The organism is Psychrobacter sp. Ps4 (genome assembly GCF_022129285.1).
Lineage (GTDB): Bacteria > Pseudomonadota > Gammaproteobacteria > Pseudomonadales > Moraxellaceae > Psychrobacter > Psychrobacter immobilis_A.
The window spans coordinates 1-57671 of record NZ_JADQAK010000015.1 but is presented as its reverse complement, the minus strand read 5'-3'; the positions used below and the strand labels follow the sequence as shown (position 1 = coordinate 57671).

Annotated in this window: 49 protein-coding genes, 1 rRNA gene and 1 pseudogene (1 of these 51 running past the window's edge); 21 read left to right on the top strand and 30 right to left on the bottom strand. The window is 42.4% G+C overall.

The features are described from left to right. Positions 1–193 carry the 5' end (the start) of a TIGR00730 family Rossman fold protein gene (locus tag I3252_RS09820; RefSeq protein WP_238035058.1) on the bottom strand. It extends 485 nt beyond the left edge of the window, so 193 of the gene's 678 nt are visible here — the first part of the coding sequence; its start codon is at positions 191–193; its stop codon lies off the left edge, out of view. Between the two features lie 286 nt (positions 194–479). Here I3252_RS09820 and I3252_RS09815 point away from each other — a divergent pair, with 286 nt between their 5' ends. After that, complete coding sequence (locus tag I3252_RS09815) at positions 480–1370, top strand: alpha/beta fold hydrolase (protein ID WP_238035057.1); 891 nt, start codon at positions 480–482, stop codon at positions 1368–1370. A 36-nt stretch (positions 1371–1406) separates the two neighbouring features. On the opposite strand, the gene I3252_RS09810 is transcribed toward I3252_RS09815, so the two are convergent. Further along, a complete protein-coding gene (locus I3252_RS09810; RefSeq protein WP_238035056.1) occupies positions 1407–2096 on the bottom strand; it encodes a 3'-5' exonuclease in 690 nt (229 codons plus the stop codon). 208 nt (positions 2097–2304) lie between these two features. On the opposite strand from I3252_RS09810, the gene I3252_RS09805 reads away from it, so the two are divergent. Next, on the top strand, positions 2305–2907 hold the full coding sequence (locus I3252_RS09805; RefSeq protein WP_201502571.1) for a M23 family metallopeptidase: 603 nt from the start codon (positions 2305–2307) through the stop codon (positions 2905–2907). Here the strand turns inward: I3252_RS09805 and phoR are convergent. From phoR to dtd, 3 genes are all read right to left on the bottom strand, one after another. Continuing rightward, a complete protein-coding gene (gene phoR, locus I3252_RS09800; protein WP_201502572.1) occupies positions 2904–4007 on the bottom strand; it encodes a phosphate regulon sensor histidine kinase PhoR in 1104 nt (367 codons plus the stop codon). The two genes, I3252_RS09805 and phoR, sit on opposite strands and share 4 nt — an antisense overlap. Positions 4008–4087: 80 nt before the next feature. Beyond that, positions 4088–4792 carry a phosphate regulon transcriptional regulator PhoB gene (gene phoB / locus I3252_RS09795; RefSeq protein ID WP_201560814.1) on the bottom strand — a complete coding sequence of 235 codons (705 nt, stop codon included), beginning with the start codon at positions 4790–4792 and terminating at the stop codon, positions 4088–4090. A gap of 156 nt (positions 4793–4948) precedes the next feature. Further along, complete coding sequence (gene dtd / locus I3252_RS09790) at positions 4949–5404, bottom strand: D-aminoacyl-tRNA deacylase (RefSeq protein WP_201554859.1); 456 nt, start codon at positions 5402–5404, stop codon at positions 4949–4951. A gap of 112 nt (positions 5405–5516) precedes the next feature. Here dtd and asd point away from each other — a divergent pair, with 112 nt between their 5' ends. Next, positions 5517–6353 carry an archaetidylserine decarboxylase gene (gene asd / locus I3252_RS09785; protein WP_238035055.1) on the top strand — a complete coding sequence of 279 codons (837 nt, stop codon included), beginning with the start codon at positions 5517–5519 and terminating at the stop codon, positions 6351–6353. Between the two features lie 132 nt (positions 6354–6485). Here the strand turns inward: asd and I3252_RS09780 are convergent, their stop codons facing one another. The 6 genes from I3252_RS09780 to fadB form a co-directional block, all read right to left on the bottom strand. Then, complete coding sequence (locus I3252_RS09780; RefSeq protein WP_238035054.1) at positions 6486–7091, bottom strand: DUF1287 domain-containing protein; 606 nt, start codon at positions 7089–7091, stop codon at positions 6486–6488. A 115-nt stretch (positions 7092–7206) separates the two neighbouring features. Then, positions 7207–7836 carry an HD domain-containing protein gene (locus I3252_RS09775; RefSeq protein WP_238035053.1) on the bottom strand — a complete coding sequence of 210 codons (630 nt, stop codon included), beginning with the start codon at positions 7834–7836 and terminating at the stop codon, positions 7207–7209. Positions 7837–8016: 180 nt separating this feature from the next. Beyond that, a complete protein-coding gene (locus tag I3252_RS09770) occupies positions 8017–8592 on the bottom strand; it encodes an isochorismatase family protein (RefSeq protein ID WP_045447933.1) in 576 nt (191 codons plus the stop codon). Between the two features lie 202 nt (positions 8593–8794). Further along, a complete protein-coding gene (locus tag I3252_RS09765; RefSeq protein WP_238035052.1) occupies positions 8795–10516 on the bottom strand; it encodes a rhomboid family intramembrane serine protease in 1722 nt (573 codons plus the stop codon). A gap of 235 nt (positions 10517–10751) precedes the next feature. After that, positions 10752–11924, bottom strand: coding sequence for an acetyl-CoA C-acyltransferase FadA (gene fadA, locus I3252_RS09760; RefSeq protein WP_238035051.1), 1173 nt, complete (start codon positions 11922–11924; stop codon positions 10752–10754). Between the two features lie 149 nt (positions 11925–12073). Then, complete coding sequence (fadB, locus tag I3252_RS09755; RefSeq protein WP_238035050.1) at positions 12074–14233, bottom strand: fatty acid oxidation complex subunit alpha FadB; 2160 nt, start codon at positions 14231–14233, stop codon at positions 12074–12076. Positions 14234–15005: 772 nt separating this feature from the next. On the opposite strand from fadB, the gene I3252_RS09750 reads away from it, so the two are divergent. The 3 genes from I3252_RS09750 (at position 15006) to I3252_RS09740 (ending at position 18061) form a co-directional block, all read left to right on the top strand. Beyond that, positions 15006–16124: a polyprenyl synthetase family protein gene (locus I3252_RS09750; RefSeq protein ID WP_238035049.1), complete on the top strand. Its 1119-nt coding sequence runs from the start codon at positions 15006–15008 to the stop codon at positions 16122–16124. Between the two features lie 41 nt (positions 16125–16165). Next, complete coding sequence (locus I3252_RS09745; protein ID WP_238035048.1) at positions 16166–16984, top strand: DUF72 domain-containing protein; 819 nt, start codon at positions 16166–16168, stop codon at positions 16982–16984. Positions 16985–17194: 210 nt separating this feature from the next. Further along, a complete protein-coding gene (locus I3252_RS09740) occupies positions 17195–18061 on the top strand; it encodes a hypothetical protein (RefSeq protein WP_238035047.1) in 867 nt (288 codons plus the stop codon). Positions 18062–18147: 86 nt separating this feature from the next. On the opposite strand, the gene I3252_RS09735 is transcribed toward I3252_RS09740, so the two are convergent. Then, entirely contained in the window at positions 18148–18777 is a 630-nt protein-coding gene (locus I3252_RS09735; RefSeq protein ID WP_238035046.1) for a superoxide dismutase, read from the bottom strand. Between the two features lie 552 nt (positions 18778–19329). Between I3252_RS09735 and rdgB the strand changes: the two genes are divergently transcribed. The 6 genes from rdgB (at position 19330) to I3252_RS09705 (ending at position 26948) form a co-directional block, all read left to right on the top strand. Next, positions 19330–19983 (top strand): RdgB/HAM1 family non-canonical purine NTP pyrophosphatase, encoded by a 654-nt coding sequence (gene rdgB / locus I3252_RS09730; protein ID WP_238035045.1) that lies wholly within the window; start codon positions 19330–19332, stop codon positions 19981–19983. A 523-nt stretch (positions 19984–20506) separates the two neighbouring features. After that, positions 20507–21850, top strand: coding sequence for a trigger factor (tig, locus tag I3252_RS09725; protein ID WP_055125866.1), 1344 nt, complete (start codon positions 20507–20509; stop codon positions 21848–21850). Positions 21851–22298: 448 nt separating this feature from the next. Further along, positions 22299–23003 (top strand): ATP-dependent Clp endopeptidase proteolytic subunit ClpP, encoded by a 705-nt coding sequence (clpP, locus tag I3252_RS09720; protein WP_270896824.1) that lies wholly within the window; start codon positions 22299–22301, stop codon positions 23001–23003. 115 nt (positions 23004–23118) lie between these two features. After that, positions 23119–24432 carry an ATP-dependent protease ATP-binding subunit ClpX gene (gene clpX / locus I3252_RS09715; protein WP_045448011.1) on the top strand — a complete coding sequence of 438 codons (1314 nt, stop codon included), beginning with the start codon at positions 23119–23121 and terminating at the stop codon, positions 24430–24432. 225 nt (positions 24433–24657) lie between these two features. After that, positions 24658–25668, top strand: coding sequence for an SDR family oxidoreductase (locus I3252_RS09710; RefSeq protein WP_269129682.1), 1011 nt, complete (start codon positions 24658–24660; stop codon positions 25666–25668). A gap of 329 nt (positions 25669–25997) precedes the next feature. Continuing rightward, a complete protein-coding gene (locus I3252_RS09705; RefSeq protein WP_238035044.1) occupies positions 25998–26948 on the top strand; it encodes a c-type cytochrome in 951 nt (316 codons plus the stop codon). Positions 26949–27051: 103 nt separating this feature from the next. Here the strand turns inward: I3252_RS09705 and I3252_RS09700 are convergent, their stop codons facing one another. The 3 genes from I3252_RS09700 to argS form a co-directional block, all read right to left on the bottom strand. Continuing rightward, positions 27052–28146, bottom strand: a complete 1095-nt coding sequence (locus I3252_RS09700; protein WP_238035043.1) for a PTS sugar transporter subunit IIC — start codon at positions 28144–28146, stop codon at positions 27052–27054. Positions 28147–28291: 145 nt separating this feature from the next. Further along, positions 28292–29101 (bottom strand): SPOR domain-containing protein, encoded by an 810-nt coding sequence (locus tag I3252_RS09695; protein ID WP_238035042.1) that lies wholly within the window; start codon positions 29099–29101, stop codon positions 28292–28294. A gap of 102 nt (positions 29102–29203) precedes the next feature. Next, positions 29204–31033 carry an arginine--tRNA ligase gene (argS, locus tag I3252_RS09690; RefSeq protein WP_238035041.1) on the bottom strand — a complete coding sequence of 610 codons (1830 nt, stop codon included), beginning with the start codon at positions 31031–31033 and terminating at the stop codon, positions 29204–29206. A 726-nt stretch (positions 31034–31759) separates the two neighbouring features. On the opposite strand from argS, the gene I3252_RS09685 reads away from it, so the two are divergent. After that, positions 31760–31978 (top strand): DUF2788 domain-containing protein, encoded by a 219-nt coding sequence (locus I3252_RS09685; RefSeq protein ID WP_045448016.1) that lies wholly within the window; start codon positions 31760–31762, stop codon positions 31976–31978. A 156-nt stretch (positions 31979–32134) separates the two neighbouring features. Here the strand turns inward: I3252_RS09685 and I3252_RS09680 are convergent. The 4 genes and pseudogenes from I3252_RS09680 to cmoA all read right to left on the bottom strand — a co-directional run bounded on the left by I3252_RS09680 (position 32135) and on the right by cmoA (position 36275). Continuing rightward, positions 32135–33235, bottom strand: a pseudogene (locus I3252_RS09680) (DUF1176 domain-containing protein). A gap of 70 nt (positions 33236–33305) precedes the next feature. Next, on the bottom strand, positions 33306–34367 hold the full coding sequence (gene cmoB / locus I3252_RS09675; RefSeq protein ID WP_238035040.1) for a tRNA 5-methoxyuridine(34)/uridine 5-oxyacetic acid(34) synthase CmoB: 1062 nt from the start codon (positions 34365–34367) through the stop codon (positions 33306–33308). Between the two features lie 160 nt (positions 34368–34527). Continuing rightward, positions 34528–35391, bottom strand: a complete 864-nt coding sequence (locus I3252_RS09670) for an FRG domain-containing protein (RefSeq protein ID WP_238035039.1) — start codon at positions 35389–35391, stop codon at positions 34528–34530. An 83-nt stretch (positions 35392–35474) separates the two neighbouring features. Continuing rightward, a complete protein-coding gene (cmoA, locus tag I3252_RS09665; RefSeq protein WP_238035038.1) occupies positions 35475–36275 on the bottom strand; it encodes a carboxy-S-adenosyl-L-methionine synthase CmoA in 801 nt (266 codons plus the stop codon). Positions 36276–36478: 203 nt separating this feature from the next. On the opposite strand from cmoA, the gene msrA reads away from it, so the two are divergent. The 4 genes from msrA (at position 36479) to I3252_RS09645 (ending at position 40332) form a co-directional block, all read left to right on the top strand. Then, positions 36479–37000, top strand: a complete 522-nt coding sequence (gene msrA, locus I3252_RS09660) for a peptide-methionine (S)-S-oxide reductase MsrA (protein ID WP_045448022.1) — start codon at positions 36479–36481, stop codon at positions 36998–37000. 171 nt (positions 37001–37171) lie between these two features. Next, positions 37172–37825, top strand: a complete 654-nt coding sequence (tmpT, locus tag I3252_RS09655; protein ID WP_238035037.1) for a thiopurine S-methyltransferase — start codon at positions 37172–37174, stop codon at positions 37823–37825. An 81-nt stretch (positions 37826–37906) separates the two neighbouring features. Then, positions 37907–38620 (top strand): DUF1499 domain-containing protein, encoded by a 714-nt coding sequence (locus I3252_RS09650; RefSeq protein WP_238035036.1) that lies wholly within the window; start codon positions 37907–37909, stop codon positions 38618–38620. Positions 38621–38850: 230 nt separating this feature from the next. Beyond that, entirely contained in the window at positions 38851–40332 is a 1482-nt protein-coding gene (locus tag I3252_RS09645) for a lytic murein transglycosylase (protein WP_238035035.1), read from the top strand. 137 nt (positions 40333–40469) lie between these two features. Here the strand turns inward: I3252_RS09645 and I3252_RS09640 are convergent, their stop codons facing one another. The 4 genes from I3252_RS09640 to I3252_RS09625 all read right to left on the bottom strand — a co-directional run bounded on the left by I3252_RS09640 (position 40470) and on the right by I3252_RS09625 (position 44180). Further along, complete coding sequence (locus I3252_RS09640; RefSeq protein ID WP_045455583.1) at positions 40470–40769, bottom strand: hypothetical protein; 300 nt, start codon at positions 40767–40769, stop codon at positions 40470–40472. 276 nt (positions 40770–41045) lie between these two features. Beyond that, positions 41046–42044 (bottom strand): DUF4062 domain-containing protein, encoded by a 999-nt coding sequence (locus I3252_RS09635; RefSeq protein ID WP_227694213.1) that lies wholly within the window; start codon positions 42042–42044, stop codon positions 41046–41048. A gap of 165 nt (positions 42045–42209) precedes the next feature. Continuing rightward, a complete protein-coding gene (murI, locus tag I3252_RS09630) occupies positions 42210–43217 on the bottom strand; it encodes a glutamate racemase (RefSeq protein ID WP_238035034.1) in 1008 nt (335 codons plus the stop codon). A 267-nt stretch (positions 43218–43484) separates the two neighbouring features. Beyond that, on the bottom strand, positions 43485–44180 hold the full coding sequence (locus tag I3252_RS09625; RefSeq protein WP_238035033.1) for a DUF1285 domain-containing protein: 696 nt from the start codon (positions 44178–44180) through the stop codon (positions 43485–43487). Positions 44181–44793: 613 nt separating this feature from the next. Between I3252_RS09625 and I3252_RS09620 the strand changes: the two genes are divergently transcribed. Next, positions 44794–46431 (top strand): electron transfer flavoprotein-ubiquinone oxidoreductase, encoded by a 1638-nt coding sequence (locus I3252_RS09620; RefSeq protein WP_238035072.1) that lies wholly within the window; start codon positions 44794–44796, stop codon positions 46429–46431. A 113-nt stretch (positions 46432–46544) separates the two neighbouring features. Here the strand turns inward: I3252_RS09620 and I3252_RS09615 are convergent, their stop codons facing one another. Then, positions 46545–48041: an alanine/glycine:cation symporter family protein gene (locus I3252_RS09615; protein WP_238035032.1), complete on the bottom strand. Its 1497-nt coding sequence runs from the start codon at positions 48039–48041 to the stop codon at positions 46545–46547. A 1109-nt stretch (positions 48042–49150) separates the two neighbouring features. Here I3252_RS09615 and I3252_RS09610 point away from each other — a divergent pair. The 3 genes from I3252_RS09610 (at position 49151) to I3252_RS09600 (ending at position 52190) form a co-directional block, all read left to right on the top strand. Beyond that, on the top strand, positions 49151–49411 hold the full coding sequence (locus tag I3252_RS09610) for a DUF4212 domain-containing protein (RefSeq protein ID WP_045448034.1): 261 nt from the start codon (positions 49151–49153) through the stop codon (positions 49409–49411). 4 nt (positions 49412–49415) lie between these two features. After that, entirely contained in the window at positions 49416–51284 is a 1869-nt protein-coding gene (locus I3252_RS09605) for a sodium:solute symporter family protein (RefSeq protein ID WP_060491927.1), read from the top strand. Between the two features lie 360 nt (positions 51285–51644). Then, complete coding sequence (locus tag I3252_RS09600) at positions 51645–52190, top strand: hypothetical protein (RefSeq protein ID WP_201502602.1); 546 nt, start codon at positions 51645–51647, stop codon at positions 52188–52190. An 84-nt stretch (positions 52191–52274) separates the two neighbouring features. On the opposite strand, the gene I3252_RS09595 is transcribed toward I3252_RS09600, so the two are convergent. The 6 genes from I3252_RS09595 to rrf form a co-directional block, all read right to left on the bottom strand. Beyond that, positions 52275–52880, bottom strand: coding sequence for a rhomboid family intramembrane serine protease (locus I3252_RS09595; RefSeq protein ID WP_201502603.1), 606 nt, complete (start codon positions 52878–52880; stop codon positions 52275–52277). Positions 52881–52944: 64 nt separating this feature from the next. Further along, positions 52945–53994: a 5'-nucleotidase gene (locus I3252_RS09590; RefSeq protein WP_238035031.1), complete on the bottom strand. Its 1050-nt coding sequence runs from the start codon at positions 53992–53994 to the stop codon at positions 52945–52947. Positions 53995–54317: 323 nt separating this feature from the next. Continuing rightward, complete coding sequence (locus tag I3252_RS09585; RefSeq protein WP_087814812.1) at positions 54318–55607, bottom strand: TRAP transporter large permease; 1290 nt, start codon at positions 55605–55607, stop codon at positions 54318–54320. Beyond that, complete coding sequence (locus I3252_RS09580; RefSeq protein WP_238035030.1) at positions 55604–56131, bottom strand: TRAP transporter small permease subunit; 528 nt, start codon at positions 56129–56131, stop codon at positions 55604–55606. Before I3252_RS09580 ends, I3252_RS09585 begins: the two co-directional genes overlap by 4 nt. A 17-nt stretch (positions 56132–56148) precedes the next feature. Then, positions 56149–57210 carry a TRAP transporter substrate-binding protein gene (locus I3252_RS09575; protein ID WP_238035029.1) on the bottom strand — a complete coding sequence of 354 codons (1062 nt, stop codon included), beginning with the start codon at positions 57208–57210 and terminating at the stop codon, positions 56149–56151. Between the two features lie 373 nt (positions 57211–57583). Next, a 5S ribosomal RNA gene (gene rrf / locus I3252_RS09570) occupies positions 57584–57671 on the bottom strand; the annotation flags it as partial.

Here is a 57671-nt window from a genome sequence, read left to right as displayed (position 1 = left end):
TGCCATTGTCAGCAAGCGCACTACCCAACTCGCGGGCTGCCTGCTCGTAGACTTCATTATTGCCCAAACGCGAACCACAATAAACCGCTACCAACGGCATCGTTAACGTTGATTTATCCACTGCTTTTTCAATATTGGTAATGTCTTGACTGGTAATGACTTCATAAGTGTCATTGTTAATTTTCATTTGCATATAGCTTCCTTAATTTTTATATCGATTGTTTTTGTTAAATACTCGTTAAAACCCTAATGAATAATACCACCCCAGATAAATAGCATAGAACTTGAAAGTCACAATTGAACGCCTTGCTTGCCAGCATTTATCTTAACATAAGCGATGCTATCAGGTGGTTATCAGCTAATTTAAGCGGTTTATCACTACGTAATGACTACATTTTAAGAGCAGATTATTGATAAATAATTGCAAATAAATAACCACTCCACACCGCATAGAACCATAACAATATGAAGGTTACAGCATGGAAAATAAACAGTATCAGACGGATATTTATTCACTGAGTATCATGACTGAGCACAATCAGGCATTGGCAGCGACTGTCTATCTCCCTAAAAATAAGGTAAAAAAAGCGGTTATGATCGCGCCAGCAACGGGTATCAAGCGCCAGTTTTATCACAATTTTTCCACTCACTTAGCAGAAAATGGCTTTGGTGTACTAACCTTTGACAATGAAGGCATCGGTGAATCACTGTCGTCTGCATTGGCTAAATGCGATGCATCGCTGATTAGCTGGGGTCGCCATGATATGCCAGCCGTCCTTGATGCGTTGCAAGATGAGTTTTCCGACGCCACTTATCATTTAATTGGTCATAGTGCAGGCGGTCAGCTGATAGGTTTGATGCCAAATTATAGTGCGCTCGCTTCAGTGTTCAATGTCGCCTGCTCATCAGGTCGTATTAAAAATATGAGCATGCCTTATAAACTCAAGGCGATGGGTTTTATGGATGCCTTTATTCCACTCGCCAACTTGGCGTTAGGGTACACGCCGTCAGATAAAATTGGTATGGGCGAACCGCTACCACGGGGCGTGTCTCGGCAGTGGCGCGAATGGTGTAATGGCGCAGGCTATATCAAAACAGCCTTTGGCAAAAGTATACAAACGCACTTTTACAATGACATTACTATGCCATCATTATGGCTGGGGTTTAGTGATGATGACATTGCCAATAGCAAAAATATGGATGATATGATTCGTGTTTTTACTAAAATGCCAGTCGAAAAACAGTTTTTAGATCCCAAAGACTGTGGTCTAAACAGCATCGGTCATATGCGCTATTTTAGTAGCAGAACCAGTGCTAAAGCACCGCAGCTTTGGCAAATGGCAGTTGATTGGCTAGCTAAGCAGCAATAAGTTCGGTTTAGTTAATCCATTCAAGTGCAATTCTATTTAGTCTTGCGTACTTTTTGCTGCCTGTTCTACTTTGACACGCTTGGTTAAGGCAGAATAAAGCGACGGCTGCATATTGTGGATATTACCCAGCATCCATTTTACGTAGCTGATGGGCACGTCTTTAATCAGCGTGCCTTTATGTTTGCTAAAGGGCATTTTGCTCACTGGATTGGCTTTATTAGCGATAGCATGGACAACAGCAAAATCCGTCGGTGCTATGGCTAGGCGCTCACAACACGCCTGATAAAGCAGATAACACATACGCGCATCACCTAGCGCATCATGAGCGGCAATCGTCATCCTACTTGCTTCCTCTTTGCCTAATAATTGCTCGATACATTTGGACTGACCATAAGCACTCCACTCTGGAAAAGCCACACGCGCCAGCCGAACCGTACATATCAACTTAGTAGACGGACTGCCAATAACCCGCCAATCAAAGCGCACATTATGACCAATCAAATACTGTGGCAACTCAAACGCCTCTAAATCAAAGCGCTCAAGACCAGCGACATCCTCATCGGTGATACCATGAATTCTAATGACAACTGGCGATATCGAGCGACCACTATTAAAATACTTCATCCACTCAAAGCCCGTCATCGCATTAATAGTCGCCACTTGAATCGGACGCGGATCACGACCTTGGTCGGTTTCGGTATCGATAATCAGCGCAGTATCAGTCATAAAAGTTCAGCCATGGATAACAATAATAGATAGTAATAATAGATAGTAACATTGGTATTTTATGTAACGTTTTAAAAATACGTAAACTTTAAAAGAAACGTTATGTTTATGGGGATAAAAACTAGAGATAACAATGGCATACAAAGAATAGATAACTTCACTTATATAATATCAATTGAAGTCCATTTAAAAAACTGAAGAGAGATAGATGCCAGCAGATGACAGTAATCCACAATTAAAGCCACAGAAAAAGCCAACCTTTTTAAATCGTGTACTCAGTGTGCTTATTAAAGCGGCTGTATTGTTGATGCTATTATTTGTATTTGATAGGCTCTTACCCAGTATCAGCCAACAAACTCAGTCATTTGTGATGGCAAAATGGCAACAGCTCAGTTTATTACAGCAGGAACTACCGACGGAAAACAGCTTACCCAGTCCACTTCCAGAGCAACATCTAACAGATACATGGGGCGCTGCACGCAGTCAAGGTCGCAGTCATGAAGGTATCGATATCTTTGCCGCACGAGGCACACCAATACGAGCCACGACACAAGGCATCGTCAGCAAAGTTGGTGAAAATACGTTAGGCGGTCGTGTGGTGGTGGTGGTTGGACCAGGCGGCGCAGGGCATTATTATGCGCATTTAGAAGATTATGCAGATATTAGTCCAAACGACTGGGTTAATGCCGGCGATATCATCGGCTACGTCGGCGACAGTGGCAATGCAAAAGGTACGCCGCCACATGTACATTACGGTATTTATATCAGCGGCAGTGCAGTGAACCCCTATCCACTTTTACAAAAAGATTAGGGTACCGCAGCTGATCTAATGTGGGCAGCTGGAAATACCATACTGAACGTCGAGCCTACCCCTTCTACTGATTCAATTTGTAAGTTAGCCTCATGCTGATATAAAACGTGTTTAACGATTGCCAAACCTAGCCCTGTGCCGCCAGTCGCCCGACTACGACCTTTATCAATACGATAAAAACGCTCCGTCAACCGTGCGATATGCTCAGGTGCAATACCAATACCGTTGTCTTCGACGGCAAATCGGCAACCTTCTGACGTTTTTGTCCAGCTAATGGCGATATTACCGCCCTTGGGCGTGTATTTGATGGCATTAATCACCAGATTAGAAAGCGCGCTATTTAGATACATCTCTGAGCCATACAGTCCGTCATAAGTGTCTATCTGCAAGTGAATGGTATGCCCATATTCTTGATTGTACGCTTGCGCATCATCATAAACATGGGTCAGCAGCTTGGTCATATCAATATAGCTGAGCTCATGGGTTTCTTCGATTTCGATGCGAGATAACAGCAATAAGTCATTCACAATTCTATTCATACGCGCAGTCTGTTGGCTCATCAGCTCAAACCCGCGCTTCCAATGCGGCGGCATATCTGGCTGATCCGAAAAATTTTCTAGATAGCCCATCATGACGGTCAACGGTGTGCGTAACTCATGCGAGACATTCGCCACAAAATCGCGGCGCATCTCCTCCAAATGATGCAAGCGCGTCACATCATAAATAATGAGCAACTTCTCGTCGCCAAAAGGTGTGAGCTCACACTTTAGATAACGCTTGGGCGCGCGCCACGAGACAATGTGCACACCATCCTGAGCACCATCGTTAGGGTTGGTCGTCGCCTGATAATACTGACGAAATTCAGGCGCACTGATAAAGTCAAAAATGCACTTACCTTTATCTGATAATTGTAACAACATTAAATCTTCGGCGGCCTGATTCCACCATTCGAGCCCATCATCGTCATTGAGCAAAACCACCGCATCACGCAATGCGCGTAGTGCGCTTCTAATTTTTTTGAGTTGATCCGTTGTATTTTGCTGAGTTGCTAGCAGTGATTTATTTTGTTGGTCGCCTTGAGCCGATATTAGGGTGTTCATCCATCATCCTTATCACTATTCGCCGTTTTTCACTGTGCTGCGATTAACATGCTGCTTTTATAGCGAATAAAAACCGTCCGTTAAATTGGTTCAATAAAGCTAGAAAATCGATAGCCTGTCCCACGCACCGTCTGTATCAACGTATCACATTGATGCGGTCGTAATAATGTCCGCAAACGTTTGATATGCACATCAATGGTTCTATCTTCGATATATACATTACCGCCCCATACTTGGTCTAGCAGCTGCGTCCGCGTATAGGCACGCTCTGGATGACTCATAAAAAATGCCAATAATCGATATTCCGTAGGCCCGACATCAACCACTTTACCAGCCGCTGTCACTCGCTGACTTTTGGGATCAAGGCTCAAATTGCCGATTTCGATAGGTTTATCACTATTGAGCGCGTTACTACGCCGCAATACTGCTTTGATTCTGGATATCAACTCACGTGTCGAAAAAGGCTTGGTCATATAATCATCAGCACCAGCATCAAGGCCATGCACCTTGCTGTCCTCTTCACTTTTAGCTGTCAACATAATGACTGGTATCTCAGCGAGTAGCTCATCGTTTTTGAGCAATCGGCAAAAATCAATGCCACTTTTATCACCGGGTAGCATCCAATCTAGCAAAATCAGCGCAGGGCGGTGATCGACCACTTGTTGGTGCGCCTCAGATACATCCGCTGCCTGCAGACTATCAAATCCCGCCATCTCTAGCGTCATGACGATCATTTCACGAATCGCAGGTTCATCTTCAACAATCAAAATTTGCTCATTATACATACGGCATTCTCAGTGTTAGAGGACAACATTTAGCTGACAAAAAAGGCGATAAATGCTCGCCTGCTGCTCCCTATTAAACGGGGTAATTATGACAGTTTAATGACATTCAACTTTTAAGCGCTTCATAGATCTCGTGACGGCTAATGCTTAGTTTACTCAATTCACTTCTAACAAGAAATTCAATGGCCCGTCATTGACGCTCGACACTTGCATATTAGCGCCAAACTGACCCGTTGCCACGTTTGGATGTTGCGTGTTGGCATAGGCGACCAATTGCGCAAACAACGCTTGCGCCGCATCAGGTGCCATCGCACCACCAAAGTCAGGGCGACGACCCTTGTCTGTTTTTGCCATTAGCGTAAACTGTGATACCAATAACAGTCCGCCACCAACTTGCTGGACATTTTTATCCAGTTTGCCGTACTTGGCAGGATCATCATCATTGTCAAAAATACGATAGGTGAGGATTTTATCCACCATTCGCTGTGCGCTTGTTAGGTCGTCATCAGGCCCTAAACCAATATAAGCCAATATGCCTTGCTCAATCGTACCAACACACTGCGCATCGACGGTAACACTAGCATGGCGTACGCGCTGTATAAGTGCTTTCATTTACGGATTCCTTACCAATTATGCCCATACAATAATACGCCGTCCATGATAAAATACGGCCATTCTCTTGCTTATTAATTATTACATCACACCCTATTTTGGTAGCCTCATTATGAATGTATTCACTACTTTACAACAGCTTGTCCCGCAGCAGCAACTGAGTAAAGTTGCTGGGCGTCTAGCCGCTAGCCGCCATCCTTATGTTAAACGCACGTTTATCCGTAGCTTTGCTAAAGCCTACAACGTCAGCTTAGACGAGTATGAGCGCCAAAGTCTCAACGCCTATGAGAGCTTTAATGACTTTTTTACCCGTGAGCTAAAAGAAGACGCGCGCCCTATCGACATGACGCCTCATGGTATCGTCAGTCCTGCCGATGGTATTATCTCGCAGTTGGGTCAAATTGACGACCATAAATTGCTCCAAGCAAAAGGTCGCTATTATGACGTTGGTCAACTTCTTGCTGACAGTGAAGATGGGCGCTATTTTGCGGATGGCAGTTTTGCAACGGTTTATCTTGCGCCCAGTAACTATCACCGTGTACATATGCCCTTCGCCGGCACTCTGACCAAAACCCGTTATGTACCGGGTACGCTGTTTTCGGTCAACAATACTACGGCGGCGAACGTGCCAGACTTATTTGCGCGTAATGAACGCTTGGTTTGTCTGTTTGATACAGTATATGGTAAAGCAGCGGTGGTGATGGTTGGGGCGATGATTGTCGCTGGTATCGAAACGGTGGCAACTGGTAAAATTTCCCGCACTGATGATATTCAAGAAGCTGAGCACAATATGAGCTTTGAAAAAGGCGATGAGCTGGGTCGTTTTTATTTAGGCTCAACCGCAATTGTCATTCTACCAAAAGGCGCAAAAGCAGATTGGCAAGACAGTATGAAAGCCGATAGTGTGGTGAAAATGGGACAGCTATTGGGTGTCGCTAACACTCCATAGGCAAGCGATTTAACGACTCAAAAAAGCTCAGTTCAGCATCCTAATCTATGTTGAACTGAGCTTTTTATTGTGGGTAATTATCTTATCGCAACATACTAGCTTAATAATGAAAGTAGTTAATAAAAAAAGTAGTTAATAACGAAAGTGTTTGAGAATAGGATAAGTAAATAAGATGTTTTCTTCTTGCGTACCGCGTCCGATATTGTGAATAATCAGCGGTGTACCATCCGCAGCGACTTTATCGGAGACGATACCTGTATGCGGCAAATTGCCATTCGGTAATCGCCACGTCACCACATCCCCTGCTTGAAAACTGGCTTTATCAGTCGTCGATAATGTCTTTGCGTGACGCGCAAAAAACACTTCAAGATTGGGCACTCGGCGATGATCGATATTCTTATCGGTTGATTTGAGCCCCCAAGTCTTTGGATAAGCCGACCAATTTGACTTCATATCATGGTTGACTAATTGCTGTAGATCTATATTTTGCAAGCGATAAGCACGGACGATAACATCGGTACAGACGCCAGTTTCTATCGGTACATCGCCACGCGGAAAATCCAACTTGCGGTAAGCAGGATCATAGCTGGTGGTAATGCCTATTTGTTTTTTGGCATCGTGCGCCAGTTTATCACCATTACTAATAGGTGCGGCAGCCTGAGTTAGTTGCGCCAAAGTTAATAGGCTAACAAAGACGAGCGATTTAGCAAAAACCTTATAAGTGCCAGTAATCCTCATTTAACAATCTCTCTATATAATGTACTTAATCGCTCATTTAGCTAATTCTAAATACTTTAATATTTAAAGAATACAAATATTTGCAAACATGTAAACGGCAAAATGATGGCTCTATTTAAGCATCAACCAACCATCCTTGCTGGGTCGCATAGTCGATATTTTTTGATAGCCAATCATGAATGGGAGGAAAGCTGTCTTTGATAAAAGCAAGTGCCGCAGTCACTTGCGAGCACGTGACGTTAGCATCAATCCAGGTTTTTCCATTGGTATTTACATTCAATAAAAAAGGCAATAAGCGATCAACCACTCTGAGCAGCTGACTTTCATTGCTGCTACCCGTCTCCTGCTCTTCCCAAATCTCATTTAAATCCATGATGCCATTGCCACGCTCAGCTTGCAATCGAGCAATGCCCGCACGTTCTTCAATGTGCGCCTCGCTACGACTGTTTGCGAATAAAAACGTATCGCCTGCGTCAATCTCACCCAAGTCATGTACCAATGCCAACTTGAGTAGTTTTTCATGATTGACATCTAGCTCAAACTGTTCAGCGATAGACCAGCACGCCATCGCTAAATGCCATGAATGTTCGGCAGAGTTTTCTTTGCGTGTGGTATGCGTCACATAGCTACGACGATTGATACGTTTAAGCGCATCAAGCTCTAATAAGAAATGAGTGACATGATCTATATCAATGTTTGAGGCAAGCGTTGGATTGGTTAATAAAAGGGATTTAGTTGATGGCATAAATTTTCTCTTAATTTTTCTACAAATATATAGCGCTTCATTTTACCTTTACGCATAAGCAAGTATTATACATTTTATGAGCGCTATAAAAGAGCATGCCAACCTATAGCGAATTAGCACTACTATAAAAAATAGCGCTTATGTGAGTAAGCGCTATCGATTCTATCTTGAATAAAAGAACTATTTAATCAAGTTGCTGATGGTTTTAAAAGCAGGGTCTTGACTGCTTCGGCATAACTCAAACAGAATGGTTTCAACCGTGGTAATCACGCCACCAGCACGGCGAATACGGCGAATTGCTTGCTTTTTATCATATGGGAAGCGTGAGCCGACCGCATCACCAATGATGACGGGCTGCATACCATTATCTAGCAAATCAAGCGCTGTTTGTAGTACACAGACATGTGTCTCTACGCCAAATAGCAAAACAATACTTCGATTTTGCTGCGCTAAATAATGCCATGAATCATCATTATCACAAGCGCTAAAAGTGACCTTTTCAAAGCTTTTGGCGTTATCGCCTTCTAATACCTCGCGTATTTCAGGTAGCGTATCGCCAAGCCCTTTTTTATACTGTTCATTGAGCATGATAGGGATATTCAGTGCTTGTAGACCTTTAATAAGCGTCACTGTTTTTTTGACGATGTTTTCATGGTCATAAATATGCGGTGTTAAGCGTTCTTGAACATCGATTATCATCGCTTGGGTATTTTCGCGAGCGATTCGATAGGTACGATCGGTAATCATAGTAGACATGGCACACTCCTTGTACGGCTGACTTTATTGTTAAAGGCTATGTTAATTTTATCATTGATATTGTCTTTATTAGCCTTACTCTTATTTAGTCATAGTTTACTGAGGGCGTCAATGGAGATAGTCTCTAATAATGATTAATAACAATTCATCACGTTTGATTCATACTGCTTGATATAGTTTCTTAATGAAGAATAGCCAATAACTATATATTATGACGCCTAGCATTACGTAATAAAGACTGTTTTTGAGTCATGACTATGACCACACCGAAAACAATACCAAAACACAAGGTTAAAAGATAATACACCATATAAATGAGCGTGTTTATAAATGCAAAGAACATGCTGGTTAAAGTAATGATTAATATCGCAGCGATAGTACCGCCGAATAGCTCTCGATATTTTTTATTAAAAATCTTAAAGGCCACCAACGGTATCGCGATACCAAACAAGCCAAATGTAGCACCCCAAACACCTGCCATGTCCATATCAAAATATAGCACCCCTAAAACATTAGAGAAAATACCACATATAAAAAAGGCCATCGTAAAACGTATAGGACCCAATACTTTTTCCAAAATATAACCTGTCGCAAAAAGCATCCCCAGACTCATTACTAAATGCATAATCCCTGCGTGTACAAAAAGCGATGTCACTACTCGCCAATACTTACCAGCTTGCATCGCGTCCATCGTCAACCCACCCACAATATTTACCTGTCTAGATAAAGGGTCAATGATATCCATACCCATGAATACGGTCAGTATAAATGTACCTATACAGGTCAGTATTAACACCAACGTCGCAGGTCGCTCTTTATTACTTCTAAACCAAACTACTAGGCTCTTTGATACATCACTTACTGGTGCTCGTTTTTTTACAGGCTTTTGTTTTTGTATATGTTTTCGCTTTTGTATATGTTTTTGCGTACCTTTCTTTTCTTGACTATCAAACTCTGCTGCAAGAACGAGCAACAAGCACAGCACCATACCAATAAAAAACGAACCAAATCCCCAAACAAAATCACGATCTAAGCTATCAGCAAGTAATCCTGTTTCTGGCTTCAATATCAAGGGTGGCAAATTAGATTGCCTATTAGCCGTAGAAATCGTGTGTAAGTAAGCATTTCTGCTATTTGATGATTTAAGTTTCTTAAAGTAGCTGATATTAGAGAGGTCTTTGGCTGCGTACTTATGGCGCGAGTCGTTAATAAACGCTGAATATTGACTGTCTTTAATACTTTGGTCTGCACGATTATCGTATTTCGTGTGGTAGCTAGAACCTAGCCAAATATTCTCAGCGGCTATAAATGGCGTCGCAATGTAATAATCAATATGCAATGTTGAGTCAAAATTTCGTCCACTGATTACTTGTGTTTCTATATAAGAAACGCTCTCTAATTTGAGTGGCTCAAAATCATTTACTCTGAAATACTTTTGCTTTGGATAATGACGAATATCATTCAAGCTATTTACTTCAATAACTTCGTAGGCAGCCTTGGACAAATAGTTTTGGCTGAGAACGAGCGGTATCACTAATGCTAAAACCATCGTTATAAAAAAGTAGCCTGAACTACTACGCTTAACCCACTTTAAAGTCAGAAGCTCATACCTCGGCCACATCCAAATACTAACGACTAAAACAGATAACAGAAAAGGAATACCAAAATCCCAATAGCCTTCCTTTAAAGGTAGAATATCTAGATAAATATCTAGCAACCAACGTAAAGCACCGAAAAGTAGAATAGTCAGGATACTAAGACTTAAATATGGCAAGAATACTTGCTTTAGTTTTAGTTTGATCGATTCTTTAGCGCTTAGGCTTTGTATTCGCTTCTGTTCATCCCTTTTGCTTACTCTTTTTTTGTTTCTGCTTCTATTTTTATCCTTATACCTATACTGGCTTTGCTTGTTATTATCATCCATGCACTATCACCATTCATTTATAGTAAACCAAATTCTAATTTTGATAGCCTTTTTTACTCAACCAATAATGGTATGCTGGGGTTTAGCATAATTACTTATATTATTTTACTGTAGGCACAAAAAAGCGCCTCCAACATTAAGTGAGAGACGCTCATTTTACAAGACATTAGTACAAATTTAATCGACAAATATCAGCTTTATTAATATTTACTGCTATTTGGAGATTAGATAAAAATTAAACACGCTCAATAATCGTCGCGATACCTTGACCAAGACCGATACACATCGTCGCAAGCCCAATTTCAGTATCCGACTGCTCCATGGCGTTTAGCAATGTTACCGTGATACGAGCACCAGAACAACCCAGTGGATGTCCTAATGCAATCGCGCCACCATTAATGTTGACGATGTCTTGCTTGTCCGTCAAGTTTAAGGCTTTTAGTACTGATAAGCCCTGGGCTGCAAATGCTTCGTTTAGCTCGATTGTTTGCATATCATCGATGCTCATGCCAGCACGCTTAAGGGCTTTTTGCGTTGCAGGTACTGGACCGTAGCCCATGATAGCCGCATCACAACCAGCAACAGCCATGCTACGAATACGAGCACGTGGCTTAAGACCTAATTCTTTGGCTTTTTGCACGCTCATGATTAGCATTGCTGAGGCACCATCAGATAGTGCAGATGAGGTAGCAGCAGTCACTGTGCCACCTACTGGATCAAAGGCTGGACGTAGCTTTTGCATTTGCTCCATCGTCGCATCAGGACGAATCACTTCATCGACAGTACATAGTTGCAGGCGACCCGCTTCGTCATGACCTTCGATACCGATGATTTCATTATCAAAACGACCTTCGGTGGTCGCAGCCCATGCACGGCGATGCGACTCAAGACCAAAGGCATCTTGCTCTTCACGGGTGATATTATTCATGCGACCAAGCATTTCAGCGGTCAAGCCCATCATGTTTGAGGCTTTAGCATAATGCTTTGACGCTTCAGGGTTAAGATCAACGCCATGCATCATGCCGACGTGACCCATATGCTCAACACCACCGATGATGAATACATCACCTTGACCGGTCATGATTTGGGCAGCAGCAGTATGTAGCGCCTGCATAGAAGAGCCACATAGACGGTTAACGGTTTGACCGCCAGCAGTCTTTGGAATACCCGCCAGCAGACCGATGTTACGACCGATGTTCAAGCCTTGCTCTAGGGTCTGATTGACACAGCCCCAAATGATGTCTTCGACGTCACATGGGTCAAAGTCATTACGCTCAACCAATGCACGAACCAATTCAGCAGACATGCTATCAGCGCGGACATGACGGAACATACCGTTTTTGGTTTTACCCATCGCTGAGCGTACGCCATCTACGATGACCACGTCTTTTGGACTTAAAATTGTCATACTATCTTCCTTTTCAATTTTTATTGTCAGTGGCAGTACCACAATGCTCGCTTATCTAATTTAGAAAATTAAGATCATTGATAATAAATAAATCACCAGTAATCTTATCGAGCTTGTGTACTGCACTTCATCCTAGTAATGACTGCCCATTACGCGGTGGCGTAAAAGGTCTCGCCTGCTGCTGCCATATCGCGAATTTTTTGCGGGGCTTCATAAGCTTTGCCAAGGTATGCGTATTTTTCACACAGTGCCAAGTAGTTATCTAGACCCATTTGGTCGATATAACGGCAAGGTCCACCGCGGAATGGCGGGAAACCAACGCCCATAATCATCGCCATATCCGCTTCTGACGGCGTGCTGACGATGTTGTCTTCTAGGCAACGTACAGTCTCATTACAGAAAGCCAGCATGGTGCGGTCAATAATCGCTTGATCTTCAAACGTTTGCTTGTCGCTATCTGTGGTGGTTTTTAATAGCTCATAGGTGGCTTCATCAGCAACTTTCTTTGGCTTGCCGCGTTTGTCCATTTCATACTTGTAGAAACCAACGCCGTTTTTCTGACCTAAGCGTTTGTTTTCATATAAAAGCTCAATCGCACCTTTATAATCAGGCTTCATGCGGTCAGGGAAACCTTCTGCCATGACTTCTGCGCCATGTACGCCCGTATCTAAACCAACCACGTCGATTAGATAAGCAGGACCCATTGGCCAGCCGAATTTTTCCATGACTTTATCGACATGAGCAAAGTCAGCACCTTGCTTAAGGAGCAAATCAAATGCACCAAAGTATGGGAACAATACGCGGTTCACTAAGAAACCTGGGCAATCGTTAACCACAACAGGTACTTTACCCATTTTAGAGGCTAGTGCAACGGTGGTTGCAATCGCTTCTTCAGATGATTTCTCACCACGGATAACTTCAACCAATGGCATACGGTGTACTGGGTTAAAGAAATGCATACCAACGAAGTTTTCTGGACGCTCAAGTGCTTCAGCCAAGAATGTAATAGAGATGGTCGAGGTGTTTGACGCTAGGATACAATCATCTTTTACTAAGCCTTCCACTTCTTTTAGTACCGCACGCTTCACGTTTGGATTTTCTACGACCGCTTCGATAACGATATCAGTCTCAGCAAAATCGCCATAATTCAAAGTAGGGCGGATACGGCTTAAGGTTTCACCCATTTTTGCTGGGGTCATTTTGCCGCGATCGACCATTTTACCCAGTAACTTGCTGGCTTCGCCCATACCAAGGTCTAATTGCTCAGACTTGATGTCTTTCATGATGATTGGCAAGCCTTTGCTGGCTGCCTGATAAGCGATACCACCGCCCATGATACCAGCGCCAAGTACGGCCGCTTCATTGATTTCATGTGCTTTTTTGCTATGCTGCTTGGCTAACTTCTTAACCAACTGATCGCTTAAGAACAAACCAACCAAGCTTTCTGCTTGTGGGGTTTTCGCCGCTTTTGCAAAACCTGCGGCTTCTACTTCAATCGCTTTATCACGTGGTAAGTTAACGTGTTTTTCCATCGCAGCGATAGCAAGTGCTGGCGCAGGATATTGCTTCGGATTGGCTTTAGCAAAGATCATACCTTTAGCGCTGTTAAATGCCATCGCTTGCTCAAGCTGATTTAATTTAACTGGATTCAGCTTCTCTTCACGCTTCGCTTTCCAATCAAGCTCACCTGAGATACATTTTTTGACCAAATCAATGGCCGCATCTTGCAAGTCATCAGCAGCAACGGTCGCATCAACCAAGCCTAGTTTTAGGGCATCAAGTGGTTTTTTTGGTGTACCAGTCGCAATCAGCTCAAGCGCATTATCGATACCAATCACACGCGTAGTACGAACCGTACCACCAAAACCTGGGAAGATACCCAGTTGGGTTTCTGGTAGACCGATGATGGCTTTGTCGCTCATGACGCGATATTCACAAACCAAGGTCATCTCACAACCACCGCCAAGTGCCGCGCCATTGATGGCCGCTACTTTCGGAAACGGCAGATCTTCAAAGCGGTTAAAGGCGTCATTGATACCTACGACCCAATCTTTAATCTCGCTTTCTGGCTTTTTAAAAGAGCCAACGAATTCTGTGATATCAGCACCAGCGATAAAAACGCCTTTGCCTGAGGTCACGATTAAACCTTTGACGTCGTCGGCTTTTTCTAAAGCAGTAACCGCTTCACCAAATTGCTTATTGGTTTCAGCATCAAACTTATTCACGCTCTCATTTTCGGCGTTGTACTGCATATTGGCGATGCCATCCTCTAGCATTGTCACCGTGATGCGATTTCCTTGGTATACCATTTGGAACTCCTTGCTATATAACGAAAGCTACGTTTTAAAATTAAAAGTTTTAAAATTAAAGGTCATAGCCAGTTATTGTTAGAAAAACGAGTAATAACACTGCCAATATACTGTGTTATAAAGTCAGTATAGAGTAAGCAGTGAAGATGTCTTTATTATCCAGCGCTCATGGTTATATATTCATTTTTTATGCTTAATATTACCGCGTTAGCACAAGTGAATATGGCGCTTCATTTATATATATTGTGACCAGTACTGATATTGAACATACTAACATTAAAAATATGGACTGAGAGTTGAGCAAATTTTCCGCTGAAATAAGCACGCAAACCTTCTGCCCTAAATCATCAGATCATTTTTACGCCAATTAGTGTAGGGGATTATGCCCCTAACTGTCACAAGCTAATACCATACTCACAAGTCACTCTTAAATCAGCAGCAGCCCTTTACCTGACTAGTAATGTGCTTTAAGTGACGGTTTGTATACTGAAATTGTATACTAAAAATTCGTCTTTTAAAGATTATAATGACAGATGCTTATCGTCGCACGCCGTCACACGCTTAACTTGATTCTTTATCAAAACATATCCACTGACTAAGTTAAATCACCAATACGTAACGAGGGCTTGTTGCATTATTTCGGTGTGCTTAATCGAATTTTTAACAGTAAGCTGCAAAAATATGGCATTGATGATGCTCAGCCCATAAGCTATATAATCTATCATGCTACACTAGCGATATTTTTATTATTCACCTGATAAATGGTTGGGTTATGACTGTTTCTTCTACGCCAAGCTTTATACCTGAAAGCCTTATACCTGAAAGCCTTATGCCTTCAAGACTTGTATCTTTTACTAGCTTTAATAACAACACCGAGCAATTTCATAGCGCCGTGCGCGCGCAACTTGCACAAGATATCGACGTGCTGTTTGCTTATGCTGAGCTGCCAAGCCCGCTGCTTGATGCCTGTCGTTATGTGATGACCGGTCAAGGTAAATTGGTGCGTCCACTATTGGTCGCCAGCGCCTTTGATAGTGTCCATCATAGCAATGCTAATGACAATGAAAATACAGATAAAAGCACTGACAATAAAAACAGCATGGCTAACGCTGATGGTTTGGAAGCTCTGTTAGAAAACGACTCCGATTATGATATGGCGCGCCGTGCGGCATTGGCGGTGGAGCTGCTGCATACCTATTCGTTGGTACATGATGACTTGCCCTGTATGGACGATGATGACTTGCGCCGTGGTCAGCCAACGGCTCATATCGTCTTTGAAGAATCGACCGCCCTACTCGCTGGCGACGTGCTACAGACGCTCGCCTTTGAAGTATTGACCGCAGAGCTGCCCACTTTTGCACCCTTTGATTCAGCCATTTCAAGCCAGCTTATCGCAATATTTGCACCACGTGCACGGCGTATGGTTTCTGGTCAAATGCTTGACTTGAACGCTGAGGCTAGTGCTAATATTTCACAAAGCGATCTAGAAGCTATCCACCGTGATAAAACAGGCGCATTGATTGAAGCCGCTATGCTTATGGGCGGCATCTGTGCTGGTGCGACCGCTCCGCAGCGTATGGCATTACAAGAGTGCGCCCAGCATATTGGTCTCGCCTTTCAAGTACAAGACGATATCTTAGATGTGACGACTAGCACCGATACCCTTGGCAAACCTGCTGGCAGCGATGAAAAATTAGACAAATCTACCTATGTGAAATTGATGGGTGTCGAAGACGCGACCAGCTATGCGCAATCGCTATTTAATGATGGACGTGCAGCCATCATTCGTGAACTGAGTCGTCATGAATCAAGCGGTAGCGAGCTTGGCAATGACGCAAACAACGATGCTTTACTGGCATTAATAGAATGGCTATGGGCACGTAAAAAATAGTCACAAATTTAATTATCAAAGAACGGTAAGGAGTGGTCAACATGGACAGTAACCCTACCCCGCGTATTTATCTTGGCACTGGTGGCTATAGCGATACCGATCTACTCGGTACGCTGTATCCAACGGGCACAAAGAAAACGGACTTCTTACGCGAATACGCCAAACAATATGGCGCGGTCGAGATTAATAGCACTTTCTACGCGCCTATCGGGCAAAAAGCCTTTGCTGGGATGGTCGATAAAGCCTATGTGCAAGCAGACAGTGAGTTGAAGTTCGCCGTCAAGCTGCATCAAGACTTTACTCATGCGCGTAAGGGCACTGCCGAACATGCGCAAGCGTTTTTAAATGCCCTATCCCCGCTTATCGAAGCCAATGCTCTAGCGCCTTTACTATTACAATTTCCCCATGGCTTTGACCGTACTCGTGAGCATCGTCTATATCTTGCCAATCTCGTCAGCTGGTTTCAAGATTATCCATTAGCGGTTGAGTTTCGTCATAACGGTTGGCATACCCCGCAAGTGGTCGATAGCTTTATCAAACAAGGTTTGATTTGGTGCAGCGTCGATTATCCTAAGGTGAATGGCCTACCACCGTCACGATTGATATTTACTGAGCGAACTGGCTATCTACGGATGCATGGTAATAATTTGAACTGGTGGGATGCGATGAGCGCTGCTGACCGTCATGATTATCGCTATAGCGAGGCTGAAATGAATGATTGGGCACAAGCGATTGCCAATCAGCGTCAGCATTTTGATACGCTTTATATATTCTTCCAAAACACCGTTAATGCGCATGCGTATTATAATATTGCGATGCTTAGAGAGGCATTGGGTAAGTTTGGGTTTGAAGTGTTTTAGAGTATAGTTAGCGAACCATACTCTACTCTTAAATATTTAGTACGAACTAAATACATTTTATTTCAAATTCTTTAATAATATGACATTCCCATCTTGATTACTCAACTATAGTACATATATATAAGTGGATTAGATTAAGAATATATATAATTAATAAGAAGTGCATAAACATATAAACAAAACTGTTATTTTTAGAGGAGTACTTATTAAATGATGCTAATGGATATATCATTCTCATGTGAATGCGGCGAACAGATAGAAGAAACAGTTTACGTTCCAATGCCTAACTTTGCAGCTGAAAAAAATAAAGATAGTGGCAGTGAACATTACGAAGAAATTTGTTGTGAAGTATGTGACAAAGAACATGAAATATGTGTAGTAAATACTTTCTATGCAGCAGATTGTTATCTAACCAATGAAAATACTAATATAAGTTATGGAATGCCTTATTTTCCTGAGTCAGATTATGATAATGAAGAACTTGAGTGGATAATTGAAAGTGAAACTCAACTTGATATTTTTCAAAAGCAAATAATGAGTGTTGAAAAGCTATTAGCGGTAGACGTAGATGAAGAAGCTCATTTCAGTTTATTAGTTATGCTATACGGTCATGTAGTTGCCGCAATAGAGGCATATCTTTCTTCGACTTTTATACAGAAAATAACTAACTCTGAAGAGTTGACTAGAAAGCTTGTTGAGACCGACCCTACATTTTCAAACATGAAATTTACTTTGAGAGAAATTTATGAGAAGCAAGAAAAATTAAAAATAACTGTTGCAACATATTTAAAAAGCTTAATATTTCATAATATTAGTAAAATAAAACCCATGTATAAAGACGTGTTAGATTGCGAATTTGGAGATATTGGATGGTTGTTTCAAGCAGTCGAAATAAGACATCATTGTGTACATCGAGCAGGTTTTGATAAAGAAGGGGCTAAGATTGAATTATCAATAGATATATTAAAAAATCTAGTTACTAAAGCAACAAGTTTGACTTCTCTAATTGAAAATACAGTAAATCCTACTCCTACTCTTGACCCTGCTATTTTTGATGTAAATAACCCTCCTTATTAAGATAAAAAACCTAGACCAAAAAAAGGACGCCTCTCAGCGTCCTTTTTTCTACTTATAAAGTAAATCAAAACCTTAAGTCTTAAAGATTACTCTTCAACACCAGCATCTTGACCTTTATATTTTGCGTTTGCGTAGTCCCAGTTCACTAGCTTGTCTAGGAACGTGTCGACATAATCAGGACGACGGTTACGATAATCGATGTAGTAAGCATGTTCCCAAACGTCACAGGTCAATACCGCTACTTGGTCGTGTGCCAATGGCGTATCAGCGTTAGCTGTTTTAGCGATTGATAGTTTGCCACCGACTTTATCAGCCACTAGCCATGCCCAACCTGAACCAAACTGAGTCAATGCTGCGTTTTTGAACTCTTCACGGAACTTGTCATAGCTACCGAAATCTTCTTCGATTTTGCCTTTCAAATCACCAGTAGGTTCGCCGCCGCCGTTAGTTGGCGTCATGCAGTTCCAGTAGAACGTGTGGTTCCATACTTGGGCTGCTTGGTTAAACATACCTTGCTTACTGTCATCTTTAGCAGTCGCTACGATGATTTCTGGCAATGTTTTGTCTTCCAGACCAGAACCTGGTAGCAATTCGTTGAGCTTAGTCACGTAGGCATTATGATGCTTGTCATGATGATACTCTAGCGTCTCGGCACTGATATGTGGCTCTAGTGCATCTTTTGCGTATGGTAGCTCTGGTAAAGTAATGTTTGACATAGTTATTTTATCCTTGCTGTTTTTAGCCGTCATTTTATAAAAACTCATTATAGAAACTGAATTTTACGCTATTTTTACATGATAAAAAACACTATAAAATGGCGGACTAAATTGGCTGAGTTTATTGTTTGAAATGAATATTATTGCTTAATACCGTTTATTGTTTAACACAGTATCACGTATTATTATGAATCCAAAATTAACTTACTTTTGTTACAGTTTGCTCAAAAGCCAAGTGCTTGACTTCATAAGCATTTATTAACTTAATATTCACAAGCCATAAGATATCATTCACGTTAGCTTGGCGGCTATTATAGCAACAGTGGCGACAAATATCAGTTACCAAATGTTATGGATAACACTGTTAGTATAGCCTTTGGTTGTCTATAGAATAAGCGCAGAATGCCATGCCAATCGTGCTAGGCACTTAGCTGACTGATAGACTGATGAAATTGGCATTAAGAGACAGCTATAATTTAAAAACTGACCATACTTTCAATAATGATACTTTCACTAACCATATTCTTAATAATGACATAACGGAATAACCCTATGAGCACCACGAATACCTCACGATCCTCTACCCAATCGACCCCTGATAATCAATGGGTGCTCGCCAGTAATAATAAAGGCAAACTGGCTGAGTTTAAAAGGCTGTTTGCCGAGGCAGATTTGGATGTGACGATCATCCCGCAAGGTCAGCTCAATATTGACGACGCCATCGAAGACGGGCTAAGCTTCGTTGAAAACGCTATTATCAAAGCGCGACATGCCAGCCGTATCAGCGGACTGCCTGCGATTGCTGACGACTCAGGACTGTGTGTGCCTGTATTAGGTAACGCACCGGGCATCTATTCTGCTCGCTATGCTGGTGAGCATGGTAACGATGGTAAAAACAACATCAAGCTCATCGCTGACTTGCAGCCTATCCGTGATGCGCAAGCTAACAAACCTATTAAAGGGTTATTTGTTTGCGTACTGGCGATGGTTCGTCATGCTGATGATCCGCTACCGATTATCGCGCAAGGTCTATGGCAGGGTGAGATTTTAGAGACAACGCATGGTGACGGCGGTTTTGGTTATGATCCGCTGTTTTGGTTGCCAGAGTTGCAAGCTAGCGCCGCGAGCTTAAGTGCTGCTGATAAAAACCGCATCAGTCATCGTGGTCAGGCGATTCAGCAATTATTGGCGCAGTTGCCGTTGTAGATAACCTTAAGATAACCTTAAAACCTATAGTCGATTCAATTTATTCCTTTAGCTATTAACGCTGATACAAGAAAGTCGAGCACAGAGATACAAATCGTACTTTAAGCGAGATTGACGATGTAGCAGATTCAAAGTGAATGGACGATAAAGAGATAATTTTTACTTTAATAAACAGATAGATTATACTGTTCTACTTTTAAAATTTTGTTGAAAGCCGTTATTTGTCTGTATAATTCACCAAAAAGCGTTATTATGCGGTGCATTAACGGTTTATGATTGATATCTGATAGCGCCTATCACTAAGATAACCGTTTCACATTTTAGTATCAGTCAGCGCCAGTGGTGACCAAAGGCGATTGCTCAAGGTACTGACTTTGACATTGCGCGCTATCGCTATCCCCTATTTATTCCAACGGCAACCCATGGTACACGCCCGTAATTTGAGGCACGGTTTGTCTATTACCATTTAACCCTAAGTACTATTTAATCAAACGTACTATTTAATCCTAAAGGTGTAATTAACATGGCTACAGATTTACAAGTCACAACCAACAAGCTATCTAATAAAGAAACCCAATTGACAGTTAAAGTACCTGTCGAAAAAATTCAAAACAAAGTCGAAGGTCGTATTCGCCAAGTTGCGAAAACTGCCAAGATTGACGGTTTCCGTAAAGGTAACGTCCCTATGTCACATATCCGTTCACAGTACGGTGCTGGCATTCAACAAGAAGTTATCAACGATGTGATCCGTGATACCGTTTTTGAAGCGATCAAATCTGAAGACATCCGCGCAGTTGGCATGCCTAACATCGACGACGTAAAACTTGAAGATGATTTCTTGGTTTATCAAGCCACTGTTGAAATCTTCCCAGAAGTAGACGTGCAAGGTATCAATGAGATCGAAGTTGAGCGTCACACTGCTAAAGTAAGCGAAGAAGACGTCGATACTATGATCGAAAACCTTCAAAAGCAACGTGAAGAATTCGTTGAGAAAAAAGGTAAAGCGGACAAAGGCAATCAAGTAACTTTTGATTTTGAAGGCTCTATCGATGGCGAAAAATTCGAAGGCGGTTCTGCTGAAGACTTCAAACTGGTTATCGGTAGCAACCAGATGATTCCTGGTTTTGAAGCGGGTATCAAAGGCATGAAAGCTGGCGAAGAGAAAGTTATCGACGTGACTTTCCCAGAAGACTACCAAGCTGAAAACTTAGCGGGTAAAGAAGCTCAGTTCAAAATCAATGTAAAATTGGTTGAAAAATCTAAGCTACCAGAAATCAACGAAGAGTTCCTTGAGCTATTCGGCGTGAAAGAAGGCGGCATTGAGAAGTTAAAAGAAGACGTTCGCAAAAACATGGAACGCGAAATCAAAAACGCTGCGCGTAGCCAAGTTAAGCAAGCGACTTTTGACGCATTGCTAGAAAAGAACGAGTTTGATGTACCAAATGCTATGCTAGAGCAAGAAATCGAGCGTCAGCGCAACATGATGATGCAACGTTTTTCTCAGCAGTTCGGTGCCAATGCTGATAGCTTCGATAAAGACATGCTACCAAACGAGCTATTTGAAGAGCAAGCGCTACGTGCTGCCCGTCTTGGCATCATCGTTGCTCGCGTTATCGATACCAAAGGCTTAGAAGTCGATCAAGAACGCGTTGAAACCTTCATCAAAGAAGCCGCTGAAAACTATGAAGATCCAAGCGAAGTAATCGAGTATTACACCAATGACAAGCAGCAGCGCGCGAACATTGAGTCTGTGGTACTAGAAGACCAAGTAGTTGATTATTTAATCGAGCAAGGCAAAGTAACTGACAAAGAAGTTAGCTACCAAGACCTATTAGCTGCACAGCAACAACAGCAGCAAGGCATGTAATTTAGTGAGATAACTTAGCAATTTGCCATTGAATGGCAACTTGCTAATCTCAATCTAAACAGGCTCTAACATAATGCTCTAACGCAATGCTCTAACATATGTGTTAGGGCATTTTTATTGGGGATTTATATGCTATCTTTATGGACAGTTTATCACCAAGCCCCTTGATAAATGGTTACAGACGCCTTATTAATAGTGAGTCAATCATTTTATTAATAGCACTCATGTTATAAATAGAAAATTATTTTTCACATGAAAAAGTTACTATTGCCTCAATAAAAAAGTTACCATTAGCTCAATTATTTTTAGCGATATCTGGCGCTTATTATTTCAGCCAGCGAATATTATTAAAAAGCGGCAACATCTAACATGATGAGCAGCCATACAAGCGTAGCCGCTCGCTCGCTTCAATCCCTTTATTTTATGTACTTATAAACAGGACATCTTTATGACAGATTATGATCGCATCACTGCCAACCCACATTTTGATATGCTGATGAGTGCGCATAACGACGCACAAGGCATGCAATATACCCAAAGCGCCCCTCAAGCTGCGCATGCAGCATTAGTACCGATGGTCGTTGAACAATCCTCTCGCGGTGAACGCTCGTTTGATATTTTCTCGCGTCTATTGCGTGAGCGCGTTATCTTTTTGACCGGTCAAGTCGAAGACCATATGGCCAATCTGATTGTTGCACAGTTGCTATTTTTAGAAGCGGAAAACCCAGACAAAGACATTCATTTGTATATCAATTCACCAGGCGGCTCAGTGAGTGCAGGCTTGGCAATCTTTGATACCATGAACTTCATCAAACCTGAAGTATCGACCATCTGTATGGGCGGTGCTTATAGCATGGGCTCGTTCTTGCTCGCGGCTGGTCAAAAAGGCAAGCGTTACTCTCTTGCCAATGCTCGTGTCATGATTCATCAGCCTTCAGGCGGCGCGCAAGGTCAAGCAACCGATATCGAAATTAATGCGCGTGAAATTCTAAAAACGCGTGCCCGTTTAAATGAGATTTTGGCAGAACGTACTGGTCAACCATTAGAGAAAATCGAAAAAGACGTTGAGCGTGACTTTTGGTTAGATGCGAAAGAAGCCAAAGAATACGGTTTGGTCGATGAAGTATTAGAGCGCCGCCCTACTTCTTTATAATTACCGCATAAGAGCAAAAGCTTTGATGGGCATCAAAAGCCTGAGCGTTATACGTTTTGGCTTTGATGTAAAAAATCAAAATATTTGTCAGTTTTAAATTTTAGGAGCGCCTTTTATGGCAGAAGATAACACCCCGCATTGCTCGTTTTGCGGCAAAGCCAAAAGCGATGTACAGCAGCTGATTGCCGCTGACGATGCCAATATCTGTAATGAATGTATTGAGCTATGTACCGATTTAATCGCTGATAGCGCTGAAGATGGCGATGATGACAGCGATATTGATACGTCTTGGGTCAATAAAAAGCTACCAACGCCAAAAGAGCTGCGTGCCAAGCTTGACGAATACGTCATTGGACAAGACGCTGCTAAAAAAGCACTAGCAGTTGCCGTCTATAACCATTATAAGCGTCTAAAAGTTAGCCAAACCTTAGCCAATGACAGCAAGAAAGCGAAGATTGGCGCTGACGATGCCATGGTTGAATTGGCTAAGAGCAATATCTTGCTGATTGGCCCAACGGGTTCTGGTAAGACATTGCTGGCGCAAACCTTGGCGCGTCTACTGGATGTGCCTTTTGCGATGGCCGATGCGACGACCCTGACCGAAGCAGGTTATGTCGGTGAAGATGTCGAAAACATCGTGCAAAAACTTTTGCAAGCATCAGATTATGATGTCAGTAAAGCAGAGCAAGGCATCATCTATATAGATGAGATTGATAAAATCAGTAAGAAAGGCGACAACCCGTCTATCACGCGTGATGTGTCAGGCGAAGGCGTACAGCAAGCGTTGCTAAAGCTTATCGAAGGTACGGTTGCTGCCATTCCACCGCATGGTGGTCGCAAGCATCCTCAACAGGAGCTGATCCAAGTTGATACGAGTAACATCTTAATCATCGTCGGCGGGGCGTTTGCCGGTCTTGATGCGGTTATTCAGCAGCGTACCGAAAAAGGCGGTATCGGCTTTAATGCGGATGTCAGCTCAAAAGACGATAGCAAACGCAGCTCAGAATTACTGCAACAAGTAGAGCCTGAAGATTTGATTAAGTTTGGTCTTATTCCTGAATTAATCGGTCGTCTTCCTGTTCTTGCTGCGCTCACAGAGCTGGACGAAGAAGCATTAGTTCAGATATTAACGGAACCAAAAAATGCCTTGGTTAAGCAATATAAGTATCTATTCGATATGGAAGGCGCTGACATTAGCTTTACCAAAGAAGCGCTCGATGCGATTGCCAAAAAAGCCATGGCGCGTAAGACTGGTGCTCGTGGTTTGCGTTCTATCGTTGAAAATGCGCTCCTTGAGACCATGTACGAGTTGCCTTCTATGAAAAACGCCAAGACTGTCATCGTCGATGAGCAAGTGATTAATGAAGGTAAAACACCTGAAATTATCTTTTCTACCGACGACTCAGAGCAAATAGCGATAGATGCTTAGCGGTTGTTATCAGCTTTATTAAAACTGTCATTGAAGTAAAGGCGTCTAGCATATCTTATGCTAGGCGTTTTTTTATGGCTGCTCACTTATGATCGTTTTATGACAGCCAATGTATGGATAAAGTGACAGCGGCGTCTATCAATCGTTTATAGCTAAAACCACAAAGCATGCTAAGGTAAATGTGCTACCAACACCTATCACTGATGAAACAAAGGACTGTTTATCATGCTTAACAATGTTACTTCTATCGCAACCTCATTACGTCAACACTTGCCTTTTCATACCACGATAGACCAAGATATCGCCCCTTATTATCATAATCATGTCGCGGCTATTACGGGTGCTGGCTCTGGTATGGGGCGCGAGTTGGCTATTCATTTGGCAAAGATGGGCTGCCACGTGGCGCTCTCTGATATCAACGCGGCGCAACTGGCACAGACCAAAGAATTGCTCGTTGGTTATGCTATCAAAGCGACCATGACAGTACTTGATGTCTCAGACAATAAAGCCGTGGAAGCGTGGGCAGATAGCGTCATGGCAGACCATGGCAAAGTGAACTTCATCTTTAATAATGCAGGCGTGGCGCTATATTCGACCGTAGAAGGCAGTAGCATTAGCGAGCTTGAATGGGTGATGGACATCAATTTTTGGGGTGTGGTCTATGGCACCAAGGCATTTTTGCCATTGATTAAAAATAGTGTCAAACAAAGCGAATCGACGAATGGCAGCAAAAAAAACAGATCGCGCCAATTTAACGAGCATGGTCACATCATTAATATCTCAAGCCTGTTTGGCTTGACTGCGCAGCCGTCACAATCTGCGTATAACGCCAGTAAATTTGCTGTACGCGGCTTTACTGAAAGCTTGCGTCAAGAGCTAGATATTCAGCGCTGCGGTGTGTCAGCGACCTGCATCCATCCCGGCGGTATTAAAACCAATATTGCCAATAGTGCCCGTGGTAATGACAGTATCAATGATATTGGCATGCGTACTGGCCCCAAAGCCATTCAGAGCTTTAATAAGTTTCTGAAATTTGATGCAGGCCATGCCGCTTTGATTATTTTGCAGGCTGCCGCGACCAATCAACCGCGCTGTCTGATTGGCAATGATGCCAAAATAATCGACGCGGTACAGCGTGTCTTTCCAGCGACATACAGTCAAATATTGAACGATGTCCATACGCTCTCTCGTAAGCTCAAACCACGCCGCCATAAAAAACCAAGCACGCCAAAATAGTATGTTTTAAAAATCACTGCCTACAAAAAAGCACTTAAATATTATCAATATTTAAGCGCTTTTTTGTGGGGAGTATTTCAACACTGTCTTTCAATATGGTTCTTCATACGGTATGAAATTGATTCATGTCCCTCTAAAGCCAAAACACTTTATCTATTTATATACTTTAATTATTTAATATTTGGTACAATTATGTTTCTAGCAACTTACAGATTGACGATTCATTCAGATTTTTTGCACAAAAATTAAGATTACTTCTGTCATTTTGACAGCTAAATTATCATAAAAATATATTATTACATATTATTTTTGATAATAAGGATATTCCAATGAAAATACTTTTAAGGGTCAAACCCTCTTCCTCCGTTTTACTGGCTGCTATCTTTGCTATTGGTGCGGTTAGCCTGTCAGGCTGTAGTGAATCAGATACCAAGGCTGTCGACCGTGTCGAAGAAGCTGAAGCATTAGCCCGTGTTAAGTCACTTGAGGCACGTGCCGCAGAAATTAAAGACGAGATGGCTGCAAATCCAAGCGCCAAACTGAGCGTTAGCATGCCAGATGAGTCCACTATTCCAGATGATGAGTTCGGCGCAGCAGTACGTCGCGGCTTACAAATCGCCAATCATACTTATAAAGAAATGCCTGACAATGTCGGCAACCAGTTGAATTGTACCAGCTGTCACTTGGGTAACGGCTCAGAGGCTTACGCAGCGCCTTGGAATGGCATGCCGGGTATTTATCCTATTTATCGTTCACGTGCTGGTCGCGTGAATTCAATACAAGAGCGCATCAATGGCTGTTTTGAACGCTCAATGAATGGCAAAGCGCTTGACTTAGGTTCAGATGATATGAATGCGATGGTGTCTTATATGAGCTGGCTATCACAGGGTTTGCCTTATGGTGTCTCGCCTGAAGGTCGCGGTTTTGTTAAGGTAGACAAAACTTTAGAGCCAAATACGGACAAGGGTAAAAAGCTGTTTGCTGAAAAATGTAGCGTTTGCCATGGTGAAAACGGCGAAGGTCAATATAACGACGATGGCACTTATATCTATCCAGCAGTAGCTGGAGACAAGTCCTTCAACGATGGCGCAGGTATGGCGCGAACTTATACAGCAGCGGCCTTTATCAAAGGCAAAATGCCCTTTGGTCAAGGTAACTCGCTTAGTGACCAAGAAGCGGTCGATATTGCTGCTTACTTTACCCATCTGCCGCGACCTATCAAAGCCAATAAAGACAAAGACTGGCCAAATGGTGATGCCCCTAAAGATGTACGCCGTTAATTAAAAAAAGCTCATAATTTATATAATAAAAAAGCCCAGTTATTTAATAGCTGGGCTTTTTTATTATTGATAGTTAGGACAATTTGCGTCCTTTATCTTTAATTTAAGGCAACTTCATATCACCATCAACCAGCCAGCCCACGCGGCGCATCACATGAGCGACCACCCCTGCAATTAGGGCAGGTAATACAGACATCAACAGGATAATCGCTGTCCATAATTGACCCGTACTCATGATGTCTTGTGACGCCTCAATCACTCCAAATACACCGACCAATCCGGCGGTACCCATACCCGCACCCGTTGCCGTACATGCCAGTCCAAAACCTACTGTCGCAATAGGACCAACGATGGCACTGGCAATCACAGCAGGCAATAACACCAGCGGTTTTTTTAACACATTAGGAATCTGTAGCATACTGGTGCCCAGACCTTGAGATATTACGCCACTGACGCCGTTGTCTTTAAAGCTTGCAACGGCAAAGCCAATCATGTGTGCCGCACAGCCTACCACTGCTGCCCCGCCTGCTACGCCGCCAAGCCCAATTGCGATACAAATAGCAGCGCTGGACGTTGGCAATGTCAATAAAATACCCACCACCACTGCAATCACAATACCCATTAACAGAGGCTGTAACTCAGTGGCCGCTTGAATACCTTGACCAATGGCAGCGACCGCAGCGACGATAGGTGGATTCAATAGGGCGCAAACTGCTAATGCTACCGCGCATACCAATAAAGGAACCAATAGAATATCGAGCTTGGTTTTGCCAGCGACCCAAGTACCAGCACGATAAGCAAATACCGAGGTCAAATACGCCCCTATCGGATTGCCCGGTAAGGCGGCAAAGGTCGCAGGTCCGCCTACTTGGGGCGTAAATAACGTCCCTGCCATTAATGCTTCAGAGTGTGCGCCAAGCATACCCGCCACCAAGCAGCTGAGCATGACGAGCGTCGGTGCTTTAAGGTAATAGGCGATACCTACTCCGATACCCGCACCCATTAGTACTGAGGCAAGCTTGCCCACCGCAACCAATGCGGGCAAATCTAACCAGCCACCGATTTGCGAGATGATTAGACCAGCAATCAATGTGACAAATAGCCCTAAAGCCATGCCAGTAAACGCATCAATAAAATACTTTTGGAAAAATGCTTTAATGAAGCCAGTAGGCGGTGTTGCTAAATGAGAGACAGTCATAGCCAGGCTCTTTATAAAATTTTTGATGAAAGGTAATAAACCAACAGAAAAATAACTTTGCTAAAAATCAGAGATAAAAAAAACGTCATTGCGACGCTTTTTTTATTATTCATAAAGAACTATAACTGTCATTAAACAGTATAACTTAACGACGCTGTTCAACAATAATGGAGTCAATACCGTTATTCTGTAGGCGCTGCTGAGCAGTGGTTACTGCTTGGCGGTTATTCATTGGGCGAGAAATAACTTGATAGATTGGCAAACCATTACCCGTCGTATTCTTGACCACGCGAGCGTCTACACCTGCCATCAACACTTGAGCACGGCGGCGATCCGCTTCATCCGCATCACCGAAGCTGTTGATCTGTAAAATGTAAGTTGCCGCAGGTTTTGCAGCCTGAACGCTAGCAGTACCTGCATTATTGGTGGACGTATTATTGCTACTAGTAGGCGGCGATCCATCATAGGTCGCATCTTCTTCAACGATCACAATGTCATCGCCGCTATTACTGGTAGCAGCGGTATTACCACGACTGGGCGCAATCACTGTATTTTCAGAGATACCAAAGTTACCAGTATCATCATTGCGACTGGCTGAGCCATCTTCAGGTTGAGTCACCACCACATCAGGCTCAAAGGCACTGATATCCCCTATACGATCATCGCCTGTCTCAGCAAGATCTTCATCAGGAATAGTCGCCATCTCTTGATTGGGCAAAATATCATAGAACTCATAATCACCATTATCAGTATCAGTGTCGACACGTGGCTGTACCTGACGATCAGGATCATTACCAGCGGTGCTGTCAGCGGGACTGAAATCAAATAATGGTGACAAGTATATAAATACCCCTATCATAAGGGTCAATACAGCCCCGACAAACATCCACAATAAGCCTGATACGCTACTTGTTTTGCGTTTTTCAGTCGCACCTTTAGGTTTTTTGGCTAGCATGGATCTGGTTCTCCCTACTGAATCTAACTATCATCAAATTATGGCTGGCAGTCATCTATACTCATACTACATGTTAGAAAGTTACTATATACTAGAAAAAAACTACATGCTAGATGGTGCCGACAACCCTAATAAACTAAGACCATTGGCCAATACTTGACGTACGGCTTTAGACAGACGCAAACGGGCTTGCATCAATTCCATCTCATCCGAGCTTGGTGTCTCACCTGACGTCAAACTCACTGGCAAAATGCGATTGCTGTCATACCAACCATGAAATAGCGCTGCCAACTCTTTAAGGTAGTTGGTCAAGACATGTGGCTCATAACCCGTCGCGGCGCGTAATAATGTCGCTGGATATCCTGCTAATAATTTAATTAGCTCGTCTTCGTTTGGTGCGCTAAGTAAGTTTTGATGTTCTAAACCAATCGCATCGTCTACCACAAGACCACTGTTTTGTAGCTTTTCTAACACTCGACAAACACGGGCATGCGCGTATTGAATGTAATACACTTGATTGTCTTTGCTTTGTGATTTAGCCAGCTCCAAATCAAAATCAATATGCACTTCAGGCTTACGGGCGACATAATAAAAACGCGCGGCGTCGTTACCAACTTCGTTACGTAAATCACGCAGGGTGACAAATTGACCTGAGCGCGAGGACATTTGCACTTTTTCACTGCCACGCCATAGTGCAACAAATTGCACAAGTACCACATCTAAACGCTCAGCATCGATACCAAGCGCCAATAAAGCGGCTTTTACGCGTGGCACATAACCATGGTGATCGGCACCCCAAACATTGACCACTTTATCAAAACCGCGATCAAATTTGTTTTTGTGATACGCAATATCAGAGGCAAAATAAGTAGATTGACCATTGGCACGGCGCACAACACGGTCTTTTTCATCACCAAAATCGGTTGATTTAAACCAAATATTACCGTCTTTTTCGTATAGGTAGCCTTTTTCATCTAAGGTCTGTAAGACTGGCTCAATATCGCTATCAATAGACCGTTCGCTAAACCAGCACTCGTAGCGCACACCAAAGTCATTTAAGTCATCTTTGATATCGGCTAAAATACTGCTCAATGCCGCATTTAAAAACAGCTCATAGCCCTCACCAAGCAAGGCTTTACTGTTGGTAATCAAGCCATCAATATGCGCTTCTTTGTCACCTGATAGCAGTGTTTTTTCGCCGTCCGCATTGATCTCAAACTCAGCATCTGCTGGCACATCTTTAGCGATTGCTGCAAAGCTATGAACGTAATGATCGCCGTGTTGCGCTTTTAACGTTTGGGCGATGTCACTGACATAATCACCTTGATAACCATTGACTGGGAAGATTATTTGCTCGCCGTTGGTTTCCAGATAACGCAAATAGGTACTGGTCGCCAAGATATCCATTTGACGACCGGCGTCATTGACATAATATTCACGCGTGACGTCATAACCAATCGCTTCCAGCAGGTTTGCCACGCTCATACCGAACGCTGCACCGCGACCGTGCCCAACGTGCAAACTTGACGTTGGATTGGCAGAGACAAACTCAACCTGAATTTTTTGCCCATCAAACTGATCGCTTAAACCAAAGCGATCTTGCAAGGCAAAGATATCATCTAATACCGCAAATTTGGCTTCCGCATTTAAGAACACGTTAATAAAGCCTGGACCTGCGATTTCTACTTGGCGAATGTCTTGGTTTTTAGGCAGCGCATTGACGATTTTTTCGGCAAGCTGTCGTGGATTGACCTTGGCAGCTTTGGCCGCTGTCAGCGCGATATTACTGGCGAAATCACCATGGCTTAAGTCTTTAGTACGGGTGATTTGGCTATTATTTTGCCAATCGCTTGGTAACGTGCCATCTGCTTGTAGGGTTTGAATCGCATCATTAAATAGTGATGCAAGTGTATCAATTTGGGCTTGTGACATAAGGATTTGAACTCAGTTAAATAAACAACAAAAACGGTATAAAAATGTGGCGAATGCGAGCAGCCAATAACTGCCTATTATAATAGCGACCGACATTGCAGGGGATAAAATAATACAAAAAAGATAAGTAACCTGTAAATATAACAATCTTTGCCCTGCATTGCACCATTTGCACCAAAATTAGCACTAAAATCTTACGGTTATGACAGTTAACACTGATAATTTAAGTGACTAGGGCGTGTCTTCATTTTAAAAATGGTGATAAACATGAGATAAATTGCCGTCAAACAAGGAAAATAGCACAAATAATATCGATATATTGATAAGCTGGTTGACGATGTTTGGCAAAATTTAGCCATTTTTAGCCCATTTAGAGGTTAATCGATTGAATTGAAGACACGCTCTAACAGGCGTTGTCTGTGCTTTCACTCACGATAAGTCAGATTAAAATATTTTAAATAGATCAGCATTTAGCGCTGTTACCGATAAGTCAGCCCTGCAAATTGTAGCGTTACTGTTGTCTCATACTTAGCAGCAGTTTATACCTGCTCGCTTCCGCGTTATAATAACGGTTTGTATTGCTGCCTGCTTTTTTCTGACTTATTTTATGGATTACTGCTTATATCATGAATGGTGATACTTCATTTTGAAGGCAATTATTATTAAAAGATCCATAAAATAATAGAAATAAATAAAGGCGGCGTTACTACTTTATAGGATTATGCCATGTTTGCTATTGCTGCCAGTACAGTTACCAGTTGGGGATTGTATGTTTTACTACCCATATTTATCGCCTTCTTATTTTTTATTATGTGGGATATCTCTAAAGAATCTCAAGCTGGGCGTGCGGGTACATTTTGGATTTTCTTAGCACTAGGCGCAGGGTTTGTGGGCTTCTTACTCAAGCTATTATTGGAAGTCGCTTTTAAAAGGTGGTTGATATAATTTTTATATAACTGGGCCGTGTCCTCACTATCAATGATAGGTAATAAATAATTCGCCTATCACTGATAAATAGACGATTAAATAATCAATTAAAAAATGCATGGCTCATGACGGCTTCACTTTATAGTGTGTCAATCATTCCTATCAAAATATCACTCACTGAGCCTTGCTATCATTTTTTACAACTTCACTCACGTAAGTTGGTAAATCCCACGCACCACCGGCAAAGCCTCGGCACATGCCAGTGCTTGAATCTTCGCTATTAGTAAACGTTTTGCCATCCCAAACCCATATCGCGCGATTCCAGCAATCACCCAAGCCTCGATCTTTATGCACAGCCCAAATCTCGCCATCAGAATAGTCATTGCCTGCCGTAGTGATCAGTTTTGGCTTGCTTGGTTTGTCATGATTAATAAGCCAATAACCTGAACTCTCATTATAGGCACCTTGCCAACAAAGATGACTGGCAAGCGTATGGGTGGCATCTACGGGTGTAAACGTCCAAGCCAACCTATCAGCACCATACTCTTGCATTCGTTGATACACGTCGTTCTTTGGATTAACCAACTCACAGTCTCCCATCACCTCATCTGAGCCCATTAACTGCTCGTCATCAATATTCACCCACTTGTTTATATTGACCTGAAAGTACGCCTGTTTTGATGCAGATAGTGTCTTATTGTCTTTTTCTGAATACGAGAATGCCTTTTTGATGATTGGCTTTGGCTTAGCGGATTTCGGTGTTTGCTTACTTGTGTGGTTTTTACTCACCAATGCTATTGGCGTGCCTACTCTGCCTTGCACCTCATCAAGTTTGAGCAATACCGCACTCATACCTTTGTCGCTAATAGACCAATTTTTATCACCCGCTCTTATCTCTATCTTAGTATTTTGACGCGAATGACTCAGAAGTTACTGAGTTTGCTTGGCGGTTAAATCGTACGCAGAACCATCAGCATCTGGTTGTAGCATGCCTTGGTTTTTGCCATTTAACCAAAGCTCAGCCTCGGTATTATTCTGCTTTGGAACCTCTGGTAAAAACTGTACTGTGGCACTTGGTAAAGAAACTTTAGGTAATACTGTGAGCAATATTGAGGCAGACGTATCTAATTGATCCTCCTCTGCATAACCTGCTGCGCGACAAGTCAATGTATTATCACAAACCACTTGCCAATCATCCTGCACAAAGCCCCACCCTTCAAATGGCGTACCATAGGCAGCATGAGCTGATATGGACGTCAATGGCAGCAAGCCCATCATAGCGCTGAGCAAAATCGTTAATTTTTTCACTGTCCATATTCCCTATGAGTGATACAGTACGCACGCGCTACTTTTTGGCAATCAAAGTCGCACGCATCGGCGCAGGATACCCTTCCATGGTTTTAGTCGAGTCATTAGGATCTAAGAAGTCGGCTAGCGAATGATAAGTCATCCACTCAGTTTTACGTTGTTCCTCAATCGAAGTCACTGCCATATCGACACAACGTACCTCTGAGAATCCAGCTTTTTCTAGCCAGCCTGTCAATGCCGCGACTGATGGTAAAAAATACACGTTATTCATCTGGGCATAGCGGTCATGTGGCACCAGTACGGTATTGGCATCACCTTCGATAACCAAGGTTTCAAGCACCAACTCACCGCCTTTGACCAACTGCCCTTTAAGCTGTTGTAAATGCTCAAACGGCGATTGGCGATGATAGAGCACCCCCATACTAAATACGGTGTCAAATAATTGGCTATGCTCGGGCAATGCTTCAAGTGGTACGGGGATATAATGCGTTTTATAGCTATCAGCTGCACCGACAAAATGACGAATCGCCATAAACTGATGATAAAATAAGCAAGACGGATCAATGATAATGACTGTATCCGCGCCAGCGCCAGCCATACGCCAGCCGTGATAGCCAGAGCCACCGCCCACATCTAATACGCGACGACCTTTTAAATTACCAAAATGCGGTGCGACCCGTTGCCACTTCCAATCACTGTGCCACTCGGTATCTATAAATATTGGCGCGGCTTGTTGGTCTTCATTCTGACCACTATCAATTTGATTTTCGAGCTGACCACCAATCTGAAATGGCCCTTTACGCCACGGCATCAGCTGTTTTAATAATGCCATTGTTTGTTTGCGCTGAGACTCACTAAGATTTGCCTCAATCGTCAGGACATCACTGTTCAGATCGACATTATTGACGGTTAATGTTGGCAAACGAGCGACTGACGCTTGATAAGCAGGTGCATGCGCGTAGTTGGCTTTGTCTTTGATATCATTTAACCATGTTGGCAAGCGCGTAAGCCATTCATAAGCACTTGGCTGCTGCTGGGCTAACTCCAACAAGGTTAAATACAATTCGCGTTCAGCGTGAGTAATAGTGTCGTTAAGCATAAGATTTCAGTTCGGATTAATTTATATTTAAAAGAGATGAGTTAAAAAATGAGCCTCGAAATCAAGATTCTTTAAAAATTGTGAAATAAGCGAGGCATAGGGCACCTATCTCTAATGACTCAGTTCGTACCTCGCTCATAGACAAAAAATAAGTATAAATTTATCGGAACTGTTGCTTTATTGACTCAGCTACATTTCCAATGTCTGGAAATACTGTTCCGCCATGAATACTAAGAGTTCGTAATTGACTGATAATAAGAGACTTACTATCTTTATGTATGATTAGCTTTTCTTCACCTGTTGGAAGATATTTATCGTCGTCAAGTTTAGCAGGCTTCGTAATATTATCACCCATACCAAATAATAAGAATGCACCATCTTGCTTAACAATCCTTTCATTATCTAAAAGGGGTTTAACACACACAGTAGAAATTAAATCTTTAGGATTTAGCATTGAACGGAAACCACTTTTTTCCTGCCCAACCTGATATATAAGAAGATCAACAGGGCTCTTTTGCGAAAACATATGTGGCTCCAGACTTTCTACACCTGTAATATCAAAGTCACGTTTCATCAGAGCCAGATTAGACAAGATCGCGACTGTGTCACTATCATAATATTTGATTTCCTTTTTAGGAACTTTAAATACGACAACTTCACCGTCCTTATCTTGATTACTTATACAGGAAAAGAATAGAGCTATTAAAGGATTAGAAGTTATATCCAATAAGCGTGTTGGTAGTCCATAGTGTTGCATCTTAACTAACTTCTGAAAAGTGCCGTTTAAATTATTAAACTCGTTAGGACATCTCAAAATAAGCTCTCGAAACATTTTGTCTTCATTATATATATGAGAGGTTTCTCTAAATAATGAAGGTAACGTAGCGTAAGCTTGATCCGAATGTCCACGATAATAGTACTCGTAGTTTTCATAATCCTTAGAAGCATATAGATTCAAAAGATCTATAAAGCTATCTACACTTATTACCTTCTTATCTATGCGTCTGTTGAAGTTCAAATTCACTGATAATTTCCTTAGCTCAATATAGCTGTGCCCTAGTAAGTATGAAAGATAATAGTGGGCGGTAGGATCAGCTCTCAAAAAATCTATTTAAATGCCACAATAGAGACGAAGTTTAAAAACTGAAACCATGTCAGATGACGTTTAAAGCCAACTTGATCTAACCGTGCATGATGCTCATCTAATGTATCAGTGATAAGCACATTCTCTAGTGCATTACGCTTACCGCTAATTTCCATCTCGCTATAACCATTGGCACGCTTGAAGTCGTAATAACGCTCAACCAACCATGCATCATATTGCTCATCAAAAGCATGGGTTTTTTCAGTTAATACCAGTATGCCGCCTTCGCTTAATGCTGCATAAATCTTCTCTAAGACTGCGACTCTATCGGCAGCGGGCAAAAACTGTAGCGTTAAATTCAAAATCACCATATCGCACGGTTCAAGCTCGACATCGCGAATATCAGCGGTAATGACTTCAATATCATGCTCAGGATAATTGTCACTCAGTAGCGTGGTCGCTTCGGTGGTCATCGCTGGTGAGATATCAATCGCTTTAATCTGCAAATCTTGCGGCTCAAACTCACCCGCCAACGTCATGCTTGCTGCGCCAAGTGAACAGCCCAAATCATACACTCGACTGACGCGCTGACCACTATCGCTCTGTTGACGATACTTACAGTGACGACGGGCAAATATGGGCAGCATCGCCAGCACTTGACCATAACCAGGCACACTGCGACGAATCATATCAGGGAAACAAGCCACCACTTGCTCATCGAAAGAAAAGCGAGCTGCTTTATCAAGTGGCGTGGTAAACGGTTTGTCAAATAGGGTGTCGTGTTTAACAATAGCAGGCTTAGATTGACTCATGATATGACTCATTTTGTGATAATAGAACTTAAATTAGGAGATAATTAATGGTCTTGCTTGTCATTATTAGCTGAAAGCGGCACGACGTAGCAAAAGCCCATTATAACATTACTGTTTGTTACTTATCGCGGTCAGATGCCCTGCTAAGCTAAATACGTATTGCTAAGTAAAAAACACTTGGCTCATATTTTATATTTATAAAAATAGGAAAAATTATGCAAACCATTATTTTGGGTGGTGGCTGTTTTTGGTGCACCGAATCGGTATTTTTATCCGTAAAAGGTGTGCAATCTGTCGTTTCAGGCTACATGGGTGGTGACGCTGTTTCTGCCAACTACGAAGCGGTCTGTAGTGGCAATACAGGGCACGTTGAAGTCATCAAAATCGAGTTTGATGACTCTATCGTCCCGTTAGAAGTGATACTTGATGTTTTCTTTGCCACCCATGATCCCACCACAATGGATCGTCAAGGCAATGACGTCGGCAGCCAGTACCGCAGCGTGGTTTTTTATACCGAAGAAAATCAGAAACCAACGATTGACCGCACTATCAACAAACTGCGCGATATGGGCGTCAATGTGGTCACTGAAGTACATCCAGCTGTTGAGTTTTATCAAGCAGAAGAGACCCATCAGGATTTCTTTAATAAGAATCCAGGACAAGGGTATTGTAACTTTGCCATACCGCCAAAGCTTGCCAAATTGCGTAAAGAGTTTAGTCAATATATGGTGAGCTAAACGACAAAATGAAGATAATTTTTATTTAGAATAAAAAAACATCTTGGTATTTCATTATAGCCAAACGCTTATTGTATTAGCGTTTGGCTTTTTAACATCTTTAGCATTTTCACTCAAAAAGTTATGATAGAAACAACTCAAATATAACCCTCAACGAATAAAGGCGAAGGTATGAACGCTGAATTTTGGCACAGCCGCTGGCAAGAGAAACGCATTGGCTTTAATCAGTCTGCGGTGAATCCATTATTAAGGAGGTACTTTAAACAATTAAACGTGCCAGCTGGTAGCCGTATCTTTGTCCCTCTTTGCGGTAAATCGATTGATATGGCTTGGCTGGCAGCGCAAGGCTACGACGTCGTAGGCGTTGAATTGGTGGAAACAGCGGTACAAGAATTCTTTACTGAGCAGAATATCTCCCCTACTGTGCACCAGCATGCAGACAATTCAGCCATTAAATACTATCAAGGTCAGTTGTCAGGACAAACTATTACCCTATGGGTTGCTGATATTTTTGCACTGTCATCTGAGGATATCGGATCTGTAAATGCCGTGTATGATAAAGCCGCATTGATTGCGCTACCGGCTGATATGCGTGTGCAATATAGTGCGCAAATGTACCAGCTCAGTGCTAATGCACCACAATTTATCATCACTCTCACTTATGACCAAAGCAAAAAAGCGGGACCGCCGTTCTCTATCAGTAGCGAGCAAATACAGCAATATTATGGCGATAACTATCATATCAGCGAACTGACGAGTGAACCTACTTCTATAGGATCGGCACCTGAGCTAATGGTCACGGAGCATGTTTGGCTATTAAAATGAGTGGTTGAAAAATGAAATGAGTGGTTAATAAAGCCTTTTGCGTAGTGATTAATCAGTACTAAATTATGATGGAGAAATTGAATGAAAATATTCGTTGGGCTGATAAGTTTAATCTCTATTTTGCTAGTCACACTCGCAGGTCCGCTGTACAAGTTTGGCTTAGTCGATTTAGCGACTGCGTTTTCAGGGTTTAAGTTTGGTGTATTTGCTGGTATCGCAGCATTGGTACTATTAGGCATACAGCTTTTATTTAAACGAGACACGGCTAGCATTGGTAGCGCATTAACATCAGCAGCGCTTGCTATCATTGCCATTGCTATTCCACTAAGCATGATGAATAGCGCTAAAAATGTACCGCCCATTCACGATATCTCAACTGACTTAGTGAATCCACCTGAATTTGTGGCCATTGCTCCACTGCGCGCTGATGCAGCAAACCCAGTTGAGTATGCAGGTGTAGAGACTGCAACGCAGCAGCGTGCCGCCTACCCTGAATTACAAACATTACGCTATAGCCAGTCAAAATCTGAGTTGGTTGAGGCAACCAAACAAGCCATCGATAATTTAGGTTGGGAGCTTGTCAATATCGATGCTGACAAAGGCGTCATTGAAGCGACAGATACGACTGCTTGGTTCGGTTTTAAAGATGATGTTGTCGTGCGTATCACGGATAACAGTAGTGAACGTCTAGTAGATATTCGTAGCAAGTCACGGGTTGGTGGGAGCGATTTGGGCAAAAATGCGGCGCGGATTCATAAGTTGATTGAAGAGTTGGATAGGGTTTTGGGCGAGTGATTAGGTTTTGAATGAAGTAGAAATGATTAATTGAATTTTTTTAGTACTTTATCCATTTTAGCCTATCTACCTTAAACCCTCTCTCAACCTCACGCCACCGTCAATTTATAGTAACAGCTTACTTCGATACCTTTTCTTTACCCATGAGATTGGTTACTCTAAGTCCATACTGCACTAATCAGCTTTGCTTTCTCTTTTAATAACTATTTCAACGTTTATAGGATATTTTCATGCGTTTGACTCCAGTTTCTACTTTATCGTTACTCAGCCTTGCTGTTGGACTGAGTTTTGCTAGCACTGCTCAAGCAGCCAAACCACCAGCACCAAACTTATCTAATGCCGAGTTTCAACAATGCTTAGACGGTTTGAAAAACTCTAGTAAATTTCGCGGGGTTGATAGCTCTACTTTTAATAACTATCGCCCTAGCCAGCCTGATCCTAGCGTGATTCAGTCATTGAATTATCAGCCAGAATTTCAAAAAGACGTTTGGGACTATTTATCTTCACTGGTCGATAAAGAGCGTGTAGAAGATGGCATCCGCGCCAAGCGCCAATGGGCAGATACGCTACGTCAAATTGAATCACGCTATGGCGTCAAAGCCGAGCACGTACTAGGTGTATGGGGCGTTGAGTCAAACTTTGGGCAGACATTGGGCAAAAAACCTTTGTTTGAGTCTTTAGCGACGCTGTCTTGTTTTGATCGCCGTCAGAGCTACTTCCAAGGTGAATACGCTAATGCGCTAAAAATCGTCCAAAACGGTGATATCGCGCCAAGTGATATGACCGGCTCATGGGCAGGCGCTTTTGGGCAAACGCAATTTATGCCAAGTACCTTTTTAGAGCTGGCAGTCGATTTTGATGGCGATGGTCGCCGTGATTTGGTCAATAGTGTGCCTGACGCGCTCGCCTCTACCGCCAACTTCTTGGACAATCGTGGCTATCGCACGGGCGAGCCTTGGGGTTACGAAGTCAAGCTGCCCAGTGGATTTTGGGCTGCGTCTGACCGTAAAAACAAGAAGTCTATTAGCCACTGGCGCAATCAAGGTATCACGCTCGCCAATGGCAGTCCATTGCCAAACGATTTGAGTAGCGCCGGGTTATTATTACCCGCTGGCAAAGATGGTCCTGCTTTCTTGGTCGGTAAAAACTTTGATACGTTTTATTCTTATAATGCGTCAGAAAATTATGCATTGGCAATCGCCCATTTATCAGACTTAATCACCAAAGAGGACAGCAGCAAAACTGACTTTGTCACGGCATGGCCTACCGATGACCCTGGTATCAGTCGCCAGCAAGCCAAAGATATCCAGCAGGCGTTATTGAATGCGGGTTACGATATTGGTGGTGTTGATGGCATTATTGGCGACAATACCCGTATCGCGATTCAGCAATACCAATCTAGTCGTGGTATCTTGCCAGCGGATGGCCGCGCAGGACAGAAATTCTACCGCGCAATCATTGGAAACGCTGGAAACACAGCCCCGAAAAGTACGCAATACGGCAATCAATACGGACAGCCATCGAATAGCCAGCCTTTAAACCCTGCCTCTGCTGATCGCATGGGACAGCTGATTCAGCAGCAAACGAGTACTCCTAATGCTTACTCGACGCAGCCTTCTGCACAGTCACCTACCTCTGGTAACACACGCTATCGCCGTGTCATCGGTAGCGACGGTGTGGTAAAGCTCGTTCGTGTTGACGAAGGTTCTTAGTATTCCGCGGATGTATCTTAGGTTAAACACATACTATACTAAGCACGCCCTAGATTAAGCACATAAAAAAAGCCACGTTAATAATAACGTGGCTTTTTTCATAAGGTTCATTCTTTAGTTTTTAGTCAGCTTTTAACTTAAACGATCGGTGGTGGGTTCGGTTTACCATTGTCGCCATCCCAGTTCTCACGTGCTTTTTCATCTAGATCAGCAGGCGTTTTTGGCTCCCACTTGCCGTTTTCTTTCCAAGTAGCATCACCCCAATCAGCATCTTCTTCTTTTCTGTCCAAGTCTTTATAAGCTTGGCTAGGGTCGATACCGCGACGTTTCATGTCCGCTACTTGCTCTTCTAGTGTATGAAACTGCTCGGCAGCATGCATAGATTCTTCTAAGCCATCAAGCTCTTTTTTTAATGCATCGTTTTTAGCGTTACTCATCAGGTGCTCTCCTTAGTCAGTATTATTATGCGATTTATATACATCCGATTTGTATGTATACAATATATAAGTCAGTAATTTTAATATAAATAATGTATTTATTATCAATCTCTGATTAGTCTTAATATTACCAGTCTTAAATGGATTCACAACCTTTGACGCGTATGCTTTGTATTACAAAACGTAGTCACAGCCACACGTGTGCTCTTTACAGCAGATAGGCTATGACTACTTTTAAATGAGGAAGGCAGGAATATTATTAGTGCAAAATACGAATCATTGGGAGTTATGATGGACTTCGTTCAATAGATTTTTTGCATGAAAGGTCAACTTCCAAAGTTCTTGCGAGACGCGAGTGCCATAGGTTGTGAGCTGTATCCAGTTTGCACCCACTAGCTGACGTTGTAGCTGGTTCAAATCATCTTGAGAAATTTGGCAGCGCGAGACGGCATGGACATTCGGCATCTCTTTTTTGATGTCTTGCTCAGCTTTTGACGCTATCAAGCGATTCACAGCATTTTGCAAGCCATAGCTCGAAAAGGTCGCTGGTATTTTCATCAAGGCGATCAATATCTCTTGCCATGTTAAGGTCAAGGGTCTGGTAACATCGGTTAGGTTGCCACCTGCATAAGCTTGAGCGCTATATTGAATATCAAAAGCTTCTAACAATACAATTGGCTTACTCACATCATCAGAGACGAATTCATCAGCAGGTGGGCTATTTTCCTTTAGCGTTTTGTCAGTAGACAATAGATCTGCAAACCGTTCCGCCACGGTTTGCTTGCTGAATTTAATCATCTCTTCATTGGCTCTCAGCCATCCACCAACGACCTGATGATTGGTCACTGCGTTATAGTAAGCTTGTACAAGTAATGGCTCAATATCCGTTTCTGTATCATAATAATATATCGTATTGTCCTGCCGAGTCACTGACTTAATAAATTCTTGCAGTTGACGACTGATACTCGCATCTGGATGATGATTTTTGATTAAGATGAGTAACGGTTTGAGCTTGGCTTTGGCATTCAAATAGCTCAAATGCATTTGGCTAACGCCATTCCTTTGCACGGTGCCATAACTGTCTCCAATGAGCATCAGTGCATAATCGCAGGAGTCGATACATTGTCGACCATATAGCGATGCTTTTGGTAATTGGCTCGACACATCATAGGTCAAAAAAGCCCGCGACTGAAAAAATATCGCCAAGCTGTCCAAGACCAACAATTGATCATTGTCAGCGCATATGATGTGAATATGATAGCGACGGTTTGGCACAATCACCTCTAAGCTTAGGTCATGACATAGAATAATATGATATAAAATAGAGCACAAATATCTTGTGTTGCACAGCCTAGCATAATCTTATAAAAATAAGCTCAATTTATTTTTAATATATCAATATTATGGTTACGGGTTTGATATAAACACCTTTAGCTGCGCCTATTCAGAACAGTATTGCAAGATGGCGTCTTTGCCAAGCAAACGCGCTATTAAAGTACCCAGTTTATCATCGAACTTAGTCGCATAAAAAATCAATGGCGGTCGAATGACAACTTTTGTTTTGTCAGTTGTTTCTAAACAATGACCATCTGAGATATTGTTAACCAATGCAGACAGCTGGTTTGCAGCCAATAGCTGCTTAACTCGCTCAGCAATGGCTTGTCCAGAATCAACGACCTGCATCGCCAATTGCTGCTGAGCAATCTCATCTAACAAAAACGTTTTGAAAAATGGATAGTGCGTACAGCCTAGTACCAATTGATCAACGCCATCATGAGCAAATAATGTGAGCTGCTGGCGTAATCTTAAAGCAGTATCGTCCTGCTCTGGCATTCCCGCCTCTACCCAAGGTACCAATTGCGGATCAAAATATTTGGTCACTACCGTATTGTTGGGTTTAGCAAAGTGATCGATGACCTCATTAAGCAATGTGCCATTCAAGGTAGCTTTAGTCGCTAAAACGACCACGCGACCAGTTTTGCTCGCCGATATGGCGGGCTTTAGCGCCGGTACTAATCCGACGATAGGCAGTTGCGGATAACGCCGTCTGGCTGTTGCCAAAGCATAAGCTGAGGCGCTATTACAAGCAATAACAATGAGCTTGCAGCCCTGCTCATACAACCAATCAACGGCTGTTAAAGTCAACGCTTCAATATCGGCGCTATCACGATTACCATAAGGCACATTTAAGGTGTCTGCATAATAGACATAACGCTCGGCAGGCAACTGCTGTGCCAAATGTAGATAAACAGACAGTCCACCGACACCAGAGTCAAACAATCCGATTGGCGCATTGCGCTTTTTATTATTTATAACTGTGCCGATATTCGTTTTATGGATGTCAGCTTTAGCGTTAGTTATACTCTCTACATGCTCAACATGTTTACCATCAAGGCTATCTGAGCGCATTTTCACCCTATTTAAGCTATTACTTGCAGCAATATCCATCACTACTCTACTGCCATTTTTATATACATATCGTCATCTTTATGCTGTTTGCTGTTTGCTGTTTGCTGTTTGCTGTTTAGCATACTACAGTAATTATCTGGTGATTTATCGCTATAGTCTGTTCAATATAATTTGGATACAAGGAGGGCAAGCGAAAGTACTACAAATAGTAGACTAAGCGAACCTGACACCGTATCTAATTTATATAGAATTGACTATATCTAAACCGTAAATTGTTTGACAGATACATAGCTTTAAGCCCTTGCGTTAACTGGCTGGCATCGACAGCTCATAGGATTTTCCGCCACTTTGTAACGTCAGTATCGTCTCACCATTTTGCTCTGTCAATTCGCCAATTTCGGTCAAATGATAAAAAGTATTACGCCCAACAAGTGCGTCCAAACCATTTCTAACGGGCATATAAGGACGTACCTGCATATCCATTGCTGCCTGCTGATCAATCGTATCATTGTCTGTAGGATTATACGCCTTTAATGTGATGGTGTGCTCATCATCTAAACGCACCACATCGCCTGTCGTCGTGGTAAATTCTAGCCAACGGTTATTGCCTTCGTTGACGATACCGACGTCATTGATTAATAAAGGGGCATCTTCAACTTGGATACGGATTTTCTGTACTGGCGTCTTCAAAAAATATTCAATGACACCATTATTGTCTTCTTTCCATAAAATAGTCGCAAATAAGCTCACCAATGACTCTCTGGTCATTTGCCCGCCTTCATGCCACCACTCGCCATTTGCCTTTATGACCAGATCCATATCGGCCACATCTTTTGGGTGCCATTTATCCAATGGTGGGATGGCACGTCCTACACGTTTGCCTACGGTAGACTTTAGATACTGACTGAGAGAATCTATATTATTTAGCTCAGATAGCACGTCTTTTGGCGGTTTAGCTGCCGATTCATCGTTTTGAATTATGTCTTCATTATTGTTATTCATCTTATAATCCTTTACTTAGCATTCAAAGTTTGGCAAATCTATTATTACTATAAATTTTAGTTTCGGGTATGATGAAAACATATCATCTTAGCACCCTCATTAGTTCAATCTTACCTTAACATCGATACTCATAAATGCGTATCGTGTTTGTAGGACTTTTCTTTTATAATGAGTAACGATTTTTTATTGAAATGGTCAAGTGGGTGTTGTGTTAATGACACATTTTACGTGATGTGTTGATATCCTTATATACATGGATCTCAACAGTAACATGGTCAATTGATGTCGCAAAGACAGTTTTTATCGGGCAGCCATATGTCTGAGTAATGTTAGCGCCGCAAGTCTATTATTCAATGGTTAAGCTAATGATGCCCTGAGATAAGCCACTAAAAGTTTAGGAGTAGGTATGCAAGAGCAAGACAATCAAAAGCCAGTCATTGATAGTGACACTGTGAATACTGACCCATCAGTAGCGACAGAGACGGCAAATCTAGATAAAGCAGAGTCAGCCGTTGTGACCCAAGAAGCGACAGCTGAAACAGTCGCTATCGACAAAGCGCCAGAGCCAGTAGTAGAAGCTGTCGCGGCAGAGCCTGAGATTGAACGTGAGTCCATGGAATTTGACGTTATCATCGTTGGTGGTGGACCTGCTGGGCTATCTGCTGCTATCCGCCTGCGTCAGCTCGCTATCGCTGCTGGTAATGATGAGTTTATGGTTTGTGTGGTCGAAAAAGGTTCTGAGTTTGGTGCGCATACCTTATCAGGTGCTGTCATCGAACCGCGCGCTTTGAACGAGCTGATACCAGATTGGAAAGAAAAAGGCGCGCCGCTTAATGTGCCAGCGACCGAAGATCGCTTTTATTATCTAAACTCAGCCACGCGCTCTACTAAAGTACCTGACTCGTTGATTCCAGGACCGATGCACAACAATGGCAACTATATTGTCTCATTGGGCAATGTGGTGCGCTGGTTGGCGGTACAAGCTGAAGAGCTTGAAGTCATGATGTTCCCAGGCTTCCCTGCAGATGATATTTTATATAACGACGACGGTTCTGTACGTGGTGTCTTAACGGGCGATATGGGTGTGGCTGCCAATGGCGAAGCCAAGCCTAGCTTTGAGCCAGGTTATGAGCTACTTGCTAAATACACTATTTTTGCCGAAGGCAGCCGTGGTCATTTAGGTAAGCGCTTAATCAGCCGTTTTGATCTTGATAAAGACTCAGATCCTCAGCATTATGGTATCGGTCTGAAAGAGCTGTGGGACGTAGCCCCTGAGAAACACGAGCAAGGCGTGGTCATGCACGGTCTTGGCTGGCCCTTGACCGAAACAGGCTCTACTGGTGGCTGGTGGTTGTACTTCGATGAAAACAACCAAGTAAGCTTTGGTCTTGTCGCTGACTTGTCTTACCACAACCCATATATGTCGCCATTCGATGAGATGCAGCGCCTAAAAACCCATCCCGTCATCAAAAACGTATTGGAAGGCGGTAAGCGCATCTCTTATGGCGCACGTGCTTTGACCAAAGGTGGCTTAAACTCTCTACCGAAATTTACTTTCCCAGGTGGTGTATTGGTCGGTGATGATGCTGGATTCTTGAACCCCGCTAAAATCAAAGGCACACACACATCGATGAAGTCAGGCATGCTAGCCGCCGAAGCCATCTTTGAGGCGCTACAAGCCGATCGTCAGCATGATGAAGTCGTTGCTTATACCACCATGTATAAAGAGTCGTGGTTGTATCAAGACAACTATGAGTCACGCAACTTCTCGCCTGCAATACATCGCATGGGTCTGTTTATGGGCGGTGCTTTTACCTTTATCGAGCATAACTTATTAAAGGGTAAAGTGCCGCTTACCTTACATGACAGCCTGCCAGATTATGATCAGTTAGAGCGTGCCAATCATGCTTTTCAGCCAACCTACCTCAAGCCTGATGGTAAACTGGTATTTGACAAGCTGTCATCGGTATTTATCTCTAATACTAACCATGCAGAAGACCAGCCGGTACATTTGAAACTGACTGATCCAACGGTACCTGTTTCAATTAACTTACCGCTATATGCTGAGCCTGCTCGTTTATACTGCCCAGCTGGTGTGTATGAAGTGGTAAAAGATGCGGAAGGAGCTAAGTTTGTGATCAATGCGCAAAACTGTGTGCATTGTAAAACTTGTGATATCAAAGATCCTTCACAGAATATCACTTGGGTAACGCCAGAAGGTGGCGGTGGCCCTAACTATCCTAATATGTAAACCTCAATAATCTTAGGATTAATCGCTGATACTAAAAACCGCTCTTATGAATTCATAAGGGCGGTTTTTTTAACTTCGAAACATGAAACAAGTGTATCTTTAATCAGGTGAGATTAATCCGTCCATGCATCACGATTGGCTTCGTTTTTAAGCTTCACAAAGTCATCAGGATTAAACTTGATTTGATCGCCAGTTTTACCTTCTTTAATCTGACGCTCGTAATCACGCAATATGCGCAGTGCTACGGGTGACAAGATTAAAATAGCCACTAAGTTAACGAGTGCCATTAGACCCATTGATAAGTCAGCGAAGTTCCATATGGCAGGAAGACTGGCAATAGCACCCACAAATACCATACCAAGTACCATAAAGCGGAATATCATGATCATGATTTTGGCATTTTTGGCACCAGAGATGAATTCAAGATTTGACTCACCATAGCTATAATTGGCAATGATAGAGGTGAAAGAGAAGAAGAAAATAGCAATCGCAACGAAAATCACACCCATATCACCCACATACTGCGACAGTGCCAACTGAGTCAGCTGAATACCTTCTTGCTCAACACTAGGATCGACCACACCGGACAAAATAATAATCGACGCCGTTGCCGTACAAATGACAAGCGTATCCATAAATACACCCAGCATTTGCATAAATCCTTGCACCGCTGGATGATCGGGATGACTCTTCGCCGTTGCCGCCGCATTAGGCGCTGAACCCATACCCGCTTCATTTGAAAACAGACCGCGCTTGATACCGTTAATCATTGCCTGAGCAATACCATAACCAATCACCCCGCCTGCTGCTTGCTCAAAACCAAATGCTGATTTAACAATTAACACAATCGCCGCTGGGAATTGACTAAAATTCGTCACGATAATGAACAAGGCCAATAAGATATAGAGAATCGCCATCACGGGTACGATTTTACCCGCAATACGAGCAACCGAGCGCAAACCACCGAATACCACTGGCGCAACTAATACGACCAATACCAAACCTGTCATCCACGTTGGAACCCCAAATGCTTCGTTGGTCGCTTGTGCGATGGTATTTGACTGCACGCCATTAAAGGCTAAACCGAACGCTACTAATAAGCATAATGAGAAAAATATCGCTAGCCAGCGCTGACCGAGACCTTTTTCGATATAATAAGCCGGTCCACCGCGGTAAACATTGTCATTGTGCGGCACTTTATAGGCTTGTGCTAATGTTGATTCGATAAAGCTGGTCGACATACCGACGATCGCAGTCATCCACATCCAAAACACTGCACCTGGACCACCAAGGTAAATCGCGATTGCGACCCCTGCCAAGTTACCTGTACCGACCCGCGCTGCCAATGAGGTCATCAGCGCCTCAAATGAGCTGATGCCGCCATCTTTACGCCCTTGATTGGACACGCGCAATAGCTGCCACATATGCCCAAAGTGGCGAAACTGAATAAAACGTGTGGCAATGGTAAAATAAAGACCCGCACCAATCAGTACGAACATCAGTAATCCATACCAAGGGTTACTCGCAATCAACCAATCATTGTTGCCCCAAATGATGCTGACACCATAATTGACGATGCTATTAAACCAACCTGCTATCCCTTCACCCATACTGCTATCCTCTCACTTACATTTTATACTGCTAGTATATTTTATGGATTGATGTGATTAATGATATTTAAAATGCTTACTAATCCCTCTGCCTACTTATGAAACAGTAAATATCTGATCAATATACTGGCAAAGTAAATCACTAACATCCTGTCGCTACATTTTAACTGACTAGAGATTATTTAACTATTTCAAACCTCTATTATAAAAATTAAATAATTACGAACTTTTGCAAGGTATTTATATAAAAATCAAAACAATATTTTTTATATGAAATATTGAAGAAAACTTTTGAGACTAGGTACAACAGATAGATTTTAAAACGTATTCATACAAGCACCATTCCAAAAAAAATAGGCACTGCCATAATATTTATTGAGCATAGTATTGGCTATATTTATAGAATGGATGACTTTTATTGCTAATAATGCTCTAATACCTCTATAAAACTAAATCCTTAATATAAATAGGGTTTTAGCACAGCACCTGAGTAGCGGTCATTTTTTTAGCTACTCTCTCTAACATAAGTTGACCATGGTTTCCATAAAGCAAACATTTAGTTACATAAAGTAAATAAAATTTATTTATTGTTAATTAAGTCAATATTGTATATATTCCCAATAAGTTCATAAATATTTCTTGCAATACTTATTGGCATGAATAACAAGTTGAAATATTAAGACAATATCATCAGGGATGATGAGCATAATAAGACAGAGGACTGTCAACCAATACCGACCCTCCTCCATAAATTCTCATCTCTATATACTATAAATCCAGTCATTCTATAGCCCATAAGTCTTGTTAGATGTTTAGGTTATAGTCGACCCACAGCCATATTTTACAATGTAAATTTTAGCAAAATCGAACCACAGAAAAGTATTTTTCGCAGTGCTTTGATTGATAGAAATCTGCTTTTTTTTCGATAATATTGGGTTACTTACTACTGGTTGGTCATTCTGCTTTATCAGCCTATAAACTGATTTTAGGATCCGTTTATAGACAACGTATCGAACTGTCTTCCATCATGTGATACATGCTAAAGCAAAATAACTTGTCAGGCTCAAATCAGTAATCTTGTTTTTATGTTAGGCAAAAGGAGTTGTCCTATGGAAAACCACAACGATCCATCCGGTTATTGGCGTGCCAATGTCCGTCTCATTTTAGGTAGCCTATTTATTTGGGCGCTATGCTCATACGGGTTTGGGATTTTGTTACGTCCTCTCTTAGCAGGTATTAAAATCGGTGGTACCGACTTGGGCTTTTGGTTTGCTCAGCAAGGATCCATTGGGGTATTTATCGTTTTAATTTTCTTCTACGCTTGGCGTATGAATAAGTTAGATAAACAATACGGCGTAGACGAGGAATAGCCCCATGAGTCAATTTACGATTAATATTATTTTTGTAGGTCTATCTTTCGCTCTATACTTCGGTATTGCAATTTGGGCACGTGCTGGCACAACGAGTGAATTCTACGTAGCAGGCGGCGGTGTTCACCCTGTCGTCAACGGTATGGCAACGGCTGCTGACTGGATGAGTGCTGCGTCATTTATTTCGATGGCAGGTATTCTTGCCGCTGGCGGTTATGGCGCATCAACTTATTTGATGGGTTGGACAGGTGGTTATGTACTACTGGCAATGCTCCTAGCGCCTTATTTACGTAAATTTGGCAAGTTTACGGTACCTGACTTCATCGGTGACCGTTTTTATTCAAAAACGGCAGCAATGATTGCCGTAATTTGTTTGATTATCGCCTCAACCACATACGTTATCGGTCAGATGACAGGTGCCGGTGTCGCTTTCTCACGCTTCTTGGAAGTTGAAAACACTACTGGTCTACTGATTGCTGCGGTTGTTGTCTTCTTCTATGCTGTACTTGGTGGTATGAAAGGGATTACTTATACGCAGGTAGCGCAGTATGTGGTTCTAATGATTGCATATACCATTCCTGCTGTTTTCATCTCACTTGAGTTAACAGGCAATCCAATTCCAGGTTTGGGCTTGTTTTCAAACCATGTGGAAGCAGGCGTTCCTATCTTAACCAAGCTAGATCAGGTGGTTACTGACTTGGGTTTCACGGCTTATACCGCTGATGTCCCTAACAAACTAAACATGGTGCTATTTACCTTATCACTCATGATCGGTACAGCAGGTCTACCACACGTTATCATCCGCTTCTTCACCGTCCCTAAAGTCGCTGATGCGCGTTGGACAGCTGGTTGGACATTAGTATTTATCTCGCTACTATACTTCACTGCTCCTGCCGTAGGTGCAATGGCACGTTTAAACCTGATTGATACGATTTATCCACAAGGGGTAGCAGAAGCACCTATAAACTATGATCAACGTCCAGACTGGATGAAGACATGGGAAGATACCGGTCTTATTAAGTATAATGATCTTAATAATGATGGTCGTATCCAAATGTACAACGATAGTGGTCTTGGTGCCGCTGAGCTTGCCTTGACTGCTGCACAAGCGGATGGTGGCGATGTAGCCGCTGCCACTGCAGCCGTAGAGACTGCACGTGTCGCACAGGATCTAGAACTTGATGGACGCTTTACCGCAGCAGGCTGGAAGGGTAATGAGCTGGATGTCAATGCCGATATCTTAGTATTAGCTAACCCAGAAATTGCGAATCTTCCACCATGGGTTATTGGTCTTATCGCCGCAGGTGGTTTGGCAGCAGCGCTCTCAACAGCAGCAGGCCTACTACTGGCTATTTCGTCAGCGATCAGTCATGACTTGATTAAACGAAATCTTAATCCAAATATTACTGATAAAGGCGAATTGAGAGTTGCGCGTATTACGATGGGTGTTGCGATTGTAGTTGCTACTTGGTTAGGAATAAATCCACCAGGGTTTGCCGCACAGGTAGTCGCATTAGCATTCGGTATCGCTGGTGCATCGCTCTTCCCTGCACTAATGATGGGTATTTTCTCTAAACGGATCAATAATGTTGGTGCCATCGCTGGTATGCTAACAGGTCTGATTAGTATCCTTGTTTATATCTTTGTCTTTAAAGGTTGGTTCTTCATTAGCGGTACAGCGAACTTCCCTGATACGGCAGAGTATTGGTTGTTTGGTATCTCACCACTATCATTTGGTGCGATTGGGGCATTGCTTAACTTTATCGTAGCGTTTGCTGTCTCTTATGCTACTGCTCCGCCACCATTACACATTCAAGAGTTGGTTGAAAGTGTCCGCTCTCCACGTGGCGCAGGCGGTGCAGTCGACCACTAAGTGTATAAATGAGAATATATCTTCAGTTACTATATATCACTCACAGGCAGTAGCTGCTTGTGAGTGATTTTTTTATCTCTTATTTATTATAAAAAATGCTAGATTTTTGCTTTATTGAATATACTTTATTAACTATGCTTAGGGCGTGTCCTCAATTAAATCGATTATCCTCTAAATGGGCTAAAAATGGCTAAATTTTGCCAAACATCGTTAAATAGCTTATCAATATCTCGATATTATTTTCGCTACTTTCTTTGTTTGACGGCAATTTATCTCATTTTTATGACCATTTTTAAAATGAGGACACGCCCTAGTTAAAAGCGCTCAATTAAAAGCGCTTAACGCATTAAGGAAGATTTTATGCTTTTTGAGTTTATCGCTACCATTGCTGCCGCATTTGGCATGGCTGGTCTGGCACTCATTATAACTCACCTCAGTAAACTGGCTGGCAAACGCGCACCAAAGTGGCTTATTCCTTTGTTTGCTGCGATTGGTATGTTTGCCTTTCAAATACACCAAGAGTATAACTGGTATGGTCAGCAAGTGAGCAAGTTACCGGCAGGCGTGCAAGTCGTCAAAGTAGCAAAAAGCACCGAGTGGTTTCGCCCATGGTCTTATATCAAACCGCAAATATTACGTTTTATCGCTGCCGATACCGCCAACGCTAGCGTGCAGGTAGACAATCCAGATGTATATTTGGTTAATTTATATCTGTTTGAAAGACGCAGAAGCGTGCAGAAAGTACCACAAGTTATAGACTGTCGTATTCCTGCGCGTGCCGATTATGTCATACCCGAAAAAGACAGTAAGCTAACGATTGATGAACATGTCAAGCAAACAACAGCATGGAGAGAGTTGGCAACAGATGACCCGTTGTTCATTAGTATTTGTACTGGTAAAAGCTAACCTCCTCATAAATATGCAAATACAACCCTGCTAAAATAGCTGATTATTAAGGGATTTAAGACGGCTTATATTATAGTCATGTATTCAATTGCGCTGAGAAGCTGCGGTATAAGTATGCTTAGAATTAGCGCCTAACAGCAATCCAGCGCATAGACCACCGAAGTGCGCCGCAAACGAGATACCTTGTTGCGGCATCAATCCTTGCTTGATGGTCAACCAATAGCCAGTACCCATGACAATACAGGCAATCAAATAACCCCAACGCCGCGCAAATACAGCACCGCCTATCATATAGCCGAGCATCGCGAAACATAGCCCTGATGCGCCAACATGAATTGACAATGGCGAGCCAATGATCCAAGTGACCAATCCAGATGCGATAATGAGCTTAATCACTGTTCGATAAGCATTCTTCTCAAACAATCCAAACAAAAATAAAATCTGTAACAACGTCAAAGTGTTACCAAGCAAATGTGAAAAATTGCCATGCATCGTCCATGATGCAAATACTCCAATCATGCTGCCCACATCTAAGGCACGAGGCACAATCCCAAAGATATTCCACATGCCGAATAATGCCACTTCATTTAAAAAAAACATGCCCCACATCGGTATTAATACAAAAGCATATAAGCCTATAACCTGCTTTATTCGTATCATAATCAAGTTAAGCAGTTGCTGCCAATTCATATAATGCCCTACTCTTTTAATTCATGTTTTAATTCATGTTTTAATTCATGTTTTTAGCGATATTTTAATGACTCAGCGTAGAAGTGGAGCGTGTTACAGGTGTAAAATCTAACAATGCAGCCTCTTTGTCAGTCATCAAATAACTGTCACTATGTAATAACGATGTTGAGTGGTAAGGCACCAAAGCGGTGGGTACGAAGCGACGAGCGGCATCGATATGTTTGATAGAATCATCAAAAAAGATATGAGGTGCAAATGTTCTAAGTACAGCTGTTTTTTCTAAACCTCCTAAGAAAAACGCCATATCGACATTGACGCCCCACTCTCGCAATGTCTTAATCGCACGCAGATCAGCAGGTGCGTTGCGAGCCGTGACCAATGCAATTTTTATGGGAGAATACTTGAGACCAGCGGGTAGACGTTCCTGTAAATTTGATAGTTTAATCAACAATTCAGCATAAGGGCCTTTTTCAATGGGTAAATCACGCATCTGTATTTCGCGATCGTGAAAAGCACGCAGTCCTTTTTGCTTGTACAGCAGTTCACCTGAATCATCAAACAGCACCGCATCACCATCAAAAGCAATACGCAACTGATCGGTATCTAACTCATAGGTATTGACAGGGGTTGCGTCGAGTATCGCACAAGCGCAGATATTGGCATCAGCCACTTGCTGGGCATCTTCGCGATTGGTCGTCAAAAATAGATCGACATTGAAGTCTTTAATATAAGGAGCAACAGGACTGCCTGAAATAAATGCCGAGCGTGAGATAGTCAGCTCATGCTCAAGAATTGCATTGAGGACTTGAATGCCCGTATCTGGACTACTCTTTGAAACAATGACCACTTCCACCAAAGGTGTCTCAACCTCTAAATCTTGCATGCCATCATTGCAATAATTATTCAGATTTAATAGAGCTTTAATTAATGGGTAACCAGCACCTATACTGAGAGCATCGTTTTCACGCTTAGTCATATAGTCTCGAAACTCTTTTATGGCGCTTACAGGTCTCTGCTCTAGCAGCTCTAGCAAATAATTTTCTGATTCTGTTAAATCAAAAAGTGCCGTTGCAGAAATCGCGACGATGAGCGTATTACTAAAATCGACTGCCATGATTTTCTCTACTTATAAAGTTATCTATTCGGAAATACCAACCAGTTTACTACATTCACAAGCCCTTAGAATGATAAGAAAAGTTATCCACGTATAATGTCATTTAGTATAAAAACTACTTTTTAAGTAATCAAAATGACCGCTCAAAAAATGTCTCATAATGTGACTTTATGTGGAATAATTTAACCATAGAATTATTACGCCGATTTTTTCTTTTATCATAAAAAAGCCATATTGCTATGAAAACAATATGGCCCTATTAATGAACAATACAAATGAACGACGAAGCTATGATTTTCTAAGCTTACTTTTATCAATAGCGCTTACGTTAGCAGCACTAAAGATATCGCTGGAAAAGCGACCAAAATAACCAGTCGAATCAGATCAGAGACAATAAACGGTGCGACCCCGCGAAACATATCAGACAGCTTAATATGCGGTGCCATTGCCTTAATCACAAAGATATTCATCCCCATCGGCGGCGTAATCAGTCCAAGCTCTACTGTCAATACAGCGATGATACCAAACCATACGGGATCAAACCCTAACGCCACAATGATTGGATATACCACTGGGATAGTAATGACCAGCATCGCCAAAGCATCCATGAACAACCCTAAGAGGAAGTACATGATTAAGATACAGATCAGTACAATCATCGGGCTAACTGCTAATGTACCAATCCAAGTCGCTAGCGTATAAGACAAGCGTGAGACGGAGATAAAGTAACCCAAGGCTTCTGCACCCAGCAGCATAAAGAACACCACCGCTGATAATGCAAGCGTTTCAATCAAAGATTGCTTTAGACCTTTTATACGCATGCCTTTGGCAAAAGCATAAGCCCAAGAAACAAAAGCACCGACTGCCGCACCTTCTGTTGGGGTAAATAACCCAAAGAAAATACCAGCGATAATCACAATAAAAATAAAGCTAAATGGTATGAGTCCCGTCAATGACAGCAGCTTGGCTTTCCAAGAAGTAGGCTCACCGCGACGCGCTAAATGCGGCTTCCAGCGTACCATAATCATAACAGTGATTGAATACATCACCATGCCCAAAATCCCAGGCAAGAAACCAGCGATGAACATGTCACCGACTGACTGCTGGGTTAAGATGGCATAAACCAGTAGCGCAATGCTAGGCGGAATCATAATACCTAACGTGCCACCCGCTGCTAAAATACCACAGGCAAAACCTGGTTGATAACCATACTTCTCCATTTGTGGCAGCGCAACCTTGGTCATAGTGGACGCTGTGGCTAAGGATGAGCCTGAGATAGAAGCAAAAATACCAGACGATCCTATGCCAGCGATACCCAAACTACCCCTCACTCCCCCAAAAATAGTTCGGGTAGCTTCAAACAATTTCCCTGCCATCCCTGAATGAGTGGCAAAAACGCCCATTAAAATAAATAAGGGAATCGCACTAAAGTCATATTTGGCTAACACATCTACCGGAATATCTTTGAGCATTTGCAGTGCACCACTGGGCGCCGTCACTGCGCCAAAACCAGCCAATCCAACACCTAACATGGCAAGCGCCACTGGAACTCGCAGGACAACAAGCAGGATCATGACGATTAAGCCGATAGCTCCAATAATTTCTGGACTCATGCGCCTGTCTCCTCGGCGTCAAAGAACTCGCCCGTTTTAAAGATATTGATGGATTCGATTAATGAGCGAATGGCGAGTAAGAGACTTAAAAATGCACTAAATGCATAGATGGGCATCATTGATAATCGAAGGTCTTGAGTGACTTTGCCGTATTCTATGGCATCAACAGCACTCTCATAAAGCCCCCAAGCAAAAAGGATACCGATGATAAAAAAGCCCATCATAAAGACGCCCATCATATAACCTTTAATGGCTTGGGGCATTTTTTGAGTAAAGACATCAACGATGATTTGTGAGCGTTCGACGAAAGCGCCAAAGGCAGCAAGTAAAGCAAAGAGCATGAAGTAAGAGACGATCTCTACACTGCCTTTAACAGTAAAGCCAAACTCGCCACCAGTCAGCTTGAAAATATAACGAGCAGTCACATCGAGCATCGTTGTGAGGACAATAATAATAAGACTGATACCACCAATAAACTGGCATAATCTAGAGATTAGAATACTGATTTTTACTAAAAATGCCATGTGACACCTCCAATGGGTTATACCACTTTACAAGCAGCACTGGCAGCTTTTGCTTTCTCATAGACACTATCAGCATCTAAACCCAAAGCATTGACATCACTTAAATATTTTTGCGTTCCTTTTTCGAGCGGTCCTTTCCAATCAGGATCATTCAATGGATCAGGGATTTCAACAATCTCATCGCCTTTAGCTTTAGCAGCTTGAATGGCCATTTGATCATGCTTATCAAATACTTCACCAACTTTATTAGCCAATGCCATTCCTGAGTTTTTATCCAACACTTGCTTTAAATCATCAGGTAAGTTGTTATATTTATCCTTATTCATAGTGACCATCAGCGCCGAACTGTAAAAAGGAATATTGGTATGATATTTGGTGATTTCGTCAATTTTGAAAGCTGTTACGGCCTCCCAGGGAAAACTCAACCCATCAACGACGCCGCGTTGTAGCGAGGTATACATATCATTAGCAGGCAATCCTACTGGAGAAGCGCCCGCACTTTCGATAATGTCACCAGCGACCGCAGAAGGGCGGCGGATGCGCATACCTTTCATGTCTTCAGGAGTCCGAATCAATTTATCCGTAGTATGCAGTGAGCCAGGTCCAGCGCCATACATAAATAGTAGATGTGAGTCTTCATACTCACTAGCAAGCGTGCCATCCTCATAAAGAGTCTGTAGCATACAACCCATTTGAGTTGCTGAGTTTGATAAACCAGGAAGTTCAGTTATTTGAGTTAAAGGAAAACGACCACTAGTATACCCATGTGCTTGTGAACCAATATCTATCGTACCTTTAGCAGCAGATTCGTAGGTAACATCTGCTTTAGCAAGACCCGCGGAAGGATACAACTCTACTTTTAAGCGACCATTAGAATCTGTCTCTATTTGTTTAGCCCAAGGTTCAAAAACCTCTGTGCTAATAGAAGAGGTTGCTGGCCAAAAGTGAGAGAAGCGTAAAACGGTCATTTCTTGAGATTTTGCTGATGAGCCATCAGTCGTGTTAGCAGATTGGTTAGAGCAGCCTAAAAGACTAACAGCCGCTAAGGCACCAATTGAAAAAAGAGGAGCTAGCTTCATTATCAATTCCTTTTGATAATTGTGAAAATAGGAGTAATACATCACTGGTAAATAATCTAATCTATACCCGATGTAATAATTTACAAGTTTTAAATATATCTTTTACATACCTGTAATAAAAATCTAGTTTAAAATTAGCAGCTATAATGATATAAGTCAAATCATTTTGATGGCAGGACTAGAAAATATATTCATGAAATTGCATAGCAATTAAACAAAGAAAATCGTCAATTCAAATAGAAAATACATTTATAGAGTGTGAATTATAAAAGTAAGTTAGATTAAGTATAATTTTACACTTAATCTCCCAACCCCCAAACAAAGAAAACCCCCTTCTGCATAAGCAGAAGGAGGTTTTACTTTTAGAATAGAGAGCTGACGATGACCTACTCTCACATGGGCGAACCCACACTACCATTGGCGCAATGATGTTTCACTTCTGAGTTCGGGAAGGGATCAGG

Bases quoted from the DNA above. Each gene is read 5' to 3' on its own strand.
- I3252_RS09815 (WP_238035057.1), top strand. From the start codon at position 480: ATGGAAAATAAACAGTATCAGACGGATATTTATTCACTGAGTATCATG.
- I3252_RS09810 (WP_238035056.1), bottom strand. From the start codon at position 2,096: ATGACTGATACTGCGCTGATTATCGATACCGAAACCGACCAAGGTCGT.
- I3252_RS09805 (WP_201502571.1), top strand. From the start codon at position 2,305: ATGCCAGCAGATGACAGTAATCCACAATTAAAGCCACAGAAAAAGCCA.
- phoR (WP_201502572.1), bottom strand. From the start codon at position 4,007: ATGAACACCCTAATATCGGCTCAAGGCGACCAACAAAATAAATCACTG.
- phoB (WP_201560814.1), bottom strand. From the start codon at position 4,792: ATGTATAATGAGCAAATTTTGATTGTTGAAGATGAACCTGCGATTCGT.
- dtd (WP_201554859.1), bottom strand. From the start codon at position 5,404: ATGAAAGCACTTATACAGCGCGTACGCCATGCTAGTGTTACCGTCGAT.
- asd (WP_238035055.1), top strand. From the start codon at position 5,517: ATGAATGTATTCACTACTTTACAACAGCTTGTCCCGCAGCAGCAACTG.
- I3252_RS09780 (WP_238035054.1), bottom strand. From the start codon at position 7,091: ATGAGGATTACTGGCACTTATAAGGTTTTTGCTAAATCGCTCGTCTTT.
- I3252_RS09775 (WP_238035053.1), bottom strand. From the start codon at position 7,836: ATGCCATCAACTAAATCCCTTTTATTAACCAATCCAACGCTTGCCTCA.
- I3252_RS09770 (WP_045447933.1), bottom strand. From the start codon at position 8,592: ATGTCTACTATGATTACCGATCGTACCTATCGAATCGCTCGCGAAAAT.
- I3252_RS09765 (WP_238035052.1), bottom strand. From the start codon at position 10,516: ATGGATGATAATAACAAGCAAAGCCAGTATAGGTATAAGGATAAAAAT.
- fadA (WP_238035051.1), bottom strand. From the start codon at position 11,924: ATGACAATTTTAAGTCCAAAAGACGTGGTCATCGTAGATGGCGTACGC.
- fadB (WP_238035050.1), bottom strand. From the start codon at position 14,233: ATGGTATACCAAGGAAATCGCATCACGGTGACAATGCTAGAGGATGGC.
- I3252_RS09750 (WP_238035049.1), top strand. From the start codon at position 15,006: ATGACTGTTTCTTCTACGCCAAGCTTTATACCTGAAAGCCTTATACCT.
- I3252_RS09745 (WP_238035048.1), top strand. From the start codon at position 16,166: ATGGACAGTAACCCTACCCCGCGTATTTATCTTGGCACTGGTGGCTAT.
- I3252_RS09740 (WP_238035047.1), top strand. From the start codon at position 17,195: ATGATGCTAATGGATATATCATTCTCATGTGAATGCGGCGAACAGATA.
- I3252_RS09735 (WP_238035046.1), bottom strand. From the start codon at position 18,777: ATGTCAAACATTACTTTACCAGAGCTACCATACGCAAAAGATGCACTA.
- rdgB (WP_238035045.1), top strand. From the start codon at position 19,330: ATGAGCACCACGAATACCTCACGATCCTCTACCCAATCGACCCCTGAT.
- tig (WP_055125866.1), top strand. From the start codon at position 20,507: ATGGCTACAGATTTACAAGTCACAACCAACAAGCTATCTAATAAAGAA.
- clpP (WP_270896824.1), top strand. From the start codon at position 22,299: ATGACAGATTATGATCGCATCACTGCCAACCCACATTTTGATATGCTG.
- clpX (WP_045448011.1), top strand. From the start codon at position 23,119: ATGGCAGAAGATAACACCCCGCATTGCTCGTTTTGCGGCAAAGCCAAA.
- I3252_RS09710 (WP_269129682.1), top strand. From the start codon at position 24,658: ATGCTTAACAATGTTACTTCTATCGCAACCTCATTACGTCAACACTTG.
- I3252_RS09705 (WP_238035044.1), top strand. From the start codon at position 25,998: ATGAAAATACTTTTAAGGGTCAAACCCTCTTCCTCCGTTTTACTGGCT.
- I3252_RS09700 (WP_238035043.1), bottom strand. From the start codon at position 28,146: ATGACTGTCTCTCATTTAGCAACACCGCCTACTGGCTTCATTAAAGCA.
- I3252_RS09695 (WP_238035042.1), bottom strand. From the start codon at position 29,101: ATGCTAGCCAAAAAACCTAAAGGTGCGACTGAAAAACGCAAAACAAGT.
- argS (WP_238035041.1), bottom strand. From the start codon at position 31,033: ATGTCACAAGCCCAAATTGATACACTTGCATCACTATTTAATGATGCG.
- I3252_RS09685 (WP_045448016.1), top strand. From the start codon at position 31,760: ATGTTTGCTATTGCTGCCAGTACAGTTACCAGTTGGGGATTGTATGTT.
- cmoB (WP_238035040.1), bottom strand. From the start codon at position 34,367: ATGCTTAACGACACTATTACTCACGCTGAACGCGAATTGTATTTAACC.
- cmoA (WP_238035038.1), bottom strand. From the start codon at position 36,275: ATGAGTCATATCATGAGTCAATCTAAGCCTGCTATTGTTAAACACGAC.
- msrA (WP_045448022.1), top strand. From the start codon at position 36,479: ATGCAAACCATTATTTTGGGTGGTGGCTGTTTTTGGTGCACCGAATCG.
- tmpT (WP_238035037.1), top strand. From the start codon at position 37,172: ATGAACGCTGAATTTTGGCACAGCCGCTGGCAAGAGAAACGCATTGGC.
- I3252_RS09650 (WP_238035036.1), top strand. From the start codon at position 37,907: ATGAAAATATTCGTTGGGCTGATAAGTTTAATCTCTATTTTGCTAGTC.
- I3252_RS09645 (WP_238035035.1), top strand. From the start codon at position 38,851: ATGCGTTTGACTCCAGTTTCTACTTTATCGTTACTCAGCCTTGCTGTT.
- I3252_RS09640 (WP_045455583.1), bottom strand. From the start codon at position 40,769: ATGAGTAACGCTAAAAACGATGCATTAAAAAAAGAGCTTGATGGCTTA.
- murI (WP_238035034.1), bottom strand. From the start codon at position 43,217: ATGGATATTGCTGCAAGTAATAGCTTAAATAGGGTGAAAATGCGCTCA.
- I3252_RS09625 (WP_238035033.1), bottom strand. From the start codon at position 44,180: ATGAATAACAATAATGAAGACATAATTCAAAACGATGAATCGGCAGCT.
- I3252_RS09620 (WP_238035072.1), top strand. From the start codon at position 44,794: ATGGAATTTGACGTTATCATCGTTGGTGGTGGACCTGCTGGGCTATCT.
- I3252_RS09615 (WP_238035032.1), bottom strand. From the start codon at position 48,041: ATGGGTGAAGGGATAGCAGGTTGGTTTAATAGCATCGTCAATTATGGT.
- I3252_RS09610 (WP_045448034.1), top strand. From the start codon at position 49,151: ATGGAAAACCACAACGATCCATCCGGTTATTGGCGTGCCAATGTCCGT.
- I3252_RS09605 (WP_060491927.1), top strand. From the start codon at position 49,416: ATGAGTCAATTTACGATTAATATTATTTTTGTAGGTCTATCTTTCGCT.
- I3252_RS09600 (WP_201502602.1), top strand. From the start codon at position 51,645: ATGCTTTTTGAGTTTATCGCTACCATTGCTGCCGCATTTGGCATGGCT.
- I3252_RS09595 (WP_201502603.1), bottom strand. From the start codon at position 52,880: ATGAATTGGCAGCAACTGCTTAACTTGATTATGATACGAATAAAGCAG.
- I3252_RS09590 (WP_238035031.1), bottom strand. From the start codon at position 53,994: ATGGCAGTCGATTTTAGTAATACGCTCATCGTCGCGATTTCTGCAACG.
- I3252_RS09585 (WP_087814812.1), bottom strand. From the start codon at position 55,607: ATGAGTCCAGAAATTATTGGAGCTATCGGCTTAATCGTCATGATCCTG.
- I3252_RS09580 (WP_238035030.1), bottom strand. From the start codon at position 56,131: ATGGCATTTTTAGTAAAAATCAGTATTCTAATCTCTAGATTATGCCAG.
- I3252_RS09575 (WP_238035029.1), bottom strand. From the start codon at position 57,210: ATGAAGCTAGCTCCTCTTTTTTCAATTGGTGCCTTAGCGGCTGTTAGT.